The sequence below is a fragment of the Pandoraea sputorum genome, from assembly GCF_000814845.2.
In the GTDB taxonomy this organism is placed as follows: domain Bacteria; phylum Pseudomonadota; class Gammaproteobacteria; order Burkholderiales; family Burkholderiaceae; genus Pandoraea; species Pandoraea sputorum.
Map to the genome: position 1 here is coordinate 922,747 of NZ_CP010431.2, position 57,671 is coordinate 980,417.

50 protein-coding genes and 1 pseudogene (2 of these 51 only partly in view) are annotated in these 57,671 nt (G+C 61.7%); 37 read left to right on the forward strand and 14 right to left on the reverse strand.

Annotated elements, in window-relative coordinates; translation table 11 throughout:
* Together NA29_RS04205 and NA29_RS04210 are read left to right on the forward strand one after the other, a co-directional pair.
* On the forward strand, positions 1–1,158 hold the 3' portion of the coding sequence (locus tag NA29_RS04205; protein ID WP_095178409.1) for a M20 aminoacylase family protein. It extends 66 nt beyond the left edge of the window; only the last 1,158 of its 1,224 coding nucleotides appear in the window; the start codon falls outside the window, past its left edge; the stop codon is at positions 1,156–1,158.
* On the forward strand, positions 1,155–2,471 hold the full coding sequence (locus tag NA29_RS04210) for an MFS transporter (protein ID WP_039396016.1): 1,317 nt from the start codon (positions 1,155–1,157) through the stop codon (positions 2,469–2,471). Before NA29_RS04205 ends, NA29_RS04210 begins: the two co-directional genes overlap by 4 nt.
* 573 nt (positions 2,472–3,044) lie before the next feature.
* Here NA29_RS04210 and NA29_RS04215 read toward each other — a convergent pair.
* Positions 3,045–3,389 (reverse strand): hypothetical protein, encoded by a 345-nt coding sequence (locus NA29_RS04215; RefSeq protein WP_039396018.1) that lies wholly within the window; start codon positions 3,387–3,389, stop codon positions 3,045–3,047.
* Between the two features lie 311 nt (positions 3,390–3,700).
* Between NA29_RS04215 and NA29_RS04220 the strand changes: the two genes are divergently transcribed.
* Both NA29_RS04220 and NA29_RS25650 read left to right on the forward strand, forming a co-directional pair.
* On the forward strand, positions 3,701–4,459 hold the full coding sequence (locus tag NA29_RS04220) for a hypothetical protein (RefSeq protein ID WP_072633195.1): 759 nt from the start codon (positions 3,701–3,703) through the stop codon (positions 4,457–4,459).
* A 389-nt stretch (positions 4,460–4,848) separates the two neighbouring features.
* A complete protein-coding gene (locus tag NA29_RS25650; protein ID WP_157127343.1) occupies positions 4,849–5,019 on the forward strand; it encodes a hypothetical protein in 171 nt (56 codons plus the stop codon).
* A gap of 11 nt (positions 5,020–5,030) precedes the next feature.
* On the opposite strand, the gene NA29_RS04225 is transcribed toward NA29_RS25650, so the two are convergent.
* From NA29_RS04225 to NA29_RS04235, 3 genes are read right to left on the reverse strand one after another with little or no spacing between them, the layout of a single operon-like run.
* The gene (locus NA29_RS04225; protein WP_039396023.1) at positions 5,031–5,963 is read right to left on the reverse strand and encodes an electron transfer flavoprotein subunit alpha/FixB family protein; all 933 of its coding nucleotides are present in this window, start codon (positions 5,961–5,963) and stop codon (positions 5,031–5,033) included.
* Positions 5,964–5,976: 13 nt separating this feature from the next.
* Positions 5,977–6,726: an electron transfer flavoprotein subunit beta/FixA family protein gene (locus tag NA29_RS04230; protein WP_039396026.1), complete on the reverse strand. Its 750-nt coding sequence runs from the start codon at positions 6,724–6,726 to the stop codon at positions 5,977–5,979.
* 39 nt (positions 6,727–6,765) lie between these two features.
* The gene (locus NA29_RS04235; RefSeq protein WP_039396029.1) at positions 6,766–8,109 is read right to left on the reverse strand and encodes an APC family permease; all 1,344 of its coding nucleotides are present in this window, start codon (positions 8,107–8,109) and stop codon (positions 6,766–6,768) included.
* A 352-nt stretch (positions 8,110–8,461) separates the two neighbouring features.
* On the opposite strand from NA29_RS04235, the gene NA29_RS04240 reads away from it, so the two are divergent.
* The 4 genes from NA29_RS04240 (at position 8,462) to NA29_RS04255 (ending at position 13,890) form a co-directional block, all read left to right on the forward strand.
* Positions 8,462–9,259, forward strand: a complete 798-nt coding sequence (locus NA29_RS04240) for an N-formylglutamate amidohydrolase (protein ID WP_157744756.1) — start codon at positions 8,462–8,464, stop codon at positions 9,257–9,259.
* Positions 9,246–11,342 (forward strand): oxidoreductase, encoded by a 2,097-nt coding sequence (locus NA29_RS04245; protein ID WP_039396032.1) that lies wholly within the window; start codon positions 9,246–9,248, stop codon positions 11,340–11,342. The genes NA29_RS04240 and NA29_RS04245 overlap by 14 nt, the downstream gene beginning before the upstream one ends.
* A gap of 85 nt (positions 11,343–11,427) precedes the next feature.
* On the forward strand, positions 11,428–12,738 hold the full coding sequence (locus NA29_RS04250) for a type I glutamate--ammonia ligase (protein ID WP_039396035.1): 1,311 nt from the start codon (positions 11,428–11,430) through the stop codon (positions 12,736–12,738).
* 18 nt (positions 12,739–12,756) lie between these two features.
* A complete protein-coding gene (locus NA29_RS04255) occupies positions 12,757–13,890 on the forward strand; it encodes an amidohydrolase family protein (protein ID WP_039396038.1) in 1,134 nt (377 codons plus the stop codon).
* A 99-nt stretch (positions 13,891–13,989) separates the two neighbouring features.
* Here NA29_RS04255 and NA29_RS04260 read toward each other — a convergent pair whose 3' ends face one another.
* Positions 13,990–14,922, reverse strand: a complete 933-nt coding sequence (locus NA29_RS04260; protein ID WP_224786950.1) for a MurR/RpiR family transcriptional regulator — start codon at positions 14,920–14,922, stop codon at positions 13,990–13,992.
* Between the two features lie 230 nt (positions 14,923–15,152).
* Here NA29_RS04260 and NA29_RS04265 point away from each other — a divergent pair, with 230 nt between their 5' ends.
* From NA29_RS04265 to NA29_RS04275, 3 genes are read left to right on the forward strand one after another with little or no spacing between them, the layout of a single operon-like run.
* Entirely contained in the window at positions 15,153–16,256 is a 1,104-nt protein-coding gene (locus NA29_RS04265) for a porin (protein ID WP_039402329.1), read from the forward strand.
* 11 nt (positions 16,257–16,267) lie between these two features.
* Complete coding sequence (locus tag NA29_RS04270; protein ID WP_052252514.1) at positions 16,268–17,494, forward strand: MFS transporter; 1,227 nt, start codon at positions 16,268–16,270, stop codon at positions 17,492–17,494.
* A 58-nt stretch (positions 17,495–17,552) separates the two neighbouring features.
* Positions 17,553–19,010 (forward strand): amidase, encoded by a 1,458-nt coding sequence (locus NA29_RS04275; protein WP_039396042.1) that lies wholly within the window; start codon positions 17,553–17,555, stop codon positions 19,008–19,010.
* Between the two features lie 314 nt (positions 19,011–19,324).
* On the opposite strand, the gene NA29_RS04280 is transcribed toward NA29_RS04275, so the two are convergent.
* Positions 19,325–19,648 (reverse strand): hypothetical protein, encoded by a 324-nt coding sequence (locus NA29_RS04280; RefSeq protein WP_039396045.1) that lies wholly within the window; start codon positions 19,646–19,648, stop codon positions 19,325–19,327.
* 551 nt (positions 19,649–20,199) lie between these two features.
* A pseudogene (locus tag NA29_RS04285) lies at positions 20,200–20,733 on the reverse strand (IS3 family transposase); the annotation flags it as partial.
* A 284-nt stretch (positions 20,734–21,017) separates the two neighbouring features.
* Here NA29_RS04285 and NA29_RS26545 point away from each other — a divergent pair.
* From NA29_RS26545 to NA29_RS04300, 3 genes are all read left to right on the forward strand, one after another.
* Positions 21,018–21,482, forward strand: a complete 465-nt coding sequence (locus tag NA29_RS26545; protein ID WP_052252515.1) for a DUF6471 domain-containing protein — start codon at positions 21,018–21,020, stop codon at positions 21,480–21,482.
* A 420-nt stretch (positions 21,483–21,902) separates the two neighbouring features.
* Positions 21,903–23,498, forward strand: coding sequence for an MDR family MFS transporter (locus tag NA29_RS04295; RefSeq protein ID WP_039396048.1), 1,596 nt, complete (start codon positions 21,903–21,905; stop codon positions 23,496–23,498).
* 4 nt (positions 23,499–23,502) lie between these two features.
* Entirely contained in the window at positions 23,503–24,018 is a 516-nt protein-coding gene (locus tag NA29_RS04300; protein WP_052252516.1) for a MarR family winged helix-turn-helix transcriptional regulator, read from the forward strand.
* Positions 24,019–24,116: 98 nt separating this feature from the next.
* On the opposite strand, the gene NA29_RS04305 is transcribed toward NA29_RS04300, so the two are convergent.
* Entirely contained in the window at positions 24,117–25,388 is a 1,272-nt protein-coding gene (locus NA29_RS04305; protein WP_039396051.1) for an amino acid deaminase, read from the reverse strand.
* Positions 25,389–25,529: 141 nt separating this feature from the next.
* Here NA29_RS04305 and NA29_RS04310 point away from each other — a divergent pair, with 141 nt between their 5' ends.
* The 5 genes from NA29_RS04310 (at position 25,530) to NA29_RS04330 (ending at position 29,530) form a co-directional block, all read left to right on the forward strand.
* The gene (locus NA29_RS04310; RefSeq protein WP_039396054.1) at positions 25,530–26,411 is read left to right on the forward strand and encodes a MurR/RpiR family transcriptional regulator; all 882 of its coding nucleotides are present in this window, start codon (positions 25,530–25,532) and stop codon (positions 26,409–26,411) included.
* A gap of 1 nt (position 26,412) precedes the next feature.
* Entirely contained in the window at positions 26,413–27,912 is a 1,500-nt protein-coding gene (locus tag NA29_RS04315) for an N-acyl-D-amino-acid deacylase family protein (RefSeq protein ID WP_052252517.1), read from the forward strand.
* Between the two features lie 58 nt (positions 27,913–27,970).
* On the forward strand, positions 27,971–28,357 hold the full coding sequence (locus NA29_RS04320; RefSeq protein ID WP_039402338.1) for a RidA family protein: 387 nt from the start codon (positions 27,971–27,973) through the stop codon (positions 28,355–28,357).
* 188 nt (positions 28,358–28,545) lie between these two features.
* A complete protein-coding gene (locus NA29_RS04325) occupies positions 28,546–29,022 on the forward strand; it encodes a hypothetical protein (protein ID WP_150777666.1) in 477 nt (158 codons plus the stop codon).
* A 34-nt stretch (positions 29,023–29,056) separates the two neighbouring features.
* Complete coding sequence (locus tag NA29_RS04330; protein WP_039396060.1) at positions 29,057–29,530, forward strand: hypothetical protein; 474 nt, start codon at positions 29,057–29,059, stop codon at positions 29,528–29,530.
* 33 nt (positions 29,531–29,563) lie between these two features.
* Here the strand turns inward: NA29_RS04330 and queF are convergent, their stop codons facing one another.
* The 4 genes from queF to NA29_RS04350 form a co-directional block, all read right to left on the reverse strand.
* A complete protein-coding gene (gene queF / locus NA29_RS04335; RefSeq protein ID WP_039396063.1) occupies positions 29,564–30,391 on the reverse strand; it encodes an NADPH-dependent 7-cyano-7-deazaguanine reductase QueF in 828 nt (275 codons plus the stop codon).
* Positions 30,378–31,358, reverse strand: a complete 981-nt coding sequence (locus tag NA29_RS04340; RefSeq protein WP_039396065.1) for a 5'-nucleotidase — start codon at positions 31,356–31,358, stop codon at positions 30,378–30,380. The genes queF and NA29_RS04340 overlap by 14 nt, the downstream gene beginning before the upstream one ends.
* Positions 31,359–31,442: 84 nt before the next feature.
* Positions 31,443–32,972: a threonine ammonia-lyase, biosynthetic gene (gene ilvA, locus NA29_RS04345; protein ID WP_039396068.1), complete on the reverse strand. Its 1,530-nt coding sequence runs from the start codon at positions 32,970–32,972 to the stop codon at positions 31,443–31,445.
* A 120-nt stretch (positions 32,973–33,092) separates the two neighbouring features.
* On the reverse strand, positions 33,093–33,713 hold the full coding sequence (locus tag NA29_RS04350; protein WP_039396071.1) for a nucleotidyltransferase family protein: 621 nt from the start codon (positions 33,711–33,713) through the stop codon (positions 33,093–33,095).
* A gap of 142 nt (positions 33,714–33,855) precedes the next feature.
* On the opposite strand from NA29_RS04350, the gene NA29_RS04355 reads away from it, so the two are divergent.
* Positions 33,856–34,470 carry a YqaA family protein gene (locus NA29_RS04355; RefSeq protein ID WP_039396074.1) on the forward strand — a complete coding sequence of 205 codons (615 nt, stop codon included), beginning with the start codon at positions 33,856–33,858 and terminating at the stop codon, positions 34,468–34,470.
* A gap of 142 nt (positions 34,471–34,612) precedes the next feature.
* Here NA29_RS04355 and NA29_RS04360 read toward each other — a convergent pair whose 3' ends face one another.
* Positions 34,613–36,835 (reverse strand): xanthine dehydrogenase family protein molybdopterin-binding subunit, encoded by a 2,223-nt coding sequence (locus tag NA29_RS04360; protein ID WP_052252518.1) that lies wholly within the window; start codon positions 36,833–36,835, stop codon positions 34,613–34,615.
* Positions 36,836–36,852: 17 nt separating this feature from the next.
* On the reverse strand, positions 36,853–37,311 hold the full coding sequence (locus NA29_RS04365; RefSeq protein ID WP_039396077.1) for a (2Fe-2S)-binding protein: 459 nt from the start codon (positions 37,309–37,311) through the stop codon (positions 36,853–36,855).
* 604 nt (positions 37,312–37,915) lie between these two features.
* On the opposite strand from NA29_RS04365, the gene NA29_RS04370 reads away from it, so the two are divergent.
* From NA29_RS04370 to NA29_RS04450, 17 genes are all read left to right on the forward strand, one after another.
* A complete protein-coding gene (locus NA29_RS04370) occupies positions 37,916–41,911 on the forward strand; it encodes a DUF3683 domain-containing protein (RefSeq protein ID WP_039402342.1) in 3,996 nt (1,331 codons plus the stop codon).
* Positions 41,912–41,981: 70 nt separating this feature from the next.
* Entirely contained in the window at positions 41,982–43,670 is a 1,689-nt protein-coding gene (locus NA29_RS04375; RefSeq protein ID WP_052252519.1) for a Na+/H+ antiporter, read from the forward strand.
* A 74-nt stretch (positions 43,671–43,744) separates the two neighbouring features.
* A complete protein-coding gene (locus tag NA29_RS04380; RefSeq protein WP_039396080.1) occupies positions 43,745–44,182 on the forward strand; it encodes an HIT family protein in 438 nt (145 codons plus the stop codon).
* Between the two features lie 123 nt (positions 44,183–44,305).
* Positions 44,306–44,719, forward strand: a complete 414-nt coding sequence (locus tag NA29_RS04385) for a gamma-butyrobetaine hydroxylase family protein (protein WP_039396083.1) — start codon at positions 44,306–44,308, stop codon at positions 44,717–44,719.
* A gap of 59 nt (positions 44,720–44,778) precedes the next feature.
* Positions 44,779–45,513, forward strand: a complete 735-nt coding sequence (gene ubiE / locus NA29_RS04390) for a bifunctional demethylmenaquinone methyltransferase/2-methoxy-6-polyprenyl-1,4-benzoquinol methylase UbiE (RefSeq protein WP_039396086.1) — start codon at positions 44,779–44,781, stop codon at positions 45,511–45,513.
* Between the two features lie 227 nt (positions 45,514–45,740).
* Positions 45,741–46,715 (forward strand): Tim44 domain-containing protein, encoded by a 975-nt coding sequence (locus tag NA29_RS04395; RefSeq protein ID WP_039396088.1) that lies wholly within the window; start codon positions 45,741–45,743, stop codon positions 46,713–46,715.
* A gap of 176 nt (positions 46,716–46,891) precedes the next feature.
* Positions 46,892–47,515 (forward strand): ubiquinone biosynthesis accessory factor UbiJ, encoded by a 624-nt coding sequence (locus NA29_RS04400; RefSeq protein ID WP_039402346.1) that lies wholly within the window; start codon positions 46,892–46,894, stop codon positions 47,513–47,515.
* A 3-nt stretch (positions 47,516–47,518) separates the two neighbouring features.
* Positions 47,519–49,078, forward strand: coding sequence for a ubiquinone biosynthesis regulatory protein kinase UbiB (gene ubiB / locus NA29_RS04405; RefSeq protein WP_039396091.1), 1,560 nt, complete (start codon positions 47,519–47,521; stop codon positions 49,076–49,078).
* Positions 49,079–49,122: 44 nt separating this feature from the next.
* Positions 49,123–49,776, forward strand: a complete 654-nt coding sequence (locus NA29_RS04410; RefSeq protein ID WP_039396093.1) for a methyltransferase domain-containing protein — start codon at positions 49,123–49,125, stop codon at positions 49,774–49,776.
* A gap of 367 nt (positions 49,777–50,143) precedes the next feature.
* Positions 50,144–51,589: a high affinity choline transporter 1 gene (locus NA29_RS04415; RefSeq protein ID WP_039396095.1), complete on the forward strand. Its 1,446-nt coding sequence runs from the start codon at positions 50,144–50,146 to the stop codon at positions 51,587–51,589.
* 205 nt (positions 51,590–51,794) lie between these two features.
* Positions 51,795–52,145, forward strand: coding sequence for an FmdB family zinc ribbon protein (locus NA29_RS04420; RefSeq protein ID WP_039396097.1), 351 nt, complete (start codon positions 51,795–51,797; stop codon positions 52,143–52,145).
* A gap of 52 nt (positions 52,146–52,197) precedes the next feature.
* A complete protein-coding gene (locus tag NA29_RS04425) occupies positions 52,198–52,842 on the forward strand; it encodes a DUF502 domain-containing protein (protein ID WP_039396100.1) in 645 nt (214 codons plus the stop codon).
* A gap of 48 nt (positions 52,843–52,890) precedes the next feature.
* Positions 52,891–54,693 carry an aspartate--tRNA ligase gene (gene aspS, locus NA29_RS04430; RefSeq protein WP_039396103.1) on the forward strand — a complete coding sequence of 601 codons (1,803 nt, stop codon included), beginning with the start codon at positions 52,891–52,893 and terminating at the stop codon, positions 54,691–54,693.
* Between the two features lie 191 nt (positions 54,694–54,884).
* Positions 54,885–55,349, forward strand: a complete 465-nt coding sequence (nudB, locus tag NA29_RS04435) for a dihydroneopterin triphosphate diphosphatase (protein WP_039396107.1) — start codon at positions 54,885–54,887, stop codon at positions 55,347–55,349.
* 46 nt (positions 55,350–55,395) lie between these two features.
* Positions 55,396–56,559, forward strand: coding sequence for a cardiolipin synthase ClsB (clsB, locus tag NA29_RS04440; RefSeq protein WP_039396110.1), 1,164 nt, complete (start codon positions 55,396–55,398; stop codon positions 56,557–56,559).
* A gap of 217 nt (positions 56,560–56,776) precedes the next feature.
* Positions 56,777–57,370 carry a TetR/AcrR family transcriptional regulator gene (locus NA29_RS04445; RefSeq protein ID WP_039396113.1) on the forward strand — a complete coding sequence of 198 codons (594 nt, stop codon included), beginning with the start codon at positions 56,777–56,779 and terminating at the stop codon, positions 57,368–57,370.
* Between the two features lie 48 nt (positions 57,371–57,418).
* Positions 57,419–57,671: the start of an acyl-CoA dehydrogenase C-terminal domain-containing protein gene (locus NA29_RS04450; RefSeq protein WP_039396116.1), read on the forward strand. Its footprint extends 1,535 nt past the window's final position; 253 of the gene's 1,788 nt are visible here — the first part of the coding sequence; it begins with the start codon at positions 57,419–57,421; the stop codon falls past the right edge of the window.

The following is a 57,671-nucleotide window of genomic DNA, read 5'->3' on the forward strand; positions in this document are numbered from 1 at the left end:
CTCGAACACGACGCCAGCATGCGCGCGCTGCGTCATCAGATTCACGCGCATCCGGAGCTGGCTTACGAAGAATTCCAGACGAGCGACCTGGTGGCCGGCAAGCTCACAGAATGGGGTTACACCGTCTCGCGCGGCATTGGCGGCACCGGTCTGGTGGGCACCCTCAAGGTGGGCGACAGTCCTCGAACCGTGGGTATACGCGCGGACATGGATGCGTTGCCGATCCAGGAGGCCACCGGTAAGCCTTACGCCAGCCATCACGCTGGGAAAATGCATGCCTGCGGTCATGACGGGCACACCGCGACATTGCTGGCGGCGGCTCGCCATCTGGCCAAGACGCGCGACTTTGACGGTACTTTGCATCTGATTTTCCAACCGGCGGAGGAGGGGCTGGCCGGCGCAAAGAAAATGATCGAAGACGGTCTGTTCGAGCGTTTCCCGTGCGACGCTGTGTTCGCGTATCACAACATGCCGGGCTTTCCGGTCGGCAAGATCGGTTTCCGAGCCGGCCCTGCCATGGCATCGTCGGATACGGTGATTATTCGGGTGCACGGCCGTGGCGGGCACGGTTCGATGCCGAACGACAGTGTTGATTCGGTGCTTGCGGCGTCGCACATCGTTGTGGCGCTTCAATCGATCGTGTCGCGTAACGTCGACCCGCGCCGCATGGCGGTGGTGACGGTCGGGGCGATTCACGGCGGCGATGCGCCCAACGTAATTCCGGACAGCGTGGAGCTTCGCCTGTCCGTTCGGGCGCACACACCGAAAGTGCGCGAGCAGTTGCGTGATCGCATCGTCGAGCTGGTGAATGCACAGGCCGCCGTGTTCGGCGCGCATGCCGAGATCGACTACCGGTGGCGATATCCGGCGTTGATCAACGACGCCGACATGACCGAATTTGCGCGGCAAGTGGCGCTGGACTGGCTGGGCCCCCAGGGGCTAATGGAGGACTTCGAACCGCTGACCGGCAGCGAAGACTTCTCGTTCATGCTGGAGAAGTGCGCCGGCAGCTACCTGATCATCGGTAACGGAGAAGGCGCCGGTGGCTGCATGGTGCACAACCCGCATTACGATTTCAACGACGCGCTGCTGCCGATCGGTGCAACGTACTGGACACGTCTGGTCGAGCGCTTCCTGAGCCCGGAGCAAACAGCATGACGACGCGTCTCGACACGACATCGGCACAGACTGTGCATGGCACCGCGAGCCCGCGACCTGTGTCGCTCACGAAGAAGATCGTCGCGATCACGGTGGGTAACGGACTGGAGTTCTTCGATTTCGCGATCTACACCTACTTCGCGACCGTGCTGGGCAAGCTGTTCTTTCCGGCGGCCTCGCCGTTCACGCAGTTGCTGCTGTCGCTGGCGACTTTCGGGGTGGGCTTTGTGGTGCGTCCGCTGGGGGGCATCGTGATCGGCACCTATGCCGACCGTCATGGACGCAAGGCCGCGATGACATTGACACTGTGGCTGATGGCCGCGGGATCGGCGGTGTTCGTCGTGGTGCCGACGTACGCGCAGATCGGCATGGCCGCACCGTTGCTGCTGATCGTAGGCCGGCTGGTACAGGGGTTCGCGGTGGGCGGGGAGGTGGGGGCATCGACGTCGATGCTGCTTGAATACGCCAATGCCAACAATCGCGGTCTGTTCGCGAGCTGGCAGTTGTTTAGTCAAGCGTTCTCGACGCTGCTTGGCTCGCTGGTGGGTCTGGTGCTGACAGCTTCCCTGTCGAATGAACAGTTGCTTGCATGGGGTTGGCGGGTGCCATTTCTGATTGGTCTCGCGTTGATTCCATTGGGTACCTACATCCGCAAGCATCTGGATGAGACGCACGAAGTGGAGCCGTCCAAACGCAATGCCCGCAGCCCGGTGGCGCAGGTGTTGGTAGAGCATCGGCGAGCGTTGGTACTGGGCATTCTCATGACCGCTGGCGCGACCTCGTCGAACTACATCTCGCTGCACTACCTGACTAACTATGGTGTGGGCGTGCTAAAGCTGTCGCTCTCGAGCGGGTTGTGGGCGTCGTTCGTGGCAGGTGGGTTGCAGATGGCGCTGGCTGCGGTGGCCGGTATCGCGAGTGATCGTTGGGGGCGCAAGCGCGTGGTGACGATCGCTCGTGTGATCTTGCTGGTATCGATCGTGCCGGCATTTGCATGGTTGACGGCGGCCCCCGACACTGTGCGGTTGCTGGTGGTCGCAGCGGTGCTGACGATCCCTACCGTGTTCATATCGGTGACAACGGTCACGATGATTACCGAGGTGTTCCCGCGTCGCATCCGAGCGACCGGGCTGGCGATTGTCTATGGTGTGGGGGTATCGGTGTTCGGCGGGTTTGCGCAGTTCATTGCGACGTGGCTGATTACCGTGACCGGTTCCAAGTTGGCACCGGCGGGCTATGTGATCGCTATCAGCCTGATTTCGCTGGTGGCGGCACTCAAGAGCCGGGAAATGTCGCGTGTGGCGCTGGACTAATACGCTCGACGCAAGGTTGGCTTGACGGTCTGGCGCGACAAGCAAGGGTTTGGGGTCGCCGAAGTGGTCATTTCTTCGGACCGCATGGGAGGCGGCCTCCCTTGAAGTCAGGTCGTGGCTGATACTGCCATTCGTCGCGAGCGTCGCCGCAGATACAGTTTGTTGAGCACCAGTGCAGACGCAGTCATCGCGGCGCCGAGTACTTGCGCCCCGCCTTCAACGGCGTAGCTGACGAGACCCCTCCGACTCGCCTGCGCGGTTACCGTTTTCATCTCCGGCAACCGCGCTATTCCCATTGATGCTCCTCTGAAATTAGAAATAAAAGCGGTTACCAAGGCGCGTAGTGACTACTTGAAAACAGTGGAATGGCCATCCCTTGTTCGAACGGCTACGGTCACGCTGCGGGGAGTGATCTGCGCAGTGCTGAGAAATAAAGTCGGTTACGCCGATGATAACGAACGGCGGTTTTGGACCGTCAGATTTGCCGAAAGCGGGCATCCACTCCCCGCACAGAACGAGCGGCAACGTGCAAGGCGGTAAGACCACCAACCTCAGACTAGCGGGTCTCGTACTCTACAGTTGGATAGAGGGGAAATGCTCGCTTACCCAATCGTCCAATCCCTGCAACGTAGTGCACTCGATCTGACCACTTGTCGAGGTATTCCAGACGTAAATCGACTCTCCGCGGCCAAGTCGCTGCTGGAGAATTCGAAGTTTCGATCGCAACCAATCTGCCGTCGATGCAGCGTCGTAATGATATGCGCCAATAAACCGCATATAGGTATCGCGATCAACCTTCCCTCCGTCTTCTAGCGACCGATCTAATTCGGCATTAAACGCGTCGGCGTCGCTCATCACACGCATCTCGGTTTCCCTTGCGGCATTATTGATCGTGGCTTCGTCGATGATTCGCTGCAAGAATCCGGGGCTCTTTCGCTACGGCAAGCCCATAAATAACAAACTGAATCGAACGCGGCGTAGTACGGCGTGCGCAGTTGCAGACCTGCCGCGAGGCACTACTCTGAAAAATTGTCAGCGAACTTGATAACTGCGTCGAACGGCCGGTTGTGGCCGACCTCGGCCATTTATGCAAGGCTGTTTTCGACCCACACCGGCCCTTCGATTTTGCGTGCCATCAAAGGTAACTTCCGACCCTGAGCAGACCTTCAGAATTCTCGAAATCGGCCGTTAGGTGAGATGAGCGAAAAGTCCGGAGAAAGAAAAACACCATGAATGACAACGCTACCCCACTGTCCGCACGCAAACTCCGCAAGAAGTCTCTCTTGATGATCATCGCGGCCCTTGCAGTAGGAATATCAACTGCAGTTCAAGCGAACGGCAACAAGGTGTCTGTCGGCATTGAGCAAATCTCCATTCCTGGTATCTCGGATTTCGAAAACTACACTGACGACCCCAGCGGCCGTCGGATCGCTGACCTGGTGATCGGCTCCGACGCGAAACTTCTCAGCTTTCAAGCGCAATCCGGACCGCTAAAGCGATACCTCATCGTCAAGGTACCGAGAGCTGTCATATCGGATTACATGACAATCCGTGAGTTTCGCACCTACACTGCCTATAGCCGCGACAACTTCAAAAACCAGGAGCACATCGCCGCTTTGTCGAACAATCAGGCGCTTGAACGACGTGCACCACTGAATGCGGCGCTTGCGCCGGGGCGCGACCTCGAAAACATCAAATTCGATACCCCGGTCCCAATTGGCATTGATCGCGACGACAACGTAGCATTCACTGACACGGTACTAACTCCCGTAACGGTTACGGTGGATAGCAGGCGACGATCGGTGGTCAACGCAATGTGCACGAGTGCTATTTTGATCAAGGGCAAGTACATCATCGCTCAGTTATTTGCTCCGGGGGGGAAGTCGAGTGGGCACGATCTACTTGTAACAAGTTCGTTGCCGACCTCGCAGAAGAAAACAAATGACCGGCTGTTCAGCGGAAGTTCCCTGACAACTCAAGGCCTTTGAGTTTTGGAATCCACGAACCAGAAACCTGTAACTAATCAGATCAAGAAAGATCCCACCAATCGGTGCACGCTTGGCGCACGGATGCTGGAATTTTCGCCAAGAAAATAGTCCTCATGGTTTCTGCCGACTACGCTGATGCGTGATTGGATAGCAGTGTGTGGAGTGCCCACGAACTCAGGCCAAGTCAGATTGCCCCGGTCGCCGTCCGCAATATTCAGATTTCACGGGGCACCATAGCTGTTGTAATCCCGGCGTCCCCCCGTTTTCAGTAGCGCTCGGCTTTGGAGCCCGAGGTTAATTTAGCAGCGTTCGCCATCAGTTGGCGGGCGTAGGTTGCAGGCGCCAGCCCCCCCGATCATTAAGACCACGTGGCGGAACACCGGCACCGCATGGCTGAGCTTTTCGCGTTTCAGCCCTGGGTGCGCCATGTGACCGCCACGATGAGCGCCATCGGAGACATCCAGTCGCTGCAGTTCGAGATCATGAAGACCCGCAGCCGCATCACTACCGATGAGTCCGCGACCAGGCTCATCGGGCGAGGTTCAGTTGAAGCTCGTTAAGCGCAAGTGCTTTAGCACGATGCAACCAACTCCGGTATCACATCAAATAGATCGCCCACCAGACCGTAGTCAGCCACCGAGAAGATCGGCGCTTCCGGATCCTTGTTGATCGCCACGATCACCTTCGAATCCTTCATCCCGGCCAAATGCTTAATCGCACCCGAGATACCGACGGCCACATACAGTTGGGGGGCGACGATCTTGCCCGTCTGACCGACCTGATAGTCGTTCGGCACGTAACCGGCATCGACCGCTGCGCGCGATGCGCCCAGCGCGGCACCCAGCTTGTCCGCCAGCGGCCCCAGCACCTTCGTATAGTTCTCGCCGCTACCCAGCCCGCGACCACCCGAAACGATGATCTTCGCCGAGGTCAGTTCTGGACGGTCCAGCTTCGTGACTTCGCGACCCACGAAATACGCGAGCCCCGAATCTGGAGCCGCCAGAACTGATTCGATAGAGGCGGTGCCTCCGAACGCGGGGGCGGCATCGAAGCCCGTCGAGCGCACCGTGATCACCTTCACCTTATCGGCGCTTTGCACCGTCGCAATCGCATTACCTGCGTAGATCGGGCGCTCGAACGTGTCCGCGCTGTCGACCTTCGTGATGTCCGAGATCTGCGCCACGTCGAGCAACGCCGCGACGCGCGGGGCGATGTTCTTGCCGTACGCCGTGGCCGGGGCCAGGATGTGCGAGTAGTTGCCCGCAATCGACACCACTTCGTCGGCGATGTTCTCAGCCAGACCGTCGCCGAAGTACGCCGCGTCGGCGAGCAGCACCTTCTTCACGCCAGCGATCTGCGCAGCCGCGTCAGCCGCTGCCTTCGCGTTGCTGCCTGCGACCAGCACGTGCACGTCGTCGCCGCATTGCAGCGCTGCCGTCACCGTATTGAGGGTGGCCGATTTGATCGCGTTGTTGTCGTGTTCTGCAATGACCAGAATGCTCATCTCGTCGTCTCCCTTAGATAACCTTGGCTTCGGTCTTGAGCTTGTCGACGAGCGCTGCTACGTCCGCCACCTTCACCCCTGCGCTGCGCTTGGGCGGCTCCGCCACCTTCAGCGTCTTCAGACGCGGGCTCACGTCCACGCCCAGATCCGCAGGCTTCACGGTCTCCAGCGGCTTCTTCTTCGCCTTCATGATGTTGGGCAGCGTCACGTAACGCGGCTCGTTCAGGCGCAGGTCCGTCGTGATCACCGCCGGCAGCGACAGCGACACGGTCTCAAGACCCCCGTCCACTTCGCGCGTCACTTGTGCACGGTTATCCGCCACCGACACCTTCGAGGCGAACGTCGCCTGCGGCAACTTGGCGAGTGCCGCGAGCATCTGACCCGTTTGGTTGGAATCGTCGTCGATCGCTTGCTTGCCGAGGATCACCAGTTGCGGTTGCTCCTTGTCCACCAGCGCCTTGAGCAGCTTGGCCACAGCCAGCGGCTGCAACTCTTCGTCAGACTCGATCAGGATCGCGCGATCCGCACCGATCGCCAGCGCCGTGCGCAGCGTCTCCTGCGACTGGGCCACGCCCGCCGACACCGCGATCACTTCCGTCGCCACGCCCGCTTCCTTCAGACGCACCGCCTCTTCCACTGCGATTTCGTCGAACGGATTCATCGACATCTTCACGTTCGCAATGTCGACGCCACTGCCGTCGCTCTTCACGCGAACCTTTACGTTGTAATCCACTACCCGTTTGACGGGGACAAGCACCTTCATCTCACTACCTCCAAACCAACAAGAACAGAACTCCGGCCTTCAGACGTCTATCTGCACGCGGCGTCGCAACACGCGAGTGAGGACTGAGTAGTACGCGACACCAGCGGCAAGCCAACATAGACCGAGCGTCCACGTGTCGCGCCCCATCGCGTAAAGCGCAGCGCCCACGGCAACGAAGCCAGCTAGGGGTACCAGAAGATGGCGCCCCCACTCTCGCGAGCGTTTGCGCCGCACAAAATGGTTGATGACGGCGACATGAAGCACCAGGAAACCGGTCAATGCGCCGAAATTTACGAAGCTGGTGATCTGATCGAGCTTGTCCATGAAAGCGAGCGACACGCATATCGACACCACCGCCACCAGCAAGATGCTCACGTAAGGCTCGCGTCGGACATGAGAGACGCGCGCCAGCGCGGCGGGCAATTGCCTGTCACGCGCCATCGAAAACAGAATGCGCGCAATGGATGCTGTCGATACCAAAGAGTTCGCGATGCCCCACGCCAGCACTGTTGTGATCGACGTCAGCACAAAAAGCCAATGGCCGCCGGCAAGTCCCGCAATCTCGTAGAACGCCGTCTCCGGCGTCCCAGTCTGCCGCCCCGCACCAAGGTCGGCGGCAATCCACGTTTGCAGTATGAACAGCGCGCCTACAACGAATAGCGATGCAATCGTTGCTCGTCCGACGATGCGCCTGTCGCCGCCGCGAACCTCTTCGGACATCGTCGAGATGGCATCGAAGCCAAGAAATGAAACCGCCGCGACGGAGACTGCCGAGAACATCGAGGACAGGCTGAACGCCGCTGGCTGATACCAGGGGTTCATCGTCAGTTTTCCCGAACCGACATGACCGCCATACAGCGCGTGCAGCCCAGCCGCGCAAAACACGGTCAACACCACCAACTGAAACGCCAGAAGCCACTTGCTCGCGCGCGCCGTGAACTCCACCCCGAGTAGGTTGATGCCGGTGCCTACGCAAGTGAACAGCAGAATCCAGATCCAGCGCGGCAGCTCAGGGAACATCGGCGCTAACGCGGCCGCGCTACCAATGTAGAGCAAGGACGGAATCAGGATGTAGTCGAGCAGGATCAACCAGCCGGCCATAAATCCTACTGTCGGGCCTATCCCGCGCTGGGCATAGGTATAGACCGAGCCTGCCAGCGGAAAGACGGCCGACATCGACTGATAGCTGAGTGCCGTCAGCGACATGGCGAGCACACCCAGCAAGTAGGCGAGCGCGACCATCCCGTGCGAAGCATCGGCCACGAATCCATAAATCCCGAAGGGCGAGACCGGGATCATCCATAACATCCCATAGACGATCAGATCCCGAAACCCCAGGGACCGCTTGAGTTCCTGCGCATATCCAAACGACTCGACTTCCATAGGGTCACCTCTCCTCAATACTCGGTCTGTGCCGACGAACCGCACTTCAGGGTGCGGGAGTAGAGACTACTTGAATGAAAATTTTAGTACAAATAGTAGTAAACACTTAGAAAAGAAATTTATTTTTCCTTTCGAGGAAAGTGCTAGCATTTGATCATCGTTTTTCATTTTGTATTTTTTGTGATTTTATGAAAATAATTATTCACGCCCACATCCCCCAGCGGCCCAATCAAGGCGGTGCTGCGTGAGCTCGCTCATGGAATCACCATCGTCGACGTCGTCCCGCCTCTTGGGCACGTTGGATCCAGCCCCCGCACAAATTGTCCGCGGTGTCAGTGCCGACTGGTTCATCGTGTCCGATCATGCGTCGAAGGTTGTCCCTCGCACGCTCGGCGGTCTGGGGCTGCGCGCACAGGACATCGAATCGCATATCGGCTGGGATATCGGTATGCAGCAAGTCGCGCGCCGGGTGGCCGAGCGTCTCGACGCAACGTTGGTCGAGGCAGGCTTCTCCAGGCTAGTCATCGACTGCAATCGCTACCCCGAGGACCCTGCGTCCATTCCAGAAACCTCGGGTGGGATTGCTGTGCCGGGCAATCGCGGGCTGACGGCACGAGACCGCGAGCAACGCATCAATGAAATTCTTGTGCCGTATCAACATACGGTGGCAACGGAGCTCGCGCAGGTCGTGGCACGCGGTGGCACCCCAGTGTTTCTCTCGCTGCACTCGTGTACACCCTACTGGCAGGGGCAACATCGTCCGTGGGAAATTGGCATTAGCTGGTCGGGCGACGAGCGCGTTGCCAGGCCGGTCATCGAGCGCTTACAGGCACGTCCGGATATTTGTACGGGAGATAACCAACCGTACGCGCTCGACATTGGCATCGATTTCACCACGCCGGAGCACGCCATCCGGCGCGGCCTGGCGCACCTTCAGGTCGAGTTTCGGCAGGACCTGATCGCCGATGCGGTAGGTGCCATTTACTGGGCTGACATGCTCGTCGATGCACTGCTTGAGTGTCGTCGCGATTACGGGCGACATTGGCAACGCGCCGACCAGAACCTGACGGCGTTGTTGCCGCAAGCCAGCCTGCTGACACGCGCTGCGCCCGCCACAGCGAAAGGAGAACACGACGATGCGCGCTCGTGATCCACGCTTTGACATTCTTTTCGAGCCGGTGCAGATCGGCCCTGTCAAGACACGCAATCGCTTCTATCAGGTGCCGCACTGCAACGGCATGGGACACGTCCATCCCTCGGCCATGGCAGGCATGCGAGCGGTCAAGGCTGAGGGGGGATGGGGCGTCGTCTGCACTGAAGAATGCGAAATCAGTCCCTTGAGCGAGTTTTCGCCTTACATCGAAGCCAGATTGTGGGACGACCGGGATATTCCTGCTCTCGCGCGGATGGCGCAGGCGGTGCATGCCCACGGCTCTCTGGCTGGTATCGAACTGGCGTTCAATGGCTATTCGGCACCGAACCGATTCAGTCGTGAAATTCCGTGGGCGCCGTCGGACACACCGGTGCGCGGCTACGACCCGATTCAGGCGCGTGCCATGACGCTTGCGGATATCCGGCAACTTCGGCAGTTGCACCGGGCGGCCGCATTGCGTGCGCGTGACGCAGGGTTCGACATTATCTACGTCTACGCCGGACACGATCTCGGGCTGCCTTTCCATTTTCTGACGCCACGCAATAACCGTCGTCAGGACGAGTACGGCGGCGCGGTTGAGAATCGGCTGCGCTTGTTGCGCGAGTTGATCGAAGACACGAAAGACGCTGTGGGAGATCGATGTGCCGTTGCCGTCCGGCTTGCGATAGACGAGCGTATGGGACGCGAAGGGCTGGAGCGTCAAGGCGACGGCGGGGAGATTTTTGCCACGCTTGCCGAACTCCCCGATCTGTGGGACGTCAACGTGGCCGACTGGTCCAACGACAGCATGACGTCGCGCTTTTCGGAAGAAGGCTTTCAGGAGCAATTCCTGTTGGGACTCAAGGCGTTGACGACAAAGCCGGTAGTTGGCGTCGGGCGCTTCACGTCGCCGGACGCCATGGTCTCGCAAGTTCGTCGCGGCGTGATGGACCTCATTGGCGCAGCGCGCCCCTCCATCGCCGACCCATTTCTGCCCGAGAAAATCGACAGCGGACGCACGGACGAGATTCGCGAGTGCATCGGTTGCAACATCTGTGTGAGCAGCGACCACACGATGACACCGGTGCGGTGCACGCAGAATCCGACGATGGGCGAGGAGTGGCGTCGTGGGTGGCATCCTGAGCGAGTACCGCGTATCAGCGAACCCGCAAGAACCTTGGTCGTCGGCGGTGGCCCTGCGGGCCTGGAGTGCGCCCGCGTGCTCGCCGAACGGGGATATGACGTGGCGCTGGTCGACGCCGCCCGCGACCTTGGGGGGCGAGTGACACGCGAAGCGCGTCTGCCGGGGCTCTCCGCCTGGATCCGGGTCATCGACTACCGCTTGGAAGCATTGCGCCGCCTGCCAAACGTCGAGATCTATCAGGAAAGTCCCGTGGGGGCGGACGACGTGCGCGAATTCGACGCCGACCACGTTTTTGTGGCAACCGGGTCGCACTGGCGCCGCGACGGGCTCGGCCGAGCCCTGCGCTCCCCACTTGCGCAGACAGCCTTGCCAGTGATTACGCCTGACGACGTCATGGCCGGCGGCACCATCCCCTCACCGGTCGTGCTGTTCGACGACGATCACTACTACATGGGCAGCGTGATGGCCGAACTGCTGCGCTCGCGCGGCGTGGAGGTGATTTTCGTCACACCGGCCGCCGATGTCGCGACGTGGACGCATAACACATTGGAGCAATCTCGCATCCAACGACGCCTCATCGAACTTGACGTGCGCATCGTGGCTTCGCATTCAATCACTGGTGTGGGCGACGATCACGTGACGCTGGCCTGCGAATACACAGGACGCACGCACGACGTCCCGGCGGCATCGCTGCTGTTGGTGACATCCCGCGCGCCGCAACGGAGCCTGTATGACGCACTTGAGGCACAAAGTCAGCAAACAGGCGATGCGTCCGGAACGTCGCTGCATCTGATCGGCGACGGGCTTGCGCCGGGGACCATCGCGGCAGCGGTCTATTCGGGGCATCGCGCCGCAAGAGAGCTTGGGATGGCACCGCAGACGTTGATGTTCCGTCGCGAGATTCCGGCGCTCGGCGAATTCCCGTTTCCTGTTCGCCCCTCGACAGATCGCCAGTGAATGGCAATGGCATAGATCAACAAGATGTGCCGGAAGGCGCCAGTTCGGTGCCCGGACACGTGCGAAAAGCAGTACGGAGAGAGAAATGAATAGCGATTTGGCAATGTTGACGTGGTGCGACCTGAACGGCCTCGCACGGTGCAGAGCGGTTCTGCAAGACGACCTGAGCGCCGTCAAGCGCAATGGCGTGGGTTGGCCGTCGGCCGGGCAGGCAATTCTGCCGTTTGGCACCGTGGCGGAAAATCCCTGGGGACCGATGGACGAGGTGCGTCAAGTGCCGGTGGGCGCAGGCGCTCAGATACCGGCAAGCGACGGATGGCCCTCTTTCAACATGGTATTGACGCAGTCGATCACCAAGGACGGCACCCCCTGGGATTGCTGCGCACGCGCGTTCTGCGAGGCTGCCCTCTCGGCGTTGCGCGCAGAGACCGGATGGACGATGTTGAGTGCATTCGAATTCGAGTTCACAAGACTGGGTGAACCGGAGATCGCCTCACGTCCGGTCTATACCGTCGACGCGTTTCGCGCCTCTGCGAAGTTTTTCGATGCGGCGGTAGTCGCACTGCGCACTGCGAATCTGGATCCGCAGACCGTCGAGCCGGAATTTGGGAAGGGGCAGTTGGAAATCGCTTGTGGCCCAGCGCCGGGCGTGAGTGGCGCTGATCGTGCCGTGCTGGTTCGTGAAGTCCTGCGCGAAGTGGCTCGGCGTCAGAACATCAAACTCACGTTCTCGCCCAAACCCGCGCCAGACGCTGTGGGGAACGGCCAGCATGTGCATTTCAGCTTTGTCGATGCCGATGGCCATCCGGTGCTGTACGAAGCGCATTCGCCGTCACTCATTTCGGAGAAGGCCGGTGCGTTTGTGGCTGGGATCATGGCGCACGTCAACGCCATCTGCGCCATCGCGGCACCGGCACCAGTGTCGTATCAACGCCTGGGGCCGCATCACTGGAGTTGCGGATATAGCTCGTTTGGTGTGCAAAACCGCGAGGCGGCGGTGCGTGTGTGCCCCCCGGCATCTCACAACGAGAAGGATCGCGCACGCGCCATCAATCTCGAATTCCGTGCGCCCGACGCATTGAGCAACCCCTATCTGCTCATCGGTATTCTCGCCTACGCCGGGCTCGATGGCATCCGTCGAAAGCTTGCCACGCCGCCGCTCGTCGATCGTGATCCGGCAGATATGACGGATGCCGAGCGTGCGTCGTTGGGCATCACGCCGTTGCCCGCGACGCTTGGCGAGGCGCTGGACGCGCTCCAGGCAGACGAGATGGCCGCGCAATGGTTATCCCCGACCCTGCTCGACGCGTACATCAAGATCAAACGCGATGAAATTGCCGCGATGGACGGGCGTACGCCCGAAGCCGTTTGCGACATTTATCGCGATATTTACTGACCCCATGCAGACGACATCATGATTGATATCAACCACCCATTGATCGACCACCATTGCCACGGGACCATTCGCGCTCCGCTCGATCGCACCGGATTCGAGGCACTTCTCTCCGAGAGCTACATGCCACCGCCCGAGGGCGCGTCGCAGTTCGACAAACCGCTGGGACTTCTCATTCGTCGACACTGCGCACCGGTTCTCGATCTCGAACCGTTCGCTACGCCGCAAGCCTACGTCGAGCGTCGTCAGGCGTTGGGCGTTGAGGAAGTCGGACGCCGTCTGTTACGCGCCTCCGGAATCGGCATGTATCTGGTCGATACCGGTCACCGCTCCGCGCGGCTGACAGATGTTGCCGGTGTCGCCGAGTTGGCCAATGCGCCGGCGCGTGAAGTCGTGCGCATCGAGTCGGTTATCGAGGGGGTAGCACGCGAAGGTGGGGACGCTGCGACGTTCGCACAGCGTTGCGAGGCCGAACTTCGTGCGCGTTGTGTCAATGCGGTCGGGCTCAAGAGTGTTGTGGCTTACCGCTCGACGTTCAAGATCGACCAAACCCGCCCTAGCCCTCAGGAAGTGGAGGCGGCTGCATCGCGCTGGCTGTCGTCGCTCGGTGACGAGGCTCCGCGGCTGAGCGACACGGTGCTGCTGCGCTTCGGCCTGTGGATGGGAATCGACGTATGCCGCGAAAAGCGCTTCCCGCTGCAACTGCACGTCGGCTTTGGTGACCCCGATGTCTACATGCATGCGTGCGATCCGACGCATTTCACCGATTTTCTCAAAGCCACCGAGCCGTTGGGCGTGCCCATCACACTTCTGCACAACTACCCGTTCATCCGGGAAGCGGGTTGGCTCGCGGAGATCTTTCAGCACGTGTACTACGACGTCGGCGCCATCCTGAACTTCCTCGGACCGTCGGCGTTGAGCGCGATGCGTCACGCGATGGAAATGGGACCGTTCTACAAACAGTTGTTCAGTTCGGATGCCTTCGGGTTACCCGAATTGCATTACCTGGGCGCTGTGCAGTTCCGAATCATGCTCGGGCGGGTGCTCGACAGCTGGATTGCGGACGGTGCTTGCACGCTTGCAGACGCCGAGCGCATTGCCGAGGCGATTTCCGTTGGCAACGCCCAGCGAATCTATCCGCTGACTGGGGCATGAGCGCATCACACATAGGCAGATAAGTAATACCGTGTGAGCTGCGCGAGGCAATGGTTTGATGCACTCGCCCGATGAAGCGTGGGGGTCGAGCGAGTGCGTCTATTTTCTCAACAGATGCTCCACGCCAGCGGCTTCGCGAATACCTTCCAATCGAGTAATGCGGTTATGTGCATCTTGTCCAAGGCGAATGAACAGTTGCTGGCATATGAAGTCGATGAATGCCAGTACGCTGACGAACGAATCGAACGGCACGCCACTGCGCGTGTGGCACACGAACACCTGATGCGCGTTCTTTACAGCTGGCGACATGTAAGGGTCTGTCACGAGTACGATCTGCGCTTTGCGTGCGGCCGCCGCCGCCACGAAGTCCGCCGTGTCCTGCTGATAGCGCCGGAAGTCGAAGGCGACGAGCGTAGCGCGCGAATCGAGGTCTGCTAGCAGGTCTACGGCGGCACCATCGATGCCGCTGATATGCACTGTTTTTGCGCGCAGATTGTGTATGAGCTGTCGGAAGTACAGTGCCAGCGATCCGGTCTGACGTCCTCCCACGAAATAGATGGTGCGCTTGGCGTCAGCCAATTGGTCGACGAGTGCTTCGACCTCGCTGGGGTCCGTTGCGCTCATCGTGTCCGTCACGAGTTGGGTAAACAGCTTGAGCGCCGCGTCCGCGCCTTCTCCTTCGGAGAGTTGATCGGGCAGCGTCTCGAAAAGCGCCCCAGGCGAGGCAAAGCGAGCGACGACATCGGCGTGAAGCCCTCGCTGGAACTCGGCGAAGTTTCCGTAACCGAGCGTTTCGGCGAATCGCGACACGGTCGCGGGACTTACGCCGGAGGCTGCGGCGATCTCCACCACTGTCTTGAGTCCAGTGATTGGAAAGTCCGCGATCAACGTCATCGCGACACGTCGTTCGGCGGGACTGAGCGTCTGCATGGCACTACGCATACGCTCTAGTAATGTTTGGTCATTTTTTTTCATATAAGTAAGTGTAACACCCGATGAAAAATTTATTTCCTCAGCATACGCTTGAATCAAGGGTCAGCACATCAATTGCTGATTGACGTTTTCCGGTGCAAGGAATGGTAGCAAGTCCGCGATGCCACGTGTAACGCTCACGTCCCTGAACAAAAGGCGTAGTTTTTTAAAAAAATAAGTAGTTAAAAATTAGTTGTACTTATTTTTGTGGAAACCGTACCCCACGGCGCAGCACACGACCGGCACATCTTGAAAACGTGCTGGCGTCATCGCAAGGACAGGAGAAGATCGTGAAGCGATTGGCCGTTGTAGGGGTATTGGGAGCGCTTTTTTCATTGGGCGCTGAAGCACAAAGCAGTGTGACGTTATACGGATTGATCGACAGTGGATTGACGTATGCAAGCAATGATGGCGGGAAAAGCGTGTGGAAAGCGGTGAGTGGCGTTCCGGTGGGAAGCAACTACGGTTTCAAGGGCAGTGAGGACTTAGGTGGGGGACTGTCGGCGGTGTTCCAGCTTGAGAACGGTTTCGACGGATTCACTGGCAACGGGTCGGGCAGGGCATTCAATCGGCAGGCAAAGATGGGGCTGTCCAGCAAGACGTTGGGAACCCTGACGTTCGGCCGGCAATACGACTCGATTGTCGATTTCGTCGCTCCCTATACATCCAATGGTGCCTACGCTGGTTGGTATTTTTCGCACCCGCAGGACGTGGACAACACGGACAACGGTTTCATCGTGAGCAATTCGGTGAAGTATCGGAGCATCGATTACAACGGACTGTCGTTCGGCGGGCTGTATGCGTTCGGGAACGTCGTTGGCGACTTCCATCGCAACAGCGTATGGAGCGTCGGCGTGAACTATGCGAACGGCCCTCTCGGCTTCGGCGCGGCATTTCTGCGAGCGGCGTCGCCCGGCACGGGACTCGACGGGTTCTACATGAACAGCGCTACCTATACCAACACCGTGTACGGCAAGTACTTGCCTAACGCCGAATACGAAAACATCGCGGGCGCAGGGGTAAGTTACGCATTCGGCAAGGCCAAGCTGATAACCAGCTTCACGAACACGGTGTTCGTAGGCGGTGCCTCCGGTCACAACGCCAGCTTCAAGAACGTCGAATTGGCGTTGGGCTATCAGCTCCGGCCTGAGTGGTATCTGCTTGGCTCATACACGTACACCTTCGGCAACGACAACGCTACGGGCGACTCGCCGAAGTATCACCAAGTGAACTTCATGGCCGACTACCTTCTTTCCAAACGGACAGACATTTACATGATGGCCGTCTACCAGTTGGCTGCAGGCAGCGCGAGCGTCGCGCAGATCACAGGCTTCGGCGCGTCGTCTACCCGGGCGCAGGCAGCGTTTCGCCTCGGCCTGAAGCATACGTTCTGAGGTGAAGAATCATGAGCATCTACATTCGTATCGCGGCGGTCATGTTCCTGAACTTCTTCGTATGGGGCGCGTGGTTTGTGACAGCTGGACTCGTGTTGAGCAAACACGGTTTGGGCGCTCACATTGGGGATTTGTACTCGCTCGGCCCGATGGCGTCGATGATTACCCCTTTTATTGCGGGCTATCTGATCGACAAGTACTTCAGTGCCGAGCGGCTTCTCGCTGTGCTGCACATCGCTGGCGGCTTGCTGCTCTTCACCGTGCCATCGTTCATCGAGCACAGCAACAGTACCGGCCTGCTCGTGACGCTGTTCGTCTATAACCTCTGTTTCATGCCGACACTGTCGTTGACGAACAACATTGCGTTTGCACATCTCGGGCAAGCAGAGAATTTCCCGTACCTGAGATTGTTTGCGAATGTCGGATGGATCGTTCCGGGTTTCTTCATCGGAGAAGCCGGACTGTCGGATTCTACGTTGGTGTTCACGATTGCAGCGGTGGCTTCGTTGGTGCTAGGCGCTTTGAGCCTGACGTTGCCTCGTCGCCTACCTCAGGACCCAGCGAACAATGCCAACGGGCATTCTGGCAACACATTCGCGCAGGGGCTTGGCTTGCTCAAGCATCGTCAGTTTGCCGTACTGCTGGGATGCATGTTCCTCATCATGATTCCGCTCACGTTTTACTACGCCTATACCGCAACGTTCGCCGATGCCGTTGGGTTTAAACGCGTCGGTACCGTGATGACGGCGGGACAACTGAGCGACCTCGTCGCCATTGCCCTGATTCCGGTATTGATCCGCTATGTCGGTTACAAGTGGATGATTCTGCTGGCCATGTGCGCATGGGTGGCGCGCTATGCGCTCTATTCGAGCGGTGCATTGCCTCCGAGCTTAACGCTGGTCTTTATCGGCATCGCCATTCACGGCATCTGCTACGACTTCCTGTTCGTGACGGCTTTCGTCTACACCGAAAAGATTGCCGGTCCTGCCGCCAAGGGACAGGCACAGGGACTCGTGATGTTCTTCACCTACGGACTGGGCATGTTCGTCGGTGCACAGGTGGCCGGCCATATCTATAACGCGAGTTTGCCTGCCGGTGCTGCTGCCCTGAATTTGGGGGCTTGGCAGAGCTTTTGGTTGTACCCGATGGGACTATCGGCCATTGCCGCAGTGGCCCATCTGATCGGCTTTCGCCGCGAACGCACGCGCGAACCTGTAGCGATGCGTATGCCCGGTTGATTCGACGGTACGTCGCGTTGCGTGACGTACGCATAGCATTTTGATGAAGGTAGGAAACATGAGTACGCAAAATTCGATGAAAGACGTGTATCTGCAACACGACGCCCTCGGACTGGCTGCGCTGGTCAAACGTGGCGACGTGAGCGCAGCCGAGTTGATGGAAGTCGCGATCCAGATCGTGGACGAACTCAATCCGACGCTTAACGCCGTAAGTCAGCGTTGCTATGACGACGCCCGCGAGCGGGCGCAAGCCCCGATCGGCGAGGGCGTGTTTGCCGGTGTGCCGTTTCTCCTCAAGGATCTGGCGACGACCGCTTCGGGTCTGCAATCGACGAACAGCAGCCGCTATTACCGGTTGCACAGTACCGCCCCGGCGTCGGATAACGAGGCAGTGCGTCGCATGCGCACCGCCGGGTTGATTCCGTTTGGGTTTACCAACGTGCCCGAGAACGGATGGTCGCTGACGACCGAGCCAAAACTCAACGGTCCGACACGGAATCCATGGAACACGGCGCTCACGGCAGGCGGATCGAGCGGCGGTGCTGGCTCGGCGGTTGCCTCCGGAATGGTGCCGTTGGCGGAGGGAAGCGACGGTGCCGGGTCCATCCGGATGCCGGCAGCTATGTGCGGTACCGTCGGATTGAAGCCGTCGCGAGGACGCGCCTCTATTGCCCCGGCTGCGGATTTTTGGCACGGCGGCGCCGTATTCCTATGTCTATCGCGTACCACGCGCGACACGGCAGCGTTCCTCGACGTGGTGTCGGGCGGCACGCCGGGCGAGCCTTATGCGTTGCCCAAGCCTGCAACCTCATATCTTTCTGTCTTGGAGACACCCCCGGCGCGCTTGCGTTGCGGCTTCTCGGTACGCTCGCCCGAGGGAAGTGCCGTCGATCCGGAGATTGCCCGGGCCGTGCATTCGGTCGCGGCAGAACTGGGTACGCTGGGCCACCACGTCGAGCCGCACGATATGCGATTCGATATTCAAGGTTGCTGGCAGGCATACACCCGTATTCTGGCCGTGCAGGCCGCGCTTCAGTTCGAAGAGTCAACGAAATTGCTGGGCGTCGCTCCGACGCCTGAGACCCTTGAGCCCTATACGTGGTCGGCCATTGAAATGGGCAAGCGCGTCGACGCCGTCGGCCATGCCCGGGACATCGACGCCATGCGACACGGGGGCATGGCAATTGCCGCTTCGCTCGATGCCTTCGATGTCTTCGTTTCGCCCGTCATGCGCCGACTGCCGTTCCCCATAGGTTCCGCATTCGATATGTCGGTAGGCGATTGGCAGGCCTACAACGACGCATTCCTCAAGGACACGGCATTCCTTTTCCCATTCAATGTCGGGGGCCAGCCGTCCATCTCGTTGCCACTTGGCATTAGTGCAGACGGACTTCCGATCGGTGTGCAGCTTACGGCGAAGGTCGGCAATGAAGCCGTGCTGTTGCAAATTGCGTCGCTGCTTGAGAAATCCATGCCGTGGGCAGCCAAACGCCCTTTAGTGTTTGCTCACAATTAAGCTGGTGACGCCGATGGCCCGCCAACGCCTGGCGGGCCATCTTGCTACGCTTTCGCACTTCACTCATAAAAGGCTTTGGGCGCGAAGAGGTTTGTGGTGAACAAGTTCGCATTGGGCGGCGTCTTGAGTTTTTCCTTGACCTAGTCGAGGCTGCGCGTCAGCTCTGGCTCGGGTGCGATCTTGTCCTGTCGTCGACTTGTCTTCACTTGCAGTTCAGATGGGTGCGTCGCTGTCCGCAATATTCAGATTTCACGGCGCACCATAGCCGTTGTAATCCCCCTGTTCGGGGAACTGGACGACCGTATCTGCCGAGGTTAGTGGTTATCAGTTGCGAAGTTGTACTCGGTCGATACGTCCTGAAACGATTCCACATGATTCAGTCGTCGCCATTGGTCCCAAACGTACAAGGCGTCGCCGTCGTAGCTTGACGGACCGGCGAGTTGATAGATGCGTCCAGAGGCAGTGCGCCCCGCGCCCTTCTGGGTATCAAACTCTTGAATTGCGGAGCTCACGCTTCCCCGCATATCCTCGTTCACCCAGCCCACGAAATGGTGGGTTCCGCTGTCGACTTCAAACACTTGCCATCTAGCGAGGCGAGTAATCGGTTGGACCTCTACTGGCGGCGCTCTGCTGATCATGACGACAGTCTCCTGTTGTTGTGTATGGCAAATGCCACACTAATCACTGGTAGAAAACACCACAAGAAACGCAAGGCGCTTTTCTTGAGACTGCGGATCGTTCTGGAGCGGGAGGGGGCAAGAGTCATGGAAATGATGGTTTCCACCGTTCCTATACCCATTTGTGCGTGTGTTAGCTGGCGCGTCGGGTGGTAACTCCGAATCGTCGTCGGTGCCGCGCAATCTTAGGGAGGCGCGATAGCCTCATGAGGAACACCCTGAGGAGCGACCGAGTTAGGTCGGCCTCAACTTGCAACCCCGTTTTCAACGGGTAGGCAAATCAACGCAAGGAGCATCCATGCCTGTTAAGTCTTACCTCGAAAGATATGTTGTGTTATCTGGCCTTACATTGGTGGCGGCTGCGGGTGCGCCCGACTCTAGTCTCGTTTGCTCGAAGCGGAAGCGACAGTTGCGTGTTCGATTTCGCGTCAAAGGTGTCCCGGAATACCCACGGTTCACAAAAGGCCTCGAAGTTGGGGCTGACCTGACGGATTTTTTCGTGCCACTGGCGTTTAGAGAATCACGGCCCCGGTGGTCGAACTACATTCGATAGCCCGACGAAATTCTGTCGGGGTTAAGTACTGCAAACTCGAATGCGGACGTACTTCGTTGTAGTGCGTCCGCCAGTCTTCGATCGCGATCTTCGCTTCAATTCGGTTGCGAAACCACTCCATCGCCAAACATTCGTCACGGAATTTCCCGTTGAAGCTCTCGCTGGTTCCGTTCTGCCACGGCTTGCCCGGATCAATCAACGCTGTCTCGATCCGCTCCTTTACCGCCCATTTCAACAGCGCCGTGCTGACAAATTCCGGCCCATTGTCCAACCGAAGATAACGGGGCTCGCCATGCACGCTGATTAGCCGACTCAGCACTTCAATGACTCGGCTTGAGCGAATAGATCCCGCCACATCGATCGCCAGGCACTCCCGCGTGTATTCGTCGACCACCGTCAGGCATTTAACTTGCTCACCGTTTGCACAGGCATCGAATACGAAGTCATAGCACCATACCGAGTTGCGAGCTGCCGGCGCATGAGGTCTTGGACGACTGCTTCCCTCGCTGATGTTTCTTGAGATGGCCGGCTCGCCTGTTGCGCGCAACGGCATAAGCGTCATAATCTCCACGTCAAAAGCTTCAAAGTGAATTCGCATCAGTCGCAAGTGGCTGGTGTCACTTGGGCTTCATCGTCTATTTTTTCGATGTCGTGCATTTGCATGCTTCTGCTCGTGCGAGAGAGGCTTGGCGGTGCGCGTGTTGTTCTGGAGGCGTGCAAGTGAGTCACACTGACACCGACTGGACGAGGCTTGCTTCGCGTTGCGCGCGTGGTGTGATGGTTCGCAAGGGGGTGACCTACGATGACGTTGCTCAGGGCTTTGCGTCGCTCGGCATCGAGGAGTCTTTGCGCGGATTGAATGGAAAAATTCAAAGAGGGTCATTTCAGTGTTCCTTCTTCCTGCAGCTCCTTTGCGCGTGTGGTGCAGCAATCCCTCGGAGTTGGGCTCCTCATCTGACTCGGCGTGTTGATTGGTGCGAGTCGAGTCGTCGCATTTATATCGAGGAACGCCGTGCGGTTGCACGTGCTAGCTCGTTGCCTGTTGCTGCCGTCGAGGCGGCCTTGGCTCAGCCTGACCTCGCCTTAGTGCGCGAAGGATTGCTCGAGCGAGGAACGTTTCCTTTTACGTGGCTACTTCAACTCGCGGCTTTTGCGCCAGTCCCCGCGATAGAGCTGTATTTGGACCGCGACGACATCGTTGCGGCGGCGCGTGCTAACGCAATTGTGTTTGAGAGGCGTTGATCCAAGCGCGACTCACGCATTGCTCGGTTGCGCTCGACACGTGTGGCATTTGCCATACCTGTACTAGGTTGTCGCTGCGCGATATCAAGTAACAAAATCCTATCGCGAGAACGGTTTAGTAGTGGGTTCGGTGCCTGCGTGGCCGCCGACACTTCGGCGTTGTGGTCGTGTGATTGGCGATTTTGATGTGGGCGCGTTGGGGGGAGTTTGCGGCACTCTTGCGGCGTATGCGGTCAGTTTTTTCATCATATTTCCGCATGTTTTTTTGAGCAAAAGATTTTCGATACTGCTATGCGTGGCCTGCCTTTCCGGCTTGTTCGGGTGTTGGAGTATGGGAAATCATTTGATGGTGACAGCGAATCCCCCAATCAGCAACCATGCTAGAATCTTTGACTGATCAAACATTGATCCATCCAAAAAATGGCTCCCAGTCCTAGCACCCCGCACTCGGCGGGGCAGGTGTTGCCCTTCCGGCAGTCGCTCGTGGCGATGCTCGGCCTTTGTTTCTGCACGATGATGGTGGCGCTCGACCAGACCGTGGTCGGGACTGCACTGCCGACCATCGTCGCGGAACTCAAAGGGTTCGAGTACTACGCGTGGGTCGCAACGTCGTATCTCCTCACCTCCGTCATCACCGTCCCCATCTTCGGACGCCTCGGCGATTTCTACGGCCGCAAGCGATTCGTCGTGGCGGCGATCATTGTCTTCACTGCCGCATCGGTCCTCTGCGGTGCGGCGAACAGCATGCCGTTCCTCGTCTTCGCCCGCGCTCTGCAGGGCATCGGCGGCGGCATGCTCGTCGGGACCGCGTTTGCCTGCGTGCCGGAACTCTTCCCCGATCCTCACGTGCGTTTGCGCTGGCAGGTCATGCTCAGTTCTGCCTTCGGCATCGCGAACGCCATCGGACCGTCGCTCGGCGGTTTTCTCACCGAAGCCTACGGCTGGCGCTCGGTCTTCTACGTCAATCTGCCCGTCGGTTTGCTCGGCATCTGGTTCATCGGACGCCACCTGCCGCAAATGCGCGCCGAAGAACACAGCAAAGCCAGCATCGACTGGCTCGGCGCTGTGCTCATCACCGCAGCGCTCGGGAGCTTGCAGATGCTCGTCGAATGGCTGCCTGCGGACGGTCTCTCGCGCGGTGTGGTGACGCTGGCTATCGTGCTGGTCGTCTCGTCGTTCGCGCTCTATCGGTGGGAGCAGCGCACTTCGCATCCGATTGTGCCGTTCGAGATGTTCCGCGACAAATCGCTCGCGCCGCTTTTCGTACTGTCGGTCTTCGCCGGGTTCTCGATGTTCGGGTTGCTGTTCTACGCGCCGCTGCTGCTGCAGGGCGGCTTCGGACTCTCGCCGCGCGAAACCGGTTTGCTCATCACGCCGTTGGTCGTGTGTATCACCGTGGGCAGCATCGTGAACGGGCGTCTGATCACCCGTCTGCGAAATCCGAACGTGATGTTGTACGGCGGCTTCCTGCTGCTCGCGCTGGCCTGCGCAGGCATCATCACCACGCATCGCGGCACGCCGCATCTGCTGATCGCTGCGTATATGTTCCTCGCGGGTCTCGGCCTCGGCTTCGTGATGCCGAACCTGACTGTCTTCGCACAGGAGGTCGCCGGGCGCGCGCACCTCGGCATCGCCACCGCGTTGATGCAATCGCTGCGCATGATCGGCGGGATGCTCGGGACGGCCATCGTCGGCACGTTGGTGAATCACAGCTATACGGCACGCGTCACCGATGCGCTGGCGGCCAACGAAGGCACACGTTTCACGTCGCAACTTTCCGATCCGCAGATTCTGGTGAACGCCACTGCACAAAGCGATTTTCTGATGACGCTCGCGCACATGGGCCAGAATGGCGCCCTGTTCATCGAGTCGGCGCGTACGTCGCTCGTCGCCGCCATTCACAACGGGCAGATGGTGTCGCTCGCGGCGGCGCTCGCCGGGTTGTGGTTCGTACGACGCGTGCCGCTCATTCGTCTGACGCGCGGTGCGAAGCCGCAGCCGCCAGCAGGGGAGTGACGCGATGCCGACCGCTTTGAAACGTAACGTCATTCAGCAATTGAGTCTGACCTACCGCGCGATGATGCTCGCCTTCGACGCGCAGGTCGGACATCCGCTGCCGCGCTGGCGCATCATTCTCGCGCTGGCCGAACGCGGCACCTGCTCGCAGAAGTTTCTTGCCGAACATTGCCGACTCGATCCCGCGTCGCTCACCCGTCAGCTTCAGTCGATGGAAGCGCTCGGCTGGCTGACGCGCGCGACCGACCCCGACGACAATCGTCTGACCAATGTCACGCTGACGGACGCGGGCATGGCCGTGCACGACGAGGCGACGCCGCGTCGTCAGGCCTTCTTCGACGACACGCTCGAAGGCATGACGCCTGACGAAATCGCCACGCTGGAGAGCGCGCTCGTGCATCTTGAGGCGCAGTTCAAGTCGGTGGCGTCCAGGGCGAAGTCGGGCGCTGCGCCACCCGCCGCACCGAGCGCCACGGACACCACGCCCGCGCGAAAGCGAGCCTCCAAAAACGCGTCATAGGTCGCTCGCCCCCGATGGACGTCGGCCACAAAAAAAGCCGCTTCGGATTCGAAGCGGCTTTTTCTTTGAGACGTTGAAGACGAGCGGTGTGACGACGATCAGAAGAACGTCTGCACGATCTCGACGACGTTGTAGTCGCCATCGACGACCGGCAGGTGACGCCACTTGTCGAACGTCAGGCACGGGTGCGAGATATCGAACGCAATCATGTCGCCCACGCGGATGTCGTCGCCCGGGGCGATGCGCAGGTAAGCGTGCTGGTCCATCATGCCGGTCACTTCCCAATGCTCGGGCGTGGCCTTCGGCGACTTGCTCTCGCCGGGACGGAATTGCTGTGCCGGTTCTGGCATGCCCGCATCGAACGCGGCGTCACGCTTGCCCAGCGCAATGATGGCGCGCTCGGGTTCGGGGATCGATTGCACGTACGCCCACAGCTGCAGCGCCGGTTGCAGTTGCGAGCGCATCTGCTTCGCGATGGGGTTGCGCGTCGCGATCTGTGCTTGGGCCGCCTTGTAGATACCCACGTCGTGCGTGAGATAGCAGCCGGGACGCAGGACTACGTCCAGCGGCGCGCCCACGTCCTTGTGCGCGAATTCGTCCGCGACGACGTCGTACCAGGCAGACCCCGCGCCCGAGAGCACGGCCGGGTTGCGCTCGACGCGGCCCGCTGCGACCAGCTCGCGCGTGATGCTCACTGCGCGTTGCAGGAAGGCGCGAATGTCCGCTTCCGTGCTCAGCACGCCTTCGTACACTTCCACGCCCGCGAGTTTGACGGCGTCGTGATACTGCGTCAGTGCATCGAGCACGGCTTGCTGTTGTGCAGCGTCGCGCACGCCCGTGCGGCCGCCCGTCACGCCGAGTTCGATCAGCACCTGAACCGTCTGGCCGCGCGCGCGGAAGAATTCGCCCAGATGCACCACCGCAGCCGCCGAATCGACCAGACAGAAGTATTCGAAGTTGGTGTCCTTCAGCAAGTCGGCAATCATCGTCATGTTGCGCTTGCCGACGAGCTGGTTCGCCATGAGCACGCGTCGTACGCCGTGATGATAGGCCGCGTACGTCTGCTGTGCCGTGGCGAGCGTGATGCCCCATGCGCCGCCTTCCAACTGGCGACGGAATAGCTTCGGGGCCATCGTCGTCTTGCCATGCGGGGCGAGCTTCACACCGTATTCGTGCACGAAGCGCTGCATCCACGCGAGGTTGTGACGGATCTTGTCTTCGTAGAGCACCGCCGTCGGCAGGCTCAGGTCTTCGTTCAGCAGATTCCAGCCCAGTCCGGTCGCGGCGGACGGCGCGAGCGGCGCCTCCAGCGCACCCAGACCCTTGTTGAGGGTATCGATCATGCCGTGCTGATAGTTTGTATCACTCATTCCCATCTCTCCTCATGTCTGTGCGCTGAAAGCCGCTGAATGGCTCCTATAATAGCGTTTAATTACCTGCGTTTGACAGTTTTGTTATAAAGTAACAAATATTGGGCGTCCGACCGTTGAGGCGCCGCACAGACCGGATATATGGCCGAAACCTTCGATATCGTGACCCGCGTTGCGCAACGCAGCGACGCCCTGAGTCAGGCAGAACGCAAAGTCGCGCAGGTCGTGCTGGAAGACGTAGCGGGCGCTGCTGCGGCGTCGATCAACGTGCTTGCCGAGCGCGCTGGCGTGAGCGAGGCGAGCGTGACCCGCTTTGCCAAGGCGATGGGCTGCCGCGATGTGCGCGACCTCAAGCTGCGACTGGCGCAGGCGGCAGTCGTCGGCCAGCGCTTTCTCGGCGCGAGCGCGGCCAATGGGCAAGACGGTGGCGGCGAGACCATCGACCGGATTGCCGACGATATTCAGACGACGTTGCAGGTGCATCGCGGACTTATCAATCCCGATACCGTGCGACGTGCCGCTGCGCGACTGCTTTCGGCGCGCATGGTGTACGCGTTCGGGATGGGCGGCGGGTCGTCGCTGCTAGCTGACGAGGCGCGTTATCGCCTTGTGCGTCTGGGCCGCCCGGTCGCCAGCTATCAGGACGCCGTGCTGGCCCGCATGGTCGCCGGTACGCTCGGACGCGACGACGTCGTACTCGCCTTCTCGGTGAGCGGTCACACGCCGGAACTGCTGTCCGCCTGTGAAATTGCGCGCGAATACGGGGCGCAGGTCGTGGCCGTCACCGCGACGGGGTCACCGCTGGCGGCGCTCGCCGACGAGGTATTGCCGATCCGCGCGCTTGAAACCGATTTCATTTTCAAACCGTCGTCGTCGCGTTACGCGATGCTGCTTGCCATGGACGTGCTGGCTACGGAACTGGCGTTGCTCGCCAAACCGCAGAGTCAGGCGCTGTTGCGACGAATCAAATATGTGCTCGACACACATCGGGGCGGCGGCGATCGCCAGCCTCTGGGAGACTGACATGACTGACCGCACCGAAAATTTTGCCGATCGCACGGTCGATACGCTGATCACCGACGTTCGTCTGGCGGACGGCTCCGGCGCACCCATGACGGACGACCGCTTCGATGTGGCGTTGCGCGGTGGCCGCATTCACTCGATTACACCCGCGGGGGAGCGCTCGGGCTGGCAGGCGACGCAAGTTGTCGCAGGCAACGGCAACGTGCTGAGCCCGGGCTTCATCGACGTCCATACGCACGACGACACCAACGTCGTGCGCGCGCCGGAAATGACGCCGAAGCTGTCGCAAGGTGTGACGACGGTCGTCGTCGGCAACTGCGGCATCAGCGCTTCGCCTGTCACGCTCAAGGGGGATCCGCCCGATCCGATGAACTTGCTGGGCGAGGCGAGTGCGTTCCAGTACCCGACCTTCGCGGCCTATGTCGAAGCGCTGGAGAAGGCGCAACCGTCGATCAACGTGGCGGCGCTAATCGGTCACACGGCGCTACGCAACAACCATATGGATCGTCTTGACCGGCCTGCGACGCAAGCCGAAATCGAAGGCATGCGCGCGCAACTTCGCGAAGCGCTGGCGGGTGGCGCGCTGGGCTTGTCGACGGGACTGGCCTACGCGAACGCGAATGCCGCACCGACTGAGGAAGTCCTCGCGCTGGCCGAGCCGTTGGCTGAAGCGGGCGGTCTTTATGCGACGCACTTGCGCACGGAATTCGCCGAGATTCTCGAAGCGCTCGACGAAGCCTTCCGCATCGGACGTCATGCGCGCGTACCGGTGGTCGTGTCGCACCTGAAGTGCGCGGGCGTCGACAACTGGGGACGCAGCACTGAAATTCTCGAAGCGCTCGACAAGGCGCAGCGCTTTCAGCCGGTCGGCTGCGACTGCTATCCGTACACGGCGAGTTCGTCGACGCTCGATCTCAAGCAAGTCACCGACGACTTCGACATTCTCGTCACATGGTCCCAGCCGCATCCCGAGCAGGGCGGCAAACTGCTCGCGAAGATTGCCGCAGACTGGGGCGTCGATCTGATGGAAGCGGCGAAGCGCCTGCAACCGGCCGGTGCTGTGTATCACTGCATGGAAGAAGACGACGTGCGCCGCATTCTGCGTCACCCGGCGACGGTGGTCGGCTCGGACGGACTGCCCAACGACCCGTTGCCGCACCCGCGTCTGTGGGGCGCGTTCCCGCGCGTGCTGGGACGTTACAGCCGCGAGCAGGCACTGTTCCCGCTGGCGGAAGCCGTCCACAAGATGACGGGGCTTTCCGCCGAGCGTTTCGGTCTGAGCGAGCGCGGATTTGTACGTGAAGGGTATTGGGCCGATCTGGTGTTGTTCGATCCGGCGACCGTGGCCGACGCCGCGACGTTTACCGATCCGATGCAACCCGCGTATGGCATTTCGGCGGTGTGGGTCAACGGTGTGCTCTCGTGGCAGGACCGCGCACCGACGCAGAACGCGCGTGCCGGGCGCTTTGTGCGTCGCGGCACGCCGCAGCCGGTGCTTTGAACGGTTGTTCTGAGCCGGTGTTGTTGAAAACGATTTGTTGAAAGGAGCGATGATGAGCATCAAACGATATGGCGTGGAAGGCGGGCAGGGCACTGGCGGCCAGCGCATGCCCTTTGCACGCGCGACCGAAGCCGACGGCTTCCTGTTCGTCTCGGGACAGACCCCGATGAAAGACGGCGAAGTGATCGACGGGGGCATCGTCGCCCAGTCGCATCAGGCGATCCAGAATATGATCGCGATTCTGACCGAAGCCGGGTACGGCACCGAGCACGTGATGCGGATCGGCGTGTGGCTGGACGACCCGCGCGACTTCGCGTCGTTCAACAAGGTGTTCAAGGAATACTTCGGGGATCATCCGCCCGCACGCGCTTGCGTGGTTTCGAGCATGGTCATCGACTGCAAGGTCGAAGTGGACTGCGTGGCGTACAAGAAGCCGACTGCGTAAGTCGCACCCGCGGCGCTGAGCGTCCATGGAAAAACCGACGGTTATCGTCGGTTTTTTTGTTTCGGCGTTGTGCCTTCTGGTTGACCGAGACGGACGTTACCGTTTCGCAAAGTCTGCGGTTTGCCTTCGATGGTCCGTTGTCGTGAAAGCGCGCAATCTTCAGCCTCCTAACCTGAAAGGAGGTCACTGTGAGATCAGGATCCATCGGCGGGGCAGGGCCGAGTGCACCGGCTGTACCTACGTACCGGGCCGCCATCGAGTCCGCCGAAGACGCCCGCATCACCATCGATTTCCCCATAACGCCGGACGACATTCGTTTGCGCTCCCAGACCATGAGCCGGTTGGGGCGCGGCGGGCTGTCGGGCGGACTGACCGGCGTGGCGATGACGGTAGTGGGCGTGCTGGGGTTGTCCGCTGGCGCGTACTTCTGCCTTGCCGCAACAGTGGCGGACGACGAATCGGGGGCCTCACGGCTGGATCAGTGGACCGGCGTTGGCATCGGCGGCGGCATGGCCGCGGTGTCGACGCTCGCTGTGACATACGGTCTGGCACAGGTCTGTCTGTGCCTGAAGAAGCAGCGCGAGGCAGGGCGGGCGATGACGACACTCAGCACGCGTGTGCAATTCGAATCGCCGAGGGAGGCTCCGCCACGTGACTATGTCTGATGATTCGTTGGGGCACGCATCGTCGTCGACATCTATGGCCGGAAAAATCGATGCAGCGCTGGCCGTGGTGCGCAATGCCGAACAGCGACGCGAGGCGATCGATTTGCCGCGTCCCGGCGCGTGGGACGCTGCGCAATGCGACGCCGTTTATCGCTGCGGCTACGGGGCGTTCGAGCGAGGCGACTTTGTGCAGGCCATCGAGTGCTTTGCGCCGCTGCTGTCTGCGTGTCCGCTGGATGCGGACTACGCGGTGGCGCTGGCGCTATCGATGCAGCGTCATGGCGAGCCTAAGGCGGCGCTGCCATTGTTCATGGCGGCGGCGCTTCTGGACGAGGAGGCTCCCGGGCCGATGTATCGCGTGGGGGAGTGTCTGATCGAGCTGCGCCAGTTCGACGGCGCATGCCAGGCGATGCGGGAGACGATGGCGCGTTGCGGCGGCGAGCCGAAATACGCCAACGTCAGAAACGCCGCGTTGAGACTGATGGCGAAACTGGGCTATCTCGGCTGACAGCCCTGGTGTCGCTTATTGACAGTACTGACCTTACTGACGCGCTGTACGTGCGTTGTCCGGCATCGGCAACGTGAAGTTGGTGCGGAACGGATTGATGTCGAGTCCGCCGCGTCGCGTGTAGCGGGCGTAGACAGCCAACTGGGTCGGCTTGCACTGACGCATGATGTCCATGAAGATCCCTTCCACGCATTGCTCGTGAAAGCCGGTGTGACGCCGGTACGAAATCACGTACTTGAGCAAGCCTTCCTGATTGATCGGCGGGCCGACATAGCGGATCTGCAAGCTGCCCCAGTCGGGTTGTCCGGTGACCGGGCAGTTCGATTTGAGCAGGTTGGACACGAGCGTTTCGTCCACGGGCGCTTCATCGAACGCGGCGGTGAGTAGCGACGCATCCGGCACGTAGATGTCGGTATCGATGTCGAGCCGGTCGACGAGCAAGCCGTCGAGTTCGTCGAGTTCGAGCTTGGCAAAACCGCTCGGCTCCACGAGTTTCACCTGCACCGGCGCGCCCGCCGCTTCCGACAGGTCTTGCTGGATCAGGGCGCGCGCGGCGTCGACATTCGCCAGCTTCGTCTGTGCGAACGAGCCGAGATACAACTTGAACGACTTCGATTCGATGATGAATGGCGAATCGGCGGGTACCATGGCGGTCAACAGCGCGATTTGCGGCTTGCCCTTCTCGTTGAGCCACGAGAGTTCGTAACCGTTCCAGATGTCCGCGCCGAAGAACGGCAGGACGTCGGGCACGCCGATTTCCGCACGCGCGGGCGCACGGGCGATCGGGAAGAGTTGGGACGGGTCGTACTGCTCGGTGTAGGCAACTTCCTTGCCGAGCGAGGATTGTTCAGGCGTGGTCATGATTGGCGATGCCACTGATGACGTGACCGGTCGGGGAGACGCGGGCCGCCGATTCGCAGTGGCGTGTCTGATCGTCGAAGAAGAAATCGGGCTCGAACTCACGCAGGAATGCGCCTTTGTCCAGCCCGCCCAGGAACATCGCCTCGTCGATGTCGATTTTCCAGTCCATCAGCGTGCGAATGGCACGCTCGTGCGCCGGGGCCGAGCGCGCCGTCACGAGCGCGGTGCGGATTTTGACCGGCACTTCATGGCCTGCGAGGGCTTGCAAACGGTGCAGCGCGAGTAGCAGCGGCTTGAACGGACCAGGGGGTAACGGCGTGGCGGCGCGCTCGATTTCGTGCTGCTGGAAGGCGTCGAGGCCGTTGCGCTGGAAGACCTGCTCGGCCTCGTCGGAGAAGAGTACCGCGTCACCGTCGAAAGCGATGCGGATCTCGTCGGGATGCAATTCGGCTTTCTTTGCAGAGTCCGGATACACGCGTGCGGCCGGAAAACCTGCTGCGAGTGCGCCGCGCACATCGCGCTCGTTCGCCGACAGGAACAGATGTGCCCCCAGCGCGTTGAGATAGCCGAACGGATCGCGTCCGCGCGTGAACACGCCGCGCTCGATCTTGAGATCGAGCTGTCGCGCCGAGCGAAACACGCGCATGCCGCTCACGGGATCGTTGCGCGAGAGCACCACGACTTCCACGCGATGTTTGTCTTGCGTGTCTGCGGCACCGCTGGCCCCATTGGTACCGCTGGTATCACTGGTACCGCTGCCCTGATTGAACGCGAGCAGCTTCTGCACGAGCGGGAAGGCGACGCCCGCTGGCGCTGGCGCGTCGAGGCGGTCGAGCTGATACTGCATATACGACTGATCGTCGCCGCTCGCCACGCCCGCGTCGAACACGCGGTTCTCTTCTTCGAAGTCGAACAGCGCGCGCGACGAGATCGCGACAACGAGTTTGTTCTCGAGCGTGATGGGCATGGCGGCGGCGATTTCCTGTCGTGTATCGGTGACTGAATGCGTGACTGAGTGCGTGTCTGAGTGCGTGACTGAGGGCGTCGCGACTTACCCGAGGAACAGCTTGTACACGGGGTTATCGCTTTCGTCCCAGTAAGGATAGCCGAGCGTTGCGAGGAAGTCGCGGAACGCGGCCTTCTCGTCGTTCGGGACCTGAATCCCCACGAGGATGTTGCTGTAGTCCGCGCCCTGATTCCGGTAGTGGAACAGGCTGATGTTCCAGTTCGGGCTCATGGCCGAGAGGAACTTCATCAGCGCGCCCGGACGCTCCGGAAACTCGAAGCGATACAGCACTTCGTGACTGGCCAGCGCCGAGCGCCCGCCCACCATGTAGCGGATGTGCTGCTTGGAGAGTTCGTCGTTCGACAGATCGAGCGTCGGGAAGCCGTGACGCTCGAAACCGGCCTTGATACGCTCGCCTTCGTCGCGGTTGTGCATCTGGATACCCACGAAGATGTGGGCGCTGGACGCTTCGCTAATTCGGTAGTTGAACTCGGTCACATTGCGGCTGCCCACCACTTCGGTGAAGCGCTTGAAGCTGCCGCGCGCCTCGGGAATGGTGACGGCGAACACGGCTTCGCGCGCTTCACCGACCTCGGCACGCTCGGCGACGAAGCGCAGGCGGTCGAAGTTCATGTTGGCGCCGGAGGTGATCGCGACGAGCGTTTCGCCCTTGAGTTTTTCGCGCTCCGCATACAGCTTCGCGCCCGCCACGGACAGCGCGCCGGACGGCTCAAGCACGCTGCGGGTGTCCTGGAAGACATCCTTGATGGCGGCGCACAGTTGGTCGGTGTCGACACGCACGACTTCGTCGAGATACTCGCTGCACAGGCGGAACGTCTCTTCGCCGACGTACTTGACGGCGGTGCCGTCAGCGAACAGACCGACATCGTTGAGCAGGATGCGCTCGCCAGCGTGGATGGATTGCGCCATGGCGTCGGAGTCGACCGATTGCACGCCGATGACTTTGATCTCCGGACGCACGGCTTTGACGTAGGCGGCGACACCGGCCGCCAGTCCACCGCCGCCGATGGGCACGAAGATGGCATGCAGCGGGCCCTGATGCTGGCGCAGGATTTCCATGCCGATGGTGCCCTGACCGGCGATGACGTCGGGGTCGTCGAACGGGGGCACGAAGGTCAGGCCACGCTCGGCTTGCAGCGTCATGGCGTGCGCGTAGGCGTCGCTGTACGAGTCGCCTGCGAGCACCACTTCGACGGCGCGTCCGCCGTGGGTTTTCACGGCGTCGATCTTGACCTGCGGCGTAGTGACCGGCATGACGATGACGGCCTTGCAGCCCAGACGCGCCGCCGAGTAGGCAACGCCCTGCGCGTGGTTCCCGGCGGACGCGGTCAGCACGCCGCGCTCGCGCTCGGCCTCGCTGAGGTTGGCCATCTTGTTGTACGCGCCCCGAATCTTGAAGGAGAACACCGTCTGGTTGTCTTCGCGCTTGAGATAAATTCGATTGTGCAGCCGCATGGAAAGCGTGCGAGCCGGTTCGAGTTCGCTCTCAAAGGCGACGTCGTAGACTTTGGCGGTCAGGATCTTCTTCAGATAGTCGGGAGCTGCGTCAGACATGATTTAGGGCTTCTTCAGGTTAGGCACATCAAGGAACAAAAGGACAATGATAGACCAGCACTTCCGCCGGGGCGGTCGCGCTTGGTCTTTCGGGGAAAACAGGAAAGGGGAGTGCGCGCCCTAGCGTAGGTCGTCTGGGGTGTCGATGTCGCGCACGATTCCGGCGTCGTCGACATCGACGATCGTAATGTGCTCGCTAATCAACAGGTCGCGCGCGCCGATGTCGCCATCGAGGGCGGCAAGACGCGAGGTATAGGCAGAACCGAACGCGACGGGATGGCCGCGTTGTCCCTGATAATTCGGAGCGACGATGGCTTCGGGCGACGTAAGGCCGTTCGCAATCGCGCGCAGGGTATTCGGGTGGATGTAGGGCATGTCGGCCAGCGCGACGAGCCAGCCGTCGAGATGTTCGAGGCCCGGGGGCGGATCTTCGTCGGAGGCGGCATTAATGCCGGCCGCGAGCGTCGCGCCCATGCCGCGCTTGGTGGCGTGGCTCATGACGACTTCACAACCCGCCTGCAACAGCACGTTCTCCAGCTCGGCCGAGTCCGGTCGCACCACCGCGATCACGCGCGGCAATGCCGCCAGCAGCGCGTGGGCGCTGGCGAGGGCAACGGGTCGGTTCAGGGGGTCTCCGGGGAGCGGCGCGAGCAGCTTGTTCCGGCGCCCAGCCGCATCGAAGCGGGTACCGAGTCCGCCTGCCAGTAGAATGGCCACGGGCGGCGTCGAGGGTCGGGTCATGGTCACGCATTATGCGCCAGACTTTTTGTTTCTGCCAAACGCGTGTTCACGCATTCGCCGTGTCGTTGGCTGACCGTCTGGTCGGTCGGGGACGGCGGCGTTGCGGGGTTTTTCGTTCGGATTTTGCTTTCTGCGGAGCTGCATGGAGTCGTTCATCACATGGCTGCTGGGCGTGCTGGCGTTGCCCGGCGTGGGCCTGCCCGCCATTTTTCTCGTGTCGTTTCTCTCCGCCACACTGCTGCCGATGGGCTCGGAACCCGCGCTCTTCGGCTACGTGGCGCTCAATCCGCATATGTTCTGGACGGCCATTGTCGTGGCGAGCGTGGGCAATACGCTCGGCGGCATGCTGGACTGGTGGATGGGGTTCGCGGCGCGTCGCGCGTTCGTGCGGCTCAAGGCGCGCCGACGGGCGCATGCGCGGGCGGCGGCGGTCGGTGGAGTCGGCGTGACTGTCGATGTGCCGCAGGGGAAGGCAGGCAAAGGGGACGTCGACGGCAAAGCACCCATGAACGAACGCTACACCCGCTGGATGCGCCGCTTTGGGCCGCCCTTGCTCTTGCTCTCATGGCTGCCGGTCGTCGGCGATCCGCTCTGCACCCTTGCCGGATGGCTGCGGCTTTCGTGGCGTTCGTGCCTCATCTATATCGCCATCGGCAAGACACTCCGCTACGTCGCCATCACCTACCTGATGCTGCGGGTGCCCGAGTCTTTCTGGCAAGGCATCTTCGCGCCGTTCAGGCATTTGCTCGTCGGGTGAGGCCCCATTCGGGGGTCTCACGAAGTCCGGAGGCCGGACCGGGGCCCCTTTCGCTTCTTTGCGCCCTCAGACATAGACCCAACTCGGTTCAGAAAGGGGCCCCGGTCCGGCTCACCATCATGCTTTCCCGGGGCCCACCTTCTTACGCGCTTGCGACTTCGAAGGGCAGCGCGCGCTGCCGTTTGCCCGTCAACGCAAACACGGCATTGGCATACGCCGGCGCCAACGGCGGCAGACCCGGCTCGCCCATCCCGGTCGGTGCGTCGCCCGAGCTGACCACGTGCACATTGATCGCGGGCATGTCGGTCAGGCGCGCCACCGTGTACTGGTGGAAGTTGCTCTGCTCGACTTCGCCATCCTTCATCGTGATCGCCGCACCCGGCAGTGTCGTGCCCAGTCCCATCAATGCCGCACCTTCGACCTGCGCTGCAACCGTCAATGGATTGACGGCGAAGTTGCAATGCACACCCGCCGTGGCACTCACCAGACGCGGTGCACCATTGCGCATCTCCGCCACCACCACGTACGCGACCACCGAGTCGAACGACTCATGCACGGCCACACCCCATGCCTGTCCTGCGGGTAGTTTGGTCTTGCCGTAACCCGAACGCTCCACCGCCAACGCCAGCGCATCACGGTGACGGGGATGCTTGTCGCCCAGCAACGCATAGCGGTACGCGACCGGATCCTGGCCAGCATTCTTCGCCAATTCGTCGATCAACGTCTCCATAACGAACGCCGTGTGGGTGTTGCCCACCGAACGCCACCACAACACCGGCACGTTGACCTTCGGGCTGTGTAGCGTCAGGCGTAACGGCACGGCGTACGGTGTGCCGGAGACGCCCTCGACACTCGTGCCGTCGATACCGTTCTTCACCATCATCTTCTCGAACGGCGTGCCCGCCAGAATCGACTGGCCGACGATGGTGTGATTCCAGGCGAGCACGTTGCCCTTGGCATCCAGACCGATCTCTGCGCGATGCACGTACATCGGACGGTAGTAGCCACCGTGAATGTCGTCTTCCCGGCTCCAGATCACCTTGACCGGCTCGCGATGGCCCGCGCCGTGCCACGCCTTCGCAACCTGCGCGGCTTCGACGCCGTAGTCCGACGTCGGCACTGCACGACGGCCAAAACCGCCGCCTGCCATCAACGTATGAAGCTTGACCTGCTCCGGCTTGAGGTCGAGCGTGCGTGCAATGGCCGCCTGATCGACGGTCTGAAACTGCGTGCCAGTCCAGACTTCCGCGCCTTTGCCCGAGATCTGCACCGTGCAGTTCAGCGGTTCCATCGGGGCATGGGCGAGGTACGGGAAGCTGTACTCGGCCACGAGGGTTTTCGGTGCGCCCTTGAGTTTGGAGACGTCGGCGTCGATGGCGACGGTGCCCGGCGTCTTCGCCATTTCCTTGTACTTGGCCAACTGCGCCGTGGTGTCGACATGCTCGACGCCGCTGGTGTCCCATTCGGCCTTGAGCGCGTCGCGGCCAGTCTTCGCCTGCCAGTAGCCATCGGCGATGACGGCGACGGCGGTGCCGCCACGGTCGTCCGGAATTTCGAGGACGTCGCGCACGCCCTTGACGGCCTTCGCTGCCTTGGCGTCGAACGTCTTCACCTTGGCACCGAACACCGGCGGACGCGCCACGACCGCCACCTTGAGGTTCGGCAGCTTGAAGTCCATGCCGTACATCGGCGTGCCGGTCGACTTGGCTTTGGCGTCCAGACGGCCCGTCGGCTTGCCGAGCAGACGGAAGGCGGACGGATCCTTGAGCGCAACGTTGGCGGGTACCGGCATGGCTTGCGCCTTTGCGGCGAGGCTGCCGTAGGTGGCGCGCTTACCGTTCGGGCCGAGCACGACGCCCTTTTCGGTGCGCAACTGATCGGCCGGGACTTTCCATTGCTGGGCCGCCGCCGCAATCAGCATCGCGCGCGCCGACGCGCCAATGCGCCGGTATTGCATCCACGAGTGCGCGATGGAGCCGGAGCCGCCCGTCATCTGGATGCCGAACATCGGGTCTTTGTAGACGTCGGCGGCCGGGGCCAACTCGCTGCGGACCTTCGACCAGTCGCAATCGAGCTCTTCGGCGACGAGCATCGGCAACGCCGTTTGCACGCCTTGTCCGAAATCGAGCCGGTTGACCTGAATGGTGACGGTGTCGTCCGGGGCGATGTGCACGAAGGCGGACGGCACGACCGCTGCCGGGGCCGCGCCCTGCGCGCTTGCCGTGCGCATCATGCCGGGCAGCGACATTTCCAGCATCAGGCCGCCCGCCGCAATGGCGGACGTCTTGAGGAAGCCACGACGGCTCACGCCGGTGAAGTCGCCCACGGCCACGCCGGGACGTTGGGAGAAACGAAGTTCACGCATGGGGGTGTCTCCTCGCCTCAGGCCAGCGACGATGCGGCGTCTTTGATGGCCGCGCGAATGCGGGCGTACGTGCCGCAACGACAGATGTTGCCCGCCATCGCGGTATCGATCTGTTCGTCGTTCGGCGTCTTGTTATCGCGCAGCAGGGCGGTGGCAGACATGATCTGGCCGCTCTGGCAGTAGCCGCACTGCGGCACGTCGTGCTTGACCCATGCGGCCTGCACGGCAGCGCCGACCGGATCGGCACCGACGTTCTCGATGGTGGTGATCTTTTTGCCTTCGACGGCCGACACGGGGGTGACGCAGCTGCGGATGGGCTGGCCGTCGAGGTGGGCGGTGCAGGCACCGCACAACGCCATGCCACAACCGAACTTCGTGCCGGTCATGTTGAGCGCGTCGCGCAAGGTCCAGAGCAGGGGAGTGGCGGGGTCGACGTCGACCTTCACCGTTTTGCCGTTCAGTTGGAACGAAGCCATGGAAACACCTCTTGATGGGTGGATAAGTCGGGGGACGGCTAGACCATACTCCCATTCCACGGAAATTTCAGTTCAGAAGTGCGATGCAAGTCGTTGTATCTAAAGAAATATAGCGGTCTGCTTTTATGGTGAAAGTGAGAGGCAGGGGTGGCGTCGGCGTCGTTGTGAAGCCGTCGTCAACGTAGCGATGAGGCGCGCCGCAGGTTCGCAAACGACCCAAACGAGTGGATTGGAGTGGATTGACGCGTCACGCAGGGGTTTTCGGCGCGGCGCCAACGTGTTGCGGTGCAATGAAGTACAATTCGACCTACATTCCCCTACCAACACTTTCCTAAGCCGGAAGAAAGATCTGGGCATGCGCACCAACTGCCTCACCCCTCTGTGCTTCTGCCCGATGACCGAACACGATTCGTCATCGGCGCGAATGGTGTTCTCGCACGGCAGTCGTCGATCTCGTTGACCGCAGATTGACCGTTGTCGGCCCGCGCGCACCCCTTGCGCCTGCGGTCGGCACGCCCAGCGCATAACCGATTTTGACTTTCGGCGCGTCCCGCGAGACGAACGCCGACGGCGGATGCACCGCCGCAATGACGAGCCCGACAAGATGAACGCACCCTTGCCTGCCTTCGAGCCGCACGACGCTAAGCATGCCGTAGCCGCTCAACCCCCGCGTCTGCGTGAAATTCCCTACAACTACACGTCGTTTTCGGACCGCGAAATCGTCATGCGCCTGCTTGGCGCGGACGCCTGGGCGATCCTCGACGAACTCCGTGCCGAACGCCGTACCGGCCGCTCGGCACGCATGCTGTATGAAGTGCTCGGCGACATCTGGGTGGTACGCCGTAACCCGTATCTGCAAGACGACCTGCTCGACAACCCGAAGCGCCGCAAGCTGCTGATCGACGCGCTCGACCACCGTCTGAACGAGATCGACAAGCGTCGCCGTGCCGACGTGGCCGAACACGCCGACGCGCATGGCCGCGAGCGTGCAGCCCGCGTCGAGCAACTGGAAGTGGCCGCGCGCCGCGCCGTGGCGGACTTCGCCGCCGAGTTCGAGAAGATGGCCGAACTGCGCCGTCGCGCGAAAAAGGTGCTCGGTCGCACGACTGCCAGCGACAACATCAAGTTCGACGGCCTGTCGCGTGTCTCGCACGTGACGGACGCGACCGACTGGCGCGTGGAATATCCGTTCGTGGTGCTGACCCCGGACAGCGAAGCCGAAATGGCCTCGCTGGTGAAGGGCTGCTTCGAACTGGGGCTGACGGTGATCCCGCGTGGAGGTGGCACGGGCTACACGGGTGGCGCGATTCCGCTCACGCCGTTCTCGGCCGTCATCAATACGGAAAAGCTGGAACAACTCGACGAAGTCGAATACTTGCAACTACCGGGCGTCGACAAGCCGGTCGGTACGATCTTCTCGGGGGCGGGCGTGGTCACGCGCCGTGTGGCCGAAGCCGCCGAGCGTGCCGGTCTGGTGTTCGCTGTCGACCCCACGTCGATCGATGCTTCGTGCATCGGCGGCAACGTCGCCATGAACGCCGGTGGCAAGAAGGCTGTGCTGTGGGGCACCGCGTTGGATAACCTCGCGTGGTGGCGCATGGTCGATCCGCAGGGCAACTGGCTGGAAGTCACGCGTCACGATCACAACCTCGGCAAGATTCACGACATTCCGGTCGCTCGCTTCGAACTGAAATGGTTCGACGGTAATCAGGCTCCGGGTGAAGTGCTGCTCAAGACCGAGATGCTGGAGATCGAAGGCAAGCGTTTCCGCAAGGAAGGCCTGGGCAAGGACGTCACGGACAAGTTCCTCGCCGGTTTGCCGGGCATTCAGAAGGAAGGCTGCGACGGCCTGATCACGAGCGCGCGCTGGATTCTGCACAAGATGCCCGCGCATACGCGTACGGTGTGTCTGGAGTTCTTCGGCCAGGCGAAGGAAGCGATTCCGAGCATCGTCGAAATCAAGGACTACATGTTCGCGCAGACGGCTGCGGGCGGCGCGATTCTCGCCGGTCTGGAGCATCTGGACGAACGCTATCTGCGCGCCGTGGGCTATGCCACGAAGTCGAAGCGCAACGCGTTCCCGAAGATGGTGCTGATCGGCGATATCGTTGGCGACGACGACAACGCGGTCGCACAAGCGACGTCGGAAGTCATTCGTATGGCCAACGGCAAGAGCGGCGAAGGGTTCGTCGCCGTGTCGGCCGAGGCGCGCAAGAAGTTCTGGCTCGACCGCTCGCGCACGGCCGCCATCGCCCGCCACACGAACGCCTTCAAGATCAACGAAGACGTGGTGATTCCGCTGCATCGCATGGGCGAATACACGGATCACATCGAACGCATCAACATCGAGCTTTCGCTCAAGAACAAGCTGCAACTGGTCGACGCGCTCGAAGCGTTCTTCGAAGCGGGCAATCTGCCGCTCGGCAAGACGGACGACGCGAACGAAATTCCGTCGGCTGAAATTCTCGAAGATCGCGTGCAGACGGCGCTCACGATGCTGCGCGAGGTCCGCGCACGCTGGGAGTACCTGCGCGATAACTTCGAGATGTCGCTCGCCGACGCCATTCCGCTGCTCAACCGTCACGGCATTCGCGATATCAACGTCGCGCTGAACGACCGTCTGAACAAGCATCCGGAAACGCGCCTCATCGATCTGTTGCAAGACCGCACGGTACGCATTTCGTGGAAGCAGGAGATTCGCGCCGAACTGCGTCAGATCTTCACGGGCGGCGAGTTCAAGCCGATCCTCGACGAAGCGCAGGCGATCCACAAGCGCGTGCTGCACGGCCGTGTGTTCGTCGCACTCCACATGCACGCTGGTGACGGCAACGTGCACACGAACATCCCGGTCAACTCGGACAACTACGAGATGCTCCAGGATGCGCACAAGGCCGTGGCCCGCATCATGGACATCGCGCGCTCGCTCGACGGCGTGATCTCGGGCGAACACGGCATCGGCATCACCAAGCTGGAGTTCCTGACGGAAGCCGAGATCGGCGAATTCCGCGCGTACAAGATGCGCGTGGACCCGGAAGGACGCTTCAACAAGGGCAAGCTGCTCAATCTGCCCGAGCTGCCCGCCGATCTGCGCAACGCCTATACGCCCAGCTTTGGGCTGATGGGCTACGAGTCGCTGATCATGCAGCAGTCGGACATCGGCGCGATTGCCGACAGCGTGAAGGACTGCCTGCGCTGCGGCAAGTGCAAGCCGGTGTGCGCCACGCACGTGCCGCGCGCGAACCTGCTCTACAGCCCGCGTAACAAGATTCTCGCAACGTCGCTGCTCATCGAAGCGTTCCTGTACGAAGAGCAGACGCGCCGTGGCGTGTCGATCAAGCACTGGGACGAGTTCAACGACGTGGCCGATCACTGCACGGTCTGCCACAAGTGCGTCACGCCCTGCCCGGTCAAGATCGACTTCGGCGACGTGACGATGAACATGCGTAACCTGCTGCGCAAGATGGGCAAGAAGAAGTTCAACCCGGGCGCGGCCGCCGGTATGTTCTTCCTGAACGCGACCAACCCCGAGACGATCAACATCACCCGCAAGGTGATGATCGACTGGGGATACAAGGCGCAACGCTTCGGTGCGGATATCTTCAAGAAGATCGCCAAGAAGCAGACGGCCCACCCGCCTGCAACGGTCGGCAAGCCGCCGCTGCGCGAAGAGGTGATCCACTTCGTCAACAAGAAGATGCCGGGCAACTTGCCGAAGAAGACGGCGCGCGCGCTGCTCGACATCGAAGACAACAAGGTGGTGCCGATCATTCGCAATCCGAAGGCCACCACGGTGGATTCGGAAGCGGTGTTCTACTTCCCTGGCTGCGGCTCGGAGCGTCTGTTCTCGCAGGTCGGTCTCGCCACGCAGGCAATGCTCTGGCACGTGGGCGTGCAGACGGTGCTGCCGCCGGGCTATCTATGCTGCGGCTATCCGCAACGCGGATCGGGGCAGGGCGAGAAGGCCGAGAAGATCGTGACGGACAACCGCGTGCTCTTCCACCGCATGGCCAACACGCTGAACTACCTCGATATCAAGACGGTGGTGGTGTCGTGCGGCACTTGCTACGATCAGCTCGCGGGCTACGAATTCGAGAAGATCTTCCCGGGCTGCCGTATCGTGGACATCCACGAGTACCTGCTTGAGAAGAACGTGAAGCTCGAAGGCGTGAACGGTACGCGCTACATGTATCACGATCCGTGCCACACGCCGATCAAGACGATGGACCCGGTCAAGCTCGTGAACCAGTTGATGGGCAGCGAGAACGACGGCTACAAGATCGAGAAGAACGATCGGTGCTGCGGCGAATCGGGTACGCTGGCGGTCACGCGTCCGGATATCTCGACGCAGATCCGCTTCCGCAAGGAAGAGGAGATGCGCAAGGGCGCGGCGAAGCTGCGGGCGGACGGCAAGGTGGAAGACGTCAAGATCCTGACGAGCTGCCCGTCGTGCCTGCAAGGTCTGTCGCGCTACAACGACGACGCCGATGTCACAGCCGACTACATCGTCGTCGAGATCGCCAAGCACATTCTGGGCGATCAGTGGCTGGTGGACTACGTCAAGGATGCAAACAACGGCGGCATCGAACGCGTGCTGGTCTGATGCACCTCTTACCCCTCGTGCGCCTCTGGGGGACGCGGCCGATGACTGACCGACGGACCACGGAGGTGGCATGGAGGTAGTCTACACAGCACTGATCCTGCTGTTCGTAGTGGCGCTGACCGGCGTGCTGGTCAGCTTCGTCAGATTCCTGCCTGTCCCGCTCGTGCAGATTGCCGTGGGCGCCGCGCTCGCCTATCCGGGCGCGGGTCTGCACATCGATCTCGATCCCGAGATCTTCTTCCTGCTGTTCATCCCGCCGCTGCTGTTTGCCGACGGCTGGCGCATGCCCAAGCGCGAGTTCTGGCACTTGCGCGTGCCGATCGTCGCCATGGCGCTCGGCCTCGTGATCTTCACGGTGCTCGGCGTGGGCTACTTCATCCACTGGATGATCCCGTCGATTCCGCTGGCGGTCGCGTTCGCGCTCGGTGGCGTGCTCTCGCCGACCGACGCCGTCGCCGTCTCCGCGCTCACCGGGCGTATGCGCATGCCCACGCGGCTCATGCATGTGCTCGAAGGCGAGGCGATGATGAACGACGCGTCGGGCCTCGTCGCGTTCAAGTTCGCGCTGGTGGCCGCGACCACAGGCGTCTTTTCCATCGGCAACGCCACGTTCTCTTTTTTCGTCATCGCGCTGGGCGGCCTGCTTGCGGGCTGGGCGGTGACGTGGCTGTTCACGCAATTCCACCGCCGTGTGCTGGACGCCTCCACGGAAGAGCCCGCGACCGTGGTGCTGCTTCTGCTGCTGATGCCGTTCGCCGCATATCTGCTCGCAGAACACTTCGGTTTCTCGGGGATTCTGGCGGCCGTGGCCGCAGGCATGACCGTGAGTTCGACCGATCTGCTCAATACCCGTACAGCGACGCGCATTCTCGGCAACGGCGTGTGGTCGATGCTCGAATTCGTCTTCAACGGCGCGGTGTTCGTGCTGCTCGGCCTGCAACTGCCGGACATTGTGCGTGCGGCGCTGCGTCCGAGCGAGCATCTGTGGGGCACGCTGACGAATCTCGGCGAGCTGATGTTCTACGTCGGTGCGATTTCCGCCGTGCTCATCGTCCTGCGCTTTTGCTGGGTCTGGGTGGCGTGGCGCGTGATGTATTTCCTCGGCATGCGTCGCGGTGAGATCACGATGAAGCCGGGCATGCGCTTTACCGGCGTGACGGCGCTCTCCGGTGTGCGCGGCGCAGTGACGCTGGCCGGTGCACTCTCCGTGCCTCTGGCGCTGCCGGGAGGTGCGCCGTTCCCGGGACGCGATCTGCTCATCTTCCTCGCTGCGGGCGTGATTCTGCTCTCGCTCATCGGTGGCAGCCTCGGGTTGCCGATCCTGCTGCGTGGCGTGCGCTGGCCTGTCGAAGACCCACGCAATCGCGAGATGGGTGAGGCGCGGCTGGCGGCGTCCGAAGCGGCGATCCGTGCGGTGGAGTCGTTGCAGAAGATGATCGCCAAATCGGGCGACGAACTGGATACGGCCGTGTGCGCGGAAGCGGCGGCGCGGGTGATGGGCCGGTATCGCCGAACGCTCAACGCGTCGACCGCGACCGACGAGATGCGCGAGCGCGCAGTGCGTGAGGTCGAAGTGGAGCGACGCTTGCGGGCCGCCGCGTTGCAGGCGGAGCGCGTGGAGCTGTCGCGTCTGCGCATTACGCACCGCATCAACGACGAAACGCTGCGCGAACTGCTCAGCGAAATCGACTTCGCCGAACTCGCGCTGGGGCCGGTCGATCCGGCCACCGGCAAGCGTCGCAAAGGAAAGAAGCACTGACGTGTGCCGTCCCTTTATTGCTTTCATCGAATTTGGGACGACAGCACGACAGGCCAACGGGAGGGAGAGTCATCATGGAATGTCCGTTTTGCGCCGGTGACGGCGGCGAAGTGGTGTGGCGCGACCCGGTGTTGCGCGTGGTGCTGGCGAGCGAGCATGGTTATCCCGGCTTCGCACGCGTGATCTGGAGCGAGCACGTCGCGGAGATGAGCGATCTGCCGCAGGCGGCGCGCGAGCATGTGATGCGCGCCGTGTTCGCCGTCGAAACCGCACAGCGCACGGTGATGTCGCCGCACAAGGTCAACGTCGCGAGCCTGGGCAATATGGTGCCGCACGTGCACTGGCACGTGATTCCACGTTATCGCGACGACATCCACTTCCCCGGTTCGGTCTGGAGCGCGGCGCAGCGCGAACTGCCGGACGCGGTCATCGCGGAGCGCTCGGCATGGCTGCCAGCGTTGCGCGAGGCCATCGTGGCAGAATTGGAACGTATGCCGGGCTGGCCGGCCTGATTCAGCGACCCGATTCGGCGACCTGACTGCGCACGCTTGAGCGGCTATACTGCCCGCCGATGTGCCGAATGCGGCACTCGCGCAGGTTCTGTGCGCGGCGACTGAATTTTCTGGAGCAAGATCATGGCTGGGCTGGAGAAAGACACGCCGATTCCCGTTTCCCTGACGCTGCATCGCGCATCAAAGGTGCTGGAACTCGGTTACGAGGACGGCAAGACCTACCGCCTGCCGTTCGAAATGCTGCGCGTGCTTTCGCCGTCGGCGGAAGTGCGCGGTCACGGGCCGGGGCAGGAGACACTGCAAACCGGCAAGCGTGACGTCACGCTGAACGGTCTGGAGCCGATCGGCAATTACGCCGTGCGTCCCGTCTTCTCGGACGGTCACGACACCGGCATCTACTCGTGGGATTACCTCTACGAGCTGTGCGTGCGTCAGGGCGCGCTGTGGCAGGAATACCTGGACAAGCTCGCGGCAGCGGGTGTCGATCGCGACACACCGATGGTGTCGCCCGCGGCCGGTGGCTGTCACCACCATTGAGGCCCCGGCGCCGCATACACGCGAGTGTGTGCCCGCTTACCTGATTTTGGAGATGTGCAATGGGTGATCAGACCCACTTCGGTTATACGACCGTCGACGAGAAGGAAAAAGCTGGCAAGGTTGCCGAGGTGTTCCATTCCGTCGCGAGCAAGTACGACATCATGAACGACCTGATGTCGGGCGGCCTGCACCGCATCTGGAAGGCCTTCACGATCGGACGCGCCGCCGTGCGTCCCGGTTTCAAGGTGCTCGACATCGCAGGCGGCACGGGCGATCTGTCCAAAGCGTTCGCGCGTGCGGCGGGCCCGACCGGCGAAGTCTGGCACACCGACATCAACGAGTCGATGCTGCGTGTGGGCCGCGATCGTCTGCTCGACGACGGCATCGTCACGCCGTCGCTGCTCTGCGACGCCGAGAAACTGCCGTTCCCGTCGAACTATTTCGACGTGGTGACTGTGGCGTTCGGTCTGCGCAACATGACCCACAAGGACGCCGCGCTCGCGGAAATGCGCCGCGTGATCAAGCCGGGCGGCAAGGTCATGGTGCTGGAGTTCTCGAAGGTCTGGCAGCCGCTGGAAAAGGCGTACGACGCCTATTCGTTCAAAGTGCTGCCGTGGCTGGGCTCGCGCATCGCGGGCGACGCCGACAGCTATCGCTATCTGGCCGAGTCGATTCGCATGCATCCGGATCAGGAAACGCTCAAGACGATGATGGAAGACGTCGGGCTGGAGCGCGTGGAGTATCACAACCTCACCGCCGGTGTCGTCGCCCTGCACATCGGACGTAAGTTCTGAGTACACACTTACTTACCTGATCGTCCAGACGACATGCAGCGCCCCGGATTGCGGAGAAACGCCGCACCGGGGCGTTTTGTTTGCAATCCCCTAAGTACAAGCTAATTTTGCTGTGGCAGAATCGCCCGTCGCCTTATCTGGTTTTAGTACGTAAAAAACGTCTGAACCATTTGGGTTGACGTCTGTCAATAGACAGCAACCTATAACTCCACGGAGAGACCAGAACGATGTTCCAGTTCCTGAAAAACAAGCTGTTGTTGGGCGTTGTGGCCGGCGTAGTGGCGGTCGGCATGACGATCGCGGACGCTGACGCCAAGCGCGTTGGCGGCGGCCGGAGCATCGGCAAGCAGTCCAACACCGTGACGCAACGCCAGGCAACGCCGCAGCAGCCGGCGCAAGCCGCTCCGGGCGCAGCCCCGACTCAGGCCGCTCCGGCGGCTGCTGGCGCAGGTGCCGCAGGCGCGGCCGCAGCCGCCAAACCGGCCAACCGCTGGCTCGGACCGATCGCCGGTCTGGCTGCAGGTCTCGGTATTGCCGCGCTGTTGTCGCACTTCGGCATGGGTGGCGCGTTCGCCAGCATGATGGCCAACGTCATCATCATTGCGTTGATCGCTTTCGCCGTCATGTGGCTGATCCGCCGCTTCCGTGGCAATAAGTCGCAGTCCCAGACACCGGCCTATGCAGGCGCAGGCAACGACGCATCGGCGAACAATTCGCTGCGTCAGCAATGGGATAACTCGCAGCAGCCGCAGCAGACCGCTTTCCAGACGGCTGCCCCGGTCGCCGCAGGTGCCGCAGCCGGTGCCGCCGCAGCCGAGTCGTTCGGTGTACCGGCCGGTTTCGACACGGAAGGCTTCCTGCGTAGCGCGAAGGTGTACTTCAACCGTCTGCAAGCCGCCTGGGACAAGGGCGATCAGGCCGACATCAACGAGTTCACCACGCCGCAGATGTTCGCGGAAATCAAGATGGACCTCGAAGAGCGCGGTAAGTCGACCAACCGTACGGACGTCGTGCAACTGGACGCCGAACTCCTCGGCATCGAGCAATCGACCAGCGAATACATGGCAAGCGTTCGCTTCTCGGGCCTGATCCGCGAAGCCGAAGGTGCTGCCGCCGAGCCGTTCAACGAGGTATGGAACCTGACCAAGCCGGTGACCGGCAACGGTGGCTGGGTGCTCGCCGGGATTCAGCAGCTCGCCTAAGCTGGCTTCAACTGGCTTAATCCGAATCAGGCTGGCGACGTTTTTGGCGTAACCTGCCTTACAATGAGAGCCCGCGCGTCAATGCGCGGGCTCTTTTGTTTTTGCCGTCCGAAGGTTGTCTGCGGACGGCGTCTTTCGGTGCGACCGGTGTTCTGCGCCGGCCGGCCGCCAAGCTCATGACCTTAGCCGCCAAAGCCTTTGCCGCCACCGTGAACCATTTGCTCGCCCGCGAACCGTGGGCTCGCGACCGTCTGCGCCATCATGTCGGTGCGTCTGCCCGGTTGGCCATGTCGGCAATCGACGTGCGCCTGCGCGTGGGCGACGACGGCTATCTGGCCGCCACTGAGGCGGACTTTCCCTGCGATGTCAGCATCTCGGTGCCTCCGGCGGCGTTGGCGGACTTCGCGGGCGGCGGACAGGCCGCGGTGATGCGTCACGTCAAGATCGAAGGCGACGCCGAGTTCGCCAATACGGTGTCCTATCTGGCGCAGCATCTGCGCTGGGAAGTGGCCGAAGACCTCAGCAAATTCATCGGCGACGCCGCCGCGCATCGCGTGACGGAGACCGGCCGCGCGGCTGTCGCCGGTGCTCGCCGCACGGGCGGCACACTGGTGCGCTCGCTGGCCGACTACTTCGTGGAAGAGAACCCGCTGCTGGTGGCGCGTCCGCGTCTCGATGCGATGCGCACCGACATCGGCACGCTGCGCGACGACCTCGCGCGGCTGGAAAAGCGTCTCGAGAAGTTAGAACGTCTGAAGGGGCCGCCTGCTGCGGCGTCCCGCACTACCGGAGGCCGCTGAACGATGCGTCTCCTGCGTCTCATCAAGATTTTCTTCGTCTGCTACCGCTACGGGCTCGACGAGCTGGTGCTCTCGAGCATTCCGCACCCCTTTACGCGCGGGCTGCTGCGCGTACTCACGATCGGGCGTAGCGGGCTGAAGGCGCCGCGCGGCGAACGTCTGCGTCTGGCGCTCGAATCGCTGGGGCCGATCTTCGTGAAGTTCGGGCAAGTGCTCTCGACGCGTCGTGATCTGATGCCGCCGGACATCGCACAGGAACTCGCGCGCTTGCAGGATCAGGTGCCGCCGTTCGATCCACAAGTTGCACATGCGAGCATCGAAAAGTCGCTGGGACGTCCGCTCGACGAAGTGTTCGTGGAGTTCGAGCGCATGCCGGTGGCGAGCGCATCGATTGCGCAGGTCCACTTTGCTCGGATTCGCGATGGCGAGCACGCAGGCAAGGAGGTTGCGGTCAAGGTGCTGCGTCCAAACATGCTGGGCGTGATCGACAGCGATCTGGCGCTCATGCGCGATCTGGCCGGTTGGGTGGAGCGTCTGTGGCCGGACGGCAAGCGCCTGAAGCCGCGTGAGGTGGTGGCCGAGTTCGACAAGTACCTGCACGACGAACTCGACCTGATGCGCGAGGCCGCCAACGCGGCGCAACTGCGTCGTAACTTCATCGATTCCGGCATGTTGATGGTGCCGGAGATCTATTGGGAATTCAGTTCCAGTTCCGTGCTCGTGATGGAGCGTATGCACGGCGTGCCGATCAGCCAGATCGACGTGCTGCGCGAGGCGGGTGTCGATCTGAAGAAGCTGGCGCGCGAAGGCGTCGAAATCTTCTTTACGCAGTTCCTGCGCGACGGTTTCTTCCACGCGGATATGCATCCGGGCAACATCCTCGTGAGTCTGGATCCCGCAACGTTCGGACGCTACATCGCGCTGGATTGCGGCATCGTCGGGGCGCTGTCCGAATTCGACAAGAACTATCTCGCGCAGAACTTCCTCGCGTTCTTCCGTCGCGACTATCACCGGGTGGCGTCGCTGCATCTGGAGTCGGGCTGGGTGCCGCCGGACACGCGTGTGGAAGAACTCGAAGGTGCGATTCGCGCGGTGTGCGAGCCGTACTTCGATCGTCCACTCAAAGAGATTTCGCTGGGGCTGGTGCTGATGCGTCTGTTCCAGACGTCGCGCCGCTTCAACGTCGAAATTCAGCCGCAACTCGTGTTGCTGCAGAAGACGCTGCTCAATATCGAAGGGCTGGGACGTCAGCTCGATCCCGACCTCGATCTCTGGAAGACGGCCAAGCCGTTCCTGGAGCGCTGGATGGCCGAACAGATCGGCCCGCGCGGCTGGCTGGAGCGGTTGAAAGCGGAAGTGCCGCAGTGGAGCAAGACGATGCCGCAATTGCCGCGGCTCATCCATCAGGCGTTGGCGGCGCATGCACGCCCGCAGGACGACACGCTGCTGCTCGCACTGCTTCAGGAGCAACGCCGCACCAACCGTCTGCTCACCGGCGCGTTCTGTCTCGTGGGCGGCATCGCCATTGGCGTGCTGACGGCGTTCGTGTGGTTGTATAGCTAAGCGCTGAGAAGGGAGGGGACGTGGTCGTGAATCATAGACAGTCGGTGGTGCTCCACGCCTCGCGCGAAGGGGAGTCCCCGGAGAAGAGCGGGGCGACGCCGGTTCCCTCGTTTGCGCATCGCGACCCGTCGCGCGCGGAATTCTGGGACGAACGTTTCGCCAGCGCCTTCATGCCATGGGACGCCGCTGGTGTGCCGCAGGCATTGCGAGCGTTCGTGGCAGGCGAGTGCGCGGCGCGTGCCACGCTGATCCCCGGCTGTGGTGCAGCGTACGAAGCCGCGTGGCTCGACGCACAAGGCTGGCCGGTGCGGGCCATCGATTTCTCGCCAGTGGCTGTCGATTCGGCGAAGGCGCAACTGGGAGCGCGTGCGTCGCTCGTCGAACAGGCCGACTTCTTCACCTACACGCCGCCGTTCACGCTCGACGTCATCTATGAACGCGCATTCCTCTGTGCGTTGCCGCGCGATCTCAGGGCGGACTACGCCCGTCGCATGGCGCAACTGCTGCCGTCGGGCGCACGTCTGGCCGGATTCTTCTTTCTCAAGGAAACGCCGAAGGGACCACCGTTCGGCATCGCGCCGGAAGCCCTCGACACGCTGCTGTCGCAGGACTTCGTCTGCGAAGTCGACCGTCTTGTCGACGACTCGGTGCCGGTCTTTGCCGGGGCCGAGCACTGGATGGTCTGGCGACGTCGCTGATCGTTCGTGGCGAGGCATTTGCGCAACACGTCGCTGACGTCAACTGCGCCTAACCGCCTGACAGTCACTCGGTATTTCCCGATATTTGCCATGATCCGTCCGGGGATTTGTGACTTTTTTACCCGCGCATCCCGCGCGCCGCTATAATCGGCCCAAAATTTTTTCCCCAGGTGGCAAAAACGGGCGCTCCCAAGCGCTGAATCGCATCAGCCCCGTCATGCACGACCTGATTTTCTGTTGCCCGGAAGGCTGCGGCCCAAGGCTCGGTTTCGTTGGCTTGCGCGGCGGCTTCTGTCGGCCGGATGACGCCTGCCCTTGACGTTTCCCTGCCGCAACCGTCGCTCTGGGGTTTGGCTGGGGCCGCGTTATGCTGATCTGGTTTGTCATTCTGTATTGGGTCATTTCGGTGGCTATCGGGCTGTTGGCCGCCCTCAAGGTCCGCAATACCAAGGATTTCACCGTCGCTGGCCGCCGCCTGCCTTACGGCATGGTCGTGGCTGTCGTGTTCGCGACCTGGTTCGGCTCGGAAGCGGTGCTCGGCATTCCTGCGACGTTCATCGGTGACGGCCTGCGCGGCGTGGTGGCCGATCCGTTCGGCTCGTCGATGTGCCTGGTCCTCGTGGGCATGTTCTTTGCCCGCAAGCTGTATCGCATGAATCTCATGACGATCGGCGACTTCTACAAGCTCAAGTACAACCGTACGGTCGAAGTGGTGACCTCGGTCGCCATCGTCATCTCGTACCTCGGCTGGGTCGGCGCACAGATCAAGGCGCTGGGCCTCGTGTTCCATACAGTGTCCGGTGGCGCGATGTCGGAGCCGACGGGCATGATCATCGGTGCGATCTCGGTGCTCGCTTACACGCTGTTGGGCGGCATGATTTCGGTGGCCGTGACCGACTTCATCCAGATGATCATCATCGTCGTGGGTCTGGTGTACATCGCCGTGGTCGTGTCGGGCATGGTGCCGGGCGGGGCGAGCGCAGTGATCGCGCACGCCTCCGAAGCGGGCAAGTTCGTGTTCCTGCCGGAGATGAATCCGGCCGATGTCTTAGCGTTCATAGCGGCCGGCGTCACGATGATGTTCGGTTCGATCCCGCAGCAGGACGTGTTCCAGCGCGTGATGTCGTCCAAGTCGGAGAACATTGCCGTCTCCGGTTCGGTGACGGGCGGCGTGCTGTACTTCTTCTTCACGTTCATTCCGATTTTCCTCGCCTACTCGGCGCTGCTGATCGCCCCGTCGATGGTGCAGAAGTACATTGGCACGGACCCGCAGCAGATCCTGCCGCAGTTGGTGCTCACCAGCGTGCCGATCGTTGCGCAGGTGATGTTCTTCGGGGCGTTGCTCTCCGCCATCAAGAGTTGCGCGTCGGCGACGCTGCTGGCGCCGTCGGTGACGTTCGCGGAGAACATCATTCGTCCGATGCTCAAGGGCCGTATCGACGACAAGCATCTGCTGCGCCTGATGCGTATCGTCGTGCTGTGCTTCACGGCACTGGTGCTGGTGTACGCCATGAACTCGAAGGCGTCGATCTTCCAGATGGTCGAGAGCGCGTACAAGGTCACGCTCGTGTGCTGCTTCGTGCCGCTGGCGTTCGGTCTGTACTGGAAGCGCTCCAGCTCGCTGGGCGGCACGCTGGCCGTGTTCTTCGGGCTGATCGTGTGGATTGCCTGCGAAGCCCTCGCACCGGAAGCGCTGGTGCCCCCGCAACTGGCCGGTCTGCTGGCGTCGATTGCGGGGATGGTCGTCGGCTCGCTGCTGCAACCGGCCTCGGAGCGCGGTCAGCCGCCGGAGCAGCAGGTCTCGACGATCTGAGGCGCTCTGATGGTGAGCGCATAGCGAAAAGGGCGGCAACTGCCGCCCTTTTCCATTGACGACGCGGCTTGCCACGTCGATCGCGGCGACGCCCGGTCTTGATCTTGCCCCACGACGCCCCCATTTATCTCCGTACAAATCCCGAAAGCCTTGTGAAGCGGTTATAATTCAAGGCTTTGCGCGCCTTTTTCCGTCGGAAAGAATCATGCCTATCTATGCCTATCGTTGCGAAACATGCGGTTTCGCCAAGGATGTGCTGCAAAAAATGAGCGATGACCCGCTCACCCAGTGCCCTGAATGCGGCAAGGACTCGTTTCGCAAGCAGGTGACTGCTGCCGGGTTCCAGCTCAAGGGCTCGGGATGGTATGTGACCGATTTCCGCGGTGGTTCCGGCGGCACGAGCGCGCCGGCAGCGGGTGCAGCAGCATCGGCTGCCCCGGCAGCCGCGTCGTCGGGCGAGGGTGCCTCCGCCTCGTCTGCTTCGTCCGCTTCGGCGGGCGGCGAGTCGTCAAGCGCCCCGGCAGCGAGCTGCGGCGGCGGTTGCGCCTGCCATTGAGTCAAACGACCCCTACGACCCCCAGTAGCCGCCCACATTCGCGAGTCCTGCCATGAGCGTTAAAAAACCCGCGTTGAAGACGATTTTCCTCACCGGCCTGCTGGTGCTGGTGCCCCTCGCCATCACGCTTTGGGTGCTCGGCCTGATCATCGGCACGATGGATCAGACCCTGCTGCTCCTGCCGGACGAGTGGCAGCCGTCGCGCCTGCTTGGCCTGCGCATTCCCGGCTTCGGCGTGATCGTCACGCTCGCCTTCGTGTTCGTCGTCGGCCTTCTGACGCATAATTTCATTGGCCAGAAGCTGGTCGGCTGGTGGGAAGCCATTCTGACGCGCATTCCCATCGTTGGACCCTTGTACGGTAGCGTCAAGCAGGTCTCGGACACGCTGCTCTCGAGCAGCGGCAATGCGTTTCGCAAGGCGTTGCTGGTGCGTTATCCGCACGGCGAGTCCTGGACCATCGCTTTCCTGACCGGCGCGCCGGGCGGCGATGTGGTGAATCACTTGCAGGGCGAGTATGTGAGCGTCTATGTCCCGACGACGCCGAATCCGACCTCGGGCTTCTTCCTGATGATGAAGGCGAGCGACGTGATCGAACTCGACATGACGGTCGACGCTGCACTGAAGTACATCGTATCGATGGGCGTGGTGGCGCCCGCCCACAACCCGCGCCAACAACGTCCCGGTCCGCTCCTGTGAGCCACCGGGATCTGTCGACGCCATTTTTTTGAAAATCGGAACAGCAAAATGTCCATGCGTACCTCCTACTGCGGTCTGGTGACCGAGCAACAACTGGGCCAGACGGTCAAGCTTTGTGGCTGGGTCAATCGCCGCCGCGATCACGGCGGGGTCATCTTCATCGACCTGCGCGATCGCGAAGGTCTGGTGCAGGTCGTGTGCGATCCGGACCGCGCTGAGATGTTCAAGGCCGCAGAAGGCCTGCGCAATGAGTTCTGCGTGCAGATCACGGGTCTCGTGCGCAGCCGTCCGGCCGGCACCGAGAACGCCAACCTGACGAGCGGCAAGATCGAAGTGCTGTGCCACGAGCTCCAGGTGCTCAACCCGTCGGTTACGCCCCCGTTCCAGCTCGACGACGAAAACCTGTCGGAAACCACGCGCCTCACGCATCGCGTGCTGGATCTGCGCCGTCCGCAGATGCAATACAACCTGCGCCTGCGTTACAAGGTGGCGATGGAAGTGCGCAAGTATCTCGACGCGCAAGGCTTCATCGACATCGAAACGCCGATGCTCACGAAGAGCACCCCGGAAGGCGCGCGCGACTACCTCGTGCCGTCGCGTGTGAACGCCGGCCAGTTCTTCGCGTTGCCGCAGTCGCCGCAGCTGTTCAAGCAGCTGCTGATGGTGGCTGGCTTCGACCGCTACTACCAGATCACCAAGTGCTTCCGCGACGAAGACCTGCGCGCTGACCGTCAGCCGGAATTCACGCAGATCGACTGCGAAACCTCGTTCCTCTCGGAGCAGGAAATTCGCGATCTGTTCGAGAACATGATTCGTCACGTGTTCAAGGAAGCCATCGACGTCGAACTCGACGCGAAGGTGCCGGTCATGGAGTACTCGGAAGCGATGCGCCGCTTCGGTTCGGACAAGCCGGACCTGCGTGTGAAGCTTGAATTCACCGAGTTGACCGACGTGATGGGCGACGTGGACTTCAAGGTGTTCTCGGTGCCGGCCACGACCGAAGGCGGCCGTGTCGTCGCCCTGCGCGTGCCGGGCGGTGCAGAGATCTCGCGTAGCGAAATCGATGCGTACACCGACTTCGTGAAGATCTACGGTGCGAAGGGTCTGGCCTGGATCAAGGTCAATGAAGTCGCGAAGGGCCGCGACGGTCTGCAAAGCCCGATCGTGAAGAACCTGCACGACGCCGCAGTCGCTTCGATCCTTGAGCGCACCGGCGCGCAAGACGGCGACATCATCTTCTTCGGCGCGGACAAGGAAAAGGTCGTCAACGACGGTATCGGCGCACTGCGTCTGAAGATCGGTCATTCGGAATTCGGCAAGTCGCACGGCTTGTTCGAAGCCGGCTGGCGTCCGCTGTGGGTGGTCGACTTCCCGATGTTCGAGTACGACGAGGATGACGCCCGCTGGGTCGCTTGCCACCACCCGTTCACGAGCCCGAAGGACGAGCACATCGATTACCTCGAGACCGACCCGGGCAAGTGCCTGGCAAAGGCCTACGACATGGTGCTCAACGGCTGGGAAATCGGCGGCGGTTCGGTCCGTATCTTTCAGGAAGACGTGCAGAGCAAGGTGTTCCGTGCGCTCAAGCTGGGTGAAGAAGAGGCGCGTGCGAAGTTCGGCTTCCTGCTCGACGCCCTGCAATACGGCGCGCCCCCGCACGGCGGTATCGCGTTCGGTCTGGACCGCGTCATCACGATGATGGCCGGTGCCGATTCGATCCGCGACGTGATCGCGTTCCCGAAGACGCAACGTGCGCAGGATCTGCTCACGCAAGCACCGTCGCCGGTCGACGAGCGTCAGCTGCGCGAACTGCACATCCGCCTGCGTCAGCCGGAAGCGCCGAAGGCGTAAGCCGACGCGTTGCATCCGCAAGCCACCGCCGGGACTTGTGTCCCGGCATGGCGAGCCGGTTGGAAAACCCCCTTTGCCGTGAGGCGAGGGGGTTTTTGCTTTCTGGCGTGCGTGATGTTGGGGATCCGTGCACCGCAATGTCGCGCAGGCCCTATACAATGCATCATCGCTGCCTGAACCCTGTTGCCTGCATGAAACCCTTCAAGATTCCCGAATCCGTGCTGGTCGTCATCTATACGCCGGCGCTCGACGTCCTGCTCATCGAGCGTGCCGACGCGGGGAATTTCTGGCAGTCCGTCACCGGTAGCAAGGATCAGCTCGACGAGCCGCTGGTCGAGACCGCCGTGCGCGAAGTGTTCGAAGAGACGGGGATTCGCGTGGCGAACGGCACACCCGTGCCCGACACGGCGCTGACCGACTGGCATCACGAGATTCAGTACAACATCTACCCACGCTGGGCGCACCGCTACGCGCCGGGCGTCACGCGCAACACGGAACACTGGTTTGGCCTGTGTGTCCCGGAAAACACGGTCGTGACGCTCTCGCCGCGCGAGCACGTCGACTATGTCTGGTTGCCGTGGGAAGCAGCCGCCGAGCGTTGTTTCTCTCCCTCGAACGGCGACGCCATCCGGCAGTTGCCGTTGCGCGTGCGCTGATCGTCCGCCCTATGTCCCGCGTGCCCATCGTCCCCCCGCCCAGCCGATGAGCAAATATCTGCCGTTCTCCCGCGACAACGAACTGGCACTGCTTTATCTCGGCGCGAACTACTTTACCGCCCTCATCGACGCCATCGATCGCGCCCAGCATGACGTGGCGCTCGAGACGTACATCTTCGAAGCGGACGACGCCGGGCAGAGCGTCAGCGCCGCGCTGCAACGGGCGGCGCAACGTGGGGTCAAAGTGCGCGTGATCACGGACGGCATCGGCACCAGCCGACGCCTGCCGTTCTTCGACGACTGGCGTGAGAACGGGGTGGCGCACCGCATTTACAACGCTCGACTCTTCGGCAAGTTCGGCTTTTCGCGCACGCATCGCAAGATCGCTGTCGTCGATCACACGGTGGCGTTCGTGGGCGGCATCAACATCATCGACGACTACAACGGTGGCGGTGGTGGCGGCACGCGCATGGACGACCCGCGCTGGGACTTTGCGGTGCAGTGCCGCGGACCTATCGTCGCTGAGATCGTGGCGGCGTTTCATCTGCAATGGCAGCGTCTGGCGCCGGGGTATCTCGGTACGCCGTTTCGCCACCGTCGCCGGGGCTTGCGCGGGCGCTTGCACGCGCCCTATACCGGGCAGGCGGCCTTCGTCGCGCGGGACAACCTCCACAATCGTCGCGCGGTCGAGAAGGCGTATCTGATGGCGCTGGGACGGGCGCGTCACGAGGTCTGGCTTGCCAATCCTTACTTCGTCCCTGGACGTCGTCTGCGACGCGCTCTCACGCAGGCCGCCAGACGCGGCGTGTCTGTGCATCTGCTCATTGGCCGCAAGGAATTCCGATTGCTCGACACGGCGGTGCCGTGGCTGTACGCCAAGCTGCTCGACGCCGGGGTGCGCATCGGTGAGTACGACATGCGTCAGTTGCACGGCAAGGTGGCGGTGGTGGACGATGTCTGGGCGACGGTCGGCTCGTCGAATCTCGATGCGTTGTCTCTGTTTCTGAATCACGAAGCCAATGTCGTGGTGCTCGACGATCCCGTTGTCATCGAACTGCGCGACCATATTCGTCGCGCGTTCGGGGACGCACGTCTGATCGACCCGGAGCGCTACGGCGAACGCTCGCGCTGGCGGCGCTTTCGTCAGTGGATGGCCTACCGGCTCTATCGCCTGGCGATGAAACTGCTCACCCGCGGCAAGTACGACTGAGCGGCGACTGAGCGACGACTGAGCGACGACTGAGCGGCGTCCACCCCTCTCCGACTGCCTGCCCGCGCCCGCCGGGCCGGGGTCCAGCCCCAATACCGATTAGGTATTCCGGTCTAATAAATTCCTTGTTACCCCATGGACGTTTCCCAATAATAGGACGGCCGTTCGATTTTTTGGTTAGCATCGAAGAACGGATAACCAAAGCGATGCAAAACATATGCGAAAGGGTGAACAGACACGTGCCGCGATCCTGAATGCCGCGCTTGAACTGGCGGGGCGGGATGGGCTTGAGGGGCTGACGATCGGCTTGCTGGCCGATCGTATGCAAATGAGCAAGAGCGGCGTCTTCGCGCACTTCGGGTCGCGTGAGGATTTGCAGATCGAAGTGCTGATGGAATACCACCGGCGCTTCGATGAAGAAGTGTTCTCTCCCAGCATGGAAGCGCCGCGCGGCCTGCCGCGACTCAGAGCGCTGGTGGATCGCTGGATGGACAAGCGGATTCGCGAAGTGACGACGGGCTGCATCTATATCAGCGGCGCTGTCGAGTATGACGATCGTGCGGCCAGTCCGGTGCGCGAAGCCTTGGTGAAGAGTGTGCAGTTGTGGCGATCTGCCCTGCTGCGCGCGATTACGCAAGCGAAGGAGGAGGGACATCTGCGCCCGGACACCGATCCGCGCCTGATGCTCTTTGAAATGTACAGCCTGACACTCGGCCTGCATCACGACGCGCGCTTCCTTCGGGACCCCGGCGCCGTCGAGATGACCCGGGTGGCACTGGAAAAACTGATTTCGTCTTATCAGCGCGGGTGAGGCGCGAGCCGTCCGCGATTCGATTCGATTTGTTCGGAGGAGTAGGTCATGGGACAGTACAACGCGCCGCTGCGCGACATGCAATTCGTCATGCACGAACTGCTGGGCGTGGAAAACGAATTGAAGGCGATGCCGAAGCACGCGGACATCGATGCCGACACCATCAATCAGGTGCTCGAAGAAGCCGGCAAGTTCTGTAGCGAGGTCGTCTTCCCGCTCAATCAGGTGGGCGATCGCGAAGGCTGCAAATATGAAGGCGACGGCGTCGTCACCACTCCCACGGGCTTCAAGGCGGCCTATC

Bases quoted from the DNA above. Each gene is read 5' to 3' on its own strand.
- NA29_RS04280 (WP_039396045.1), bottom strand. From the start codon at position 19,648: ATGATCAGCAGAGCGCCGCCAGTAGAGGTCCAACCGATTACTCGCCTC.
- NA29_RS04395 (WP_039396088.1), top strand. From the start codon at position 45,741: ATGTTCCAGTTCCTGAAAAACAAGCTGTTGTTGGGCGTTGTGGCCGGC.
- NA29_RS04385 (WP_039396083.1), top strand. From the start codon at position 44,306: ATGGCTGGGCTGGAGAAAGACACGCCGATTCCCGTTTCCCTGACGCTG.
- NA29_RS04425 (WP_039396100.1), top strand. From the start codon at position 52,198: ATGAGCGTTAAAAAACCCGCGTTGAAGACGATTTTCCTCACCGGCCTG.
- NA29_RS04230 (WP_039396026.1), bottom strand. From the start codon at position 6,726: ATGAAGGTGCTTGTCCCCGTCAAACGGGTAGTGGATTACAACGTAAAG.
- NA29_RS04315 (WP_052252517.1), top strand. From the start codon at position 26,413: ATGACTGACCGCACCGAAAATTTTGCCGATCGCACGGTCGATACGCTG.
- NA29_RS04300 (WP_052252516.1), top strand. From the start codon at position 23,503: ATGCCGACCGCTTTGAAACGTAACGTCATTCAGCAATTGAGTCTGACC.
- NA29_RS04275 (WP_039396042.1), top strand. From the start codon at position 17,553: ATGAGTACGCAAAATTCGATGAAAGACGTGTATCTGCAACACGACGCC.
- clsB (WP_039396110.1), top strand. From the start codon at position 55,396: ATGAGCAAATATCTGCCGTTCTCCCGCGACAACGAACTGGCACTGCTT.
- NA29_RS04255 (WP_039396038.1), top strand. From the start codon at position 12,757: ATGATTGATATCAACCACCCATTGATCGACCACCATTGCCACGGGACC.
- NA29_RS04380 (WP_039396080.1), top strand. From the start codon at position 43,745: ATGGAATGTCCGTTTTGCGCCGGTGACGGCGGCGAAGTGGTGTGGCGC.
- queF (WP_039396063.1), bottom strand. From the start codon at position 30,391: ATGACCACGCCTGAACAATCCTCGCTCGGCAAGGAAGTTGCCTACACC.
- ubiE (WP_039396086.1), top strand. From the start codon at position 44,779: ATGGGTGATCAGACCCACTTCGGTTATACGACCGTCGACGAGAAGGAA.
- NA29_RS26545 (WP_052252515.1), top strand. From the start codon at position 21,018: ATGGTTCGCAAGGGGGTGACCTACGATGACGTTGCTCAGGGCTTTGCG.
- NA29_RS04375 (WP_052252519.1), top strand. From the start codon at position 41,982: ATGGAGGTAGTCTACACAGCACTGATCCTGCTGTTCGTAGTGGCGCTG.
- NA29_RS04310 (WP_039396054.1), top strand. From the start codon at position 25,530: ATGGCCGAAACCTTCGATATCGTGACCCGCGTTGCGCAACGCAGCGAC.
- NA29_RS04295 (WP_039396048.1), top strand. From the start codon at position 21,903: ATGGCTCCCAGTCCTAGCACCCCGCACTCGGCGGGGCAGGTGTTGCCC.
- NA29_RS04340 (WP_039396065.1), bottom strand. From the start codon at position 31,358: ATGCCCATCACGCTCGAGAACAAACTCGTTGTCGCGATCTCGTCGCGC.
- NA29_RS04350 (WP_039396071.1), bottom strand. From the start codon at position 33,713: ATGACCCGACCCTCGACGCCGCCCGTGGCCATTCTACTGGCAGGCGGA.
- NA29_RS04360 (WP_052252518.1), bottom strand. From the start codon at position 36,835: ATGCGTGAACTTCGTTTCTCCCAACGTCCCGGCGTGGCCGTGGGCGAC.
- NA29_RS04305 (WP_039396051.1), bottom strand. From the start codon at position 25,388: ATGAGTGATACAAACTATCAGCACGGCATGATCGATACCCTCAACAAG.
- NA29_RS04355 (WP_039396074.1), top strand. From the start codon at position 33,856: ATGGAGTCGTTCATCACATGGCTGCTGGGCGTGCTGGCGTTGCCCGGC.
- NA29_RS04420 (WP_039396097.1), top strand. From the start codon at position 51,795: ATGCCTATCTATGCCTATCGTTGCGAAACATGCGGTTTCGCCAAGGAT.
- NA29_RS04250 (WP_039396035.1), top strand. From the start codon at position 11,428: ATGAATAGCGATTTGGCAATGTTGACGTGGTGCGACCTGAACGGCCTC.
- NA29_RS04400 (WP_039402346.1), top strand. From the start codon at position 46,892: ATGACCTTAGCCGCCAAAGCCTTTGCCGCCACCGTGAACCATTTGCTC.
- NA29_RS04370 (WP_039402342.1), top strand. From the start codon at position 37,916: ATGAACGCACCCTTGCCTGCCTTCGAGCCGCACGACGCTAAGCATGCC.
- ilvA (WP_039396068.1), bottom strand. From the start codon at position 32,972: ATGTCTGACGCAGCTCCCGACTATCTGAAGAAGATCCTGACCGCCAAA.
- nudB (WP_039396107.1), top strand. From the start codon at position 54,885: ATGAAACCCTTCAAGATTCCCGAATCCGTGCTGGTCGTCATCTATACG.
- NA29_RS04210 (WP_039396016.1), top strand. From the start codon at position 1,155: ATGACGACGCGTCTCGACACGACATCGGCACAGACTGTGCATGGCACC.
- NA29_RS04235 (WP_039396029.1), bottom strand. From the start codon at position 8,109: ATGGAAGTCGAGTCGTTTGGATATGCGCAGGAACTCAAGCGGTCCCTG.
- NA29_RS25650 (WP_157127343.1), top strand. From the start codon at position 4,849: ATGGCTGAGCTTTTCGCGTTTCAGCCCTGGGTGCGCCATGTGACCGCC.
- NA29_RS04445 (WP_039396113.1), top strand. From the start codon at position 56,777: ATGCGAAAGGGTGAACAGACACGTGCCGCGATCCTGAATGCCGCGCTT.
- NA29_RS04220 (WP_072633195.1), top strand. From the start codon at position 3,701: ATGAATGACAACGCTACCCCACTGTCCGCACGCAAACTCCGCAAGAAG.
- aspS (WP_039396103.1), top strand. From the start codon at position 52,891: ATGTCCATGCGTACCTCCTACTGCGGTCTGGTGACCGAGCAACAACTG.
- ubiB (WP_039396091.1), top strand. From the start codon at position 47,519: ATGCGTCTCCTGCGTCTCATCAAGATTTTCTTCGTCTGCTACCGCTAC.
- NA29_RS04245 (WP_039396032.1), top strand. From the start codon at position 9,246: ATGCGCGCTCGTGATCCACGCTTTGACATTCTTTTCGAGCCGGTGCAG.
- NA29_RS04365 (WP_039396077.1), bottom strand. From the start codon at position 37,311: ATGGCTTCGTTCCAACTGAACGGCAAAACGGTGAAGGTCGACGTCGAC.
- NA29_RS04225 (WP_039396023.1), bottom strand. From the start codon at position 5,963: ATGAGCATTCTGGTCATTGCAGAACACGACAACAACGCGATCAAATCG.
- NA29_RS04270 (WP_052252514.1), top strand. From the start codon at position 16,268: ATGAGCATCTACATTCGTATCGCGGCGGTCATGTTCCTGAACTTCTTC.
- NA29_RS04330 (WP_039396060.1), top strand. From the start codon at position 29,057: ATGGCCGGAAAAATCGATGCAGCGCTGGCCGTGGTGCGCAATGCCGAA.
- NA29_RS04415 (WP_039396095.1), top strand. From the start codon at position 50,144: ATGCTGATCTGGTTTGTCATTCTGTATTGGGTCATTTCGGTGGCTATC.